Raw genomic sequence first — 56,015 nt, 5'->3', positions numbered from 1 at the left:
CTATCAGCCACCTGCCAAGCAACCGATCCCGGGCTGGCTGTGGCTGGCGATCGGCCTGTCGGTGGGCGCCTTTGTCGTTTTCCTGATGAAGCTCGAGCCCGGCAACGACGAGGTCAAGCGCAGCAAGCCCGAGCAGCAGAAGGCCGAGAAGGTCGCCGAGGCCAACAAGACCACGCCAAGCCCGCAGCAGCCGGTAAAACCGAAGTACGACTTCTATACCCTGCTGCCGGAATCGGAAGTGATCGTGCCGCCTGAAGCGGTGCCGGAGAAAACCCCGCCGGTACCGGCGCAACCACCGGTAACCCCGGCGGAAGCGGCGAAGATCGACACCGCCCGGGCCCAGGCGGCGCTGAACGGCCTGACCCCGCCACCGGCGCCACCGGTGATCAAGCCAGCAGCGACCACCCAGTTCTTCCTGCAGGCCGGTTCGTTCCGCAAGCAGGCGGATGCCGACAAGGTTCGCGCGCAGATCATCCTGCTTGGCCAGGCGGTCAAGGTGGAATCCGGAACGGTCAAGGAAGAAACCTGGTACCGCGTACTGGTTGGCCCGTTCAGCAACCGTGAACAGCTGACCGTGGCGCAGAAGCAACTGGCCGGCAGCGGCTTCAGCAACTTGCTGTTGCAGCAACGCCAGACCCGCCAGTAACCCCGCCCCAAGGCCTTGTCGCAGCGCACTGCGACAAGGCCTCAGGCTTTAACGCCGCTGGGCGTTGGCCAGTGACACCTGGGTATTGAGCGTCCAGAAGTCATACAGCACACCCACCAGAAACAGCCCGCCGGTGCACAGGTAGATCAGGCCAGTGATCCACTTGCCCTGGTACATGCGGTGCACGCCAAACACCCCCAGGAAGGTCAGCAGGATCCACGCCAGGCTGTAGTCCAGTGGACCTGGCTGAAAGCGCAGGTCGGCTTCGCGGTCCATCGCCGGGATCAGGAACAGGTCGATCAGCCAGCCAATGCCCAATAGGCCCAAGGTGAAGAACCAGAGGGTGCCGGTGACCGGTTTGCCGTAGTAGAAGCGGTGCGCGCCGGTGAAGCCAAAAATCCACAGCAGATAACCGATCACTTTGCTGTGGGTGTCGTGCAACTGACTGCCCTGTTGATAACTGTTCATTCATAGCCCCTGTGGGTTATCGATAAATTTTCTAAAGAAAAATGTGACTTTTCTCTGGCGACCCGACGTGTGGTCATTTGCCACCCCGCCCGCCGCAAACCCCTATCCTGTCTGGCCCACGCCTTTCAAATGCAGGCCAATCGCCGCTTCTGGCGGTTTTTGCCGGCACCTGGAATCGACCAACGGATCAGAATTTGATCAAAAAGCTGTTATAAAGTTGCGCGCTAACCTACCTAGAGCCCTGCCTATGCGTCCTTTTTTCAAGACATGGCTGACCATCTGCCTATTATTGCCACTGGCCGCCCACGCCACCAATCGTGAGCAACGGCTACCCAACGGTTTCTCCGGGTATACCTCCAATTCCACTGCTGCACGTCCATACAAGAACGTCAGCAGCAACATCCAGCACAGCCCCAAGCGCAGCGCCCGTTCGAGCAAGCCGCTACCGGTCGCCGCGGCCATGTCGCCGCAGCAGAGCAGCGATGTGCTCAGCCGTGCGGTCAACGTGCTCGGCACCCCGTACCGCTGGGGCGGCAGCAGCCCGAGCAAGGGCTTTGACTGCAGCGGCCTGGTCAAGTACGCCTTCAATGACATCGATGAAGTCGACCTGCCACGCACCTCCAACGCCATGGCCAGCGGCCACGGCATCAAGGTCGACCGCAACGACCTCAAGCCGGGCGACCTGATCTTCTTCAACATCAAGAGCCGCCGGGTCAACCACGTCGCCATCTACCTGGGTAACGACCGCTTCATCCACGCGCCGCGCACCGGCAAGCGGGTCAGCATCGACACCCTGAACAAACCTTACTGGCAAAGCCGCTACGTGGTTGCCAAACGCGTCCTGCCAAAAAGCCAGCAACTGGCCCTGGCCAAGCGCTAGAAACGTCCCGACGCCCGCTCACGAGCGCTGTCGGGGCTGACCAGCCCTTGCCGCACCAGGCCCTGCAGACATCCGTCCAGGGTCTGCATGCCCTGCGCCCCACCTGTCTGAATCGCCGAATTGAGCTGCGCCACCTTGCCCTCACGGACCAGGTTACGCACTGCCGGCGTTGCCAGCAGGATCTCATGGGCCGCCACCCGCCCACCGCCTACACGCTCGACCAATACCTGCGAGACCACCGCCTGCAGCGACTCGGCCAGCATCGCGCGCACCAGTTGCTTCTCCTCGGCGGCAAACACATCCACCAGGCGATCGATGGTTTTCGCCGCCGACCCGGTGTGTACCGTGGCCAGCACCAGGTGCCCGGTTTCCGCCGCAGTCAGCGCCAGGCGTATCGTCTGCGGGTCGCGCAGCTCACCGAGCATGATCACATCCGGGTCCTGACGCAGCGCCGCACGCAATGCCTGGGCAAAACCATGGCTGTGCCGGCCGATCTCGCGCTGACTGATCCGGCTACGCTGCGAGCTGTGGATAAACTCGATGGGGTCCTCGAGGGTGACGATATGCAATGGCCGCTCGCGGTTCAGGTGATCGACCAGGGCCGCGAGGGTGGTTGACTTACCCGAACCGGTGGGCCCGGTGACCAGCACCAGCCCGCCCGCCAGCTCGGCAATCTGTCGAAACACATCCCCAAGACCCAGCTCGGCCAGGCTGCTGACCTGCGCCGGAATCACCCGCAGCACCGCCGCAGCGCCCTGCAACTGCTGGAACACATTGACCCGAAAGCGCGCCAATGCTGGCACGGCGAAGGCAAAGTCGACGTCCAAATGTGTTTCAAAATCCTTTTGCTGCGCCTCAGACATGATTTGCGCGAGCAGTTCACCCATGTGTTGCGGCGTCAGCAGCGGCAGCGACAGCGGGCTCAAGCGCCCCTCAAGACGCAGCGCCGGTACTTCGCCCGCCGCCAGGTGCAGGTCGGAGGCACCGGCCCGTACCGCCAGCGCCAGCAGTTCAGTCACATCCATGAGACTCCCCAAAGACCGCCAAGCAGGTAGAATGCCGCAGACCCAAAGAGCCGCTGGCATCGATCAATGTCCACCATAGCAGACAACCTTTCCACGCTCGCCGCACGCATCCGTGCCGCCGCGCTGGCCGCCGGGCGCGAGCCTTCGGCCGTCCAGCTGCTGGCCGTGAGCAAGACCAAACCCGCCGCCGCCGTGCGCGAAGCCTTCGCCGCCGGGGTGCGCGATGTCGGTGAGAACTACCTGCAGGAAGCCTTGAACAAACAGGGCGAATTGACCGACCTGCCCTTGACCTGGCACTTCATCGGCCCCATTCAGTCGAACAAGACTCGTGCGATTGCCGAGCACTTTGACTGGGTACATTCCGTGGACCGCCTGAAAATCGCCCAACGCCTGTCCGAGCAACGCCCCGACCACCTTGCAGCGTTGAATATCTGCCTGCAGGTCAACGTCAGTGGCGAAGCGAGCAAGTCCGGCTGCACCCCCGAGGAGCTACCGGCGCTGGCCCGCACCATCGCCGCGCTGCCACGCCTGCGCCTGCGCGGGCTGATGGCGATTCCCGAGCCGACCGACAACGAGGCCGCCCAACAAGCCGCCTTCGCCCGGGTGCGCCAACTGCAGGCGAGCCTTGGCCTGGACCTCGACACCCTGTCCATGGGCATGAGCCATGACCTGGAAGCCGCGATTGCCCAGGGCGCGACCTGGGTGCGTATCGGCACCGCGCTGTTCGGTGCCCGTGACTACGGCCAGCCCTGACCCATGCTTTTTCCCTCTTTCCCTATCAAGGACCTGACATGAGCAAGACTCGTATTGCCTTTATCGGCGCCGGCAACATGGCTGCCAGCCTGATCGGCGGCCTGCGCGCCCAGGGCCTGGAAGCTTCGCAGATCCGCGCCAGCGATCCGGGCGCCGAGCAGCGGGCGAAAATCCATGCCGAGCACGGCATCGAGATGTTCGCCGACAACGCCCAGGCCATCGAAGGTGCCGATGTGGTGGTCCTGGCGGTCAAGCCACAGGCGATGAAAGCCGTGTGCGAAGCCCTCAAACCCAGCCTCAAGCCCGAGCAACTGGTGGTCTCGATTGCCGCCGGGATCACCTGCGCGAGCATGAACAACTGGCTCGGCGCCCAGCCGATCGTGCGCTGCATGCCCAACACCCCGGCGCTGCTGCGCCAGGGCGTCAGCGGCCTGTTCGCCACCGCCCAGGTTTCGCCGGCCCAGCGCCAGCAGGCCGAGCAGCTGCTGTCGGCCGTGGGTATCGCCCTGTGGCTGGACGCCGAGCAACAGCTCGATGCGGTGACCGCCGTGTCCGGCAGTGGCCCTGCGTACTTCTTCTTGCTGATCGAGGCCATGACCGCCGCCGGCGAAAAACTCGGCCTGCCACGGGAAACCGCCGCCAAGCTGACCCTGCAAACCGCCCTGGGCGCCGCGCACATGGCGGTCAGCAGCGATGTCGACGCCGCCGAGCTGCGCCGCCGGGTAACCTCGCCGGCCGGCACCACGGAAGCGGCGATCAAGTCGTTCCAGGCCAATGGATTCGAAGCGCTGGTGGAACAGGCGCTGGGTGCCGCTGCGCACCGCTCGGCCGAAATGGCCGAACAACTGGGCAACTAAGGAGCCGAAGATGATCGGATTGAACACCGCTGCAATCTATGTGCTGCAGACCCTCGGCAGCCTGTACCTGCTGATCGTGGTCCTGCGCTTTGTCCTGCAACTGGTGCGCGCGGACTTCTACAACCCGCTCAGCCAGTTCGCCGTACGTGCTACCCAACCGCTGCTCAAGCCGATGCGTCGGGTGATCCCGAGCCTGTTCGGCCTGGACATGTCGTCGCTGCTGCTGGCGCTCATCATCCAGATGCTGGTGATGGGCCTGACCCTGCTGCTGGCCTACGGCACCACCGGCAACCCGCTGCAACTGCTGGTCTGGTCAATCATTGGCGTGACCTCGCTGTTTCTGAAGATTTTCTTCTTCGCCCTGATCATCAGCGTGATCCTCTCGTGGGTCGCACCGGGCAGCCATAACCCGGGCGCCGAGCTGATCAACCAGATCTGCGACCCGTTCCTCGCCCCGTTCCGGCGCATCCTGCCAAACCTGGGCGGCCTGGACATCTCGCCGATCCTGGCGTTCATGGCCCTGAAGCTGATCGACATGCTGGTGATCAACAACCTGGCGGCGATGACCGGAATGCCGGAGGTTCTGCGCCTGCTGGTCTGATCTGCACCTGCAGCGCCCTATCGCTGGCAAGCCAGCTCCCACAAGGCTCGCGACAACCTGTGGGAGCTGGTTTGCCAGCGATGTTTTTCAAGCCTTGGCACATTGCTTGCCGCCCACCCCGGTGGTCTTTAGACTTACGCCTCATTCAAGCGTGAGCAGGGTCGATGTCCACTGTCTTTCCCGAAGATTCGGTCGGTCTGGTAACACCGCAACTGGCACAGTTCAGCGAGCCGCTGGCGCTGGCCTGCGGTCGCTCGCTGGCCACCTATGAACTGATCTACGAAACCTACGGCACGCTCAACAGCAAGGCCAGCAACGCCGTGCTGATCTGTCATGCGCTGTCCGGCCATCACCATGCCGCCGGCTACCACAGCCCCGACGACCGCAAGCCGGGCTGGTGGGACAGCTGCATTGGCCCTGGCAAGCCGATCGATACCAATCGCTTCTTCGTGGTCAGCCTCAACAACCTCGGCGGTTGCAATGGCAGCACCGGCCCCAGCAGCATCAATCCGCTCACCGGCAAACCCTACGGCGCCGATTTCCCGGTGCTGACCGTGGAAGACTGGGTGCACAGCCAGGCGCGCCTGGCCGATCGCCTGGGCATCCAGCAATGGGCCGCAGTGGTAGGCGGCAGCCTGGGCGGCATGCAGGCACTGCAGTGGACCATCACCTACCCCGACCGTGTGCGACACTGCCTGGACATCGCCTCGGCGCCCAAACTCTCGGCACAGAACATCGCCTTCAACGAGGTGGCGCGCCAAGCCATCCTTACCGACCCCGAGTTCCACGGTGGCTCGTTCCAAAACCTGGGCGTGATCCCCAAGCGCGGCCTGATGCTGGCGCGCATGGTCGGGCACATCACCTACCTGTCCGACGACTCCATGGGCGAGAAATTCGGCCGCGAGCTGAAAAGCGACAAGCTCAACTACGACTTCCACAGCGTCGAGTTCCAGGTCGAAAGCTACCTGCGTTACCAGGGCGAGGAATTCTCCGGTCGTTTCGACGCCAACACCTACCTGCTGATGACCAAGGCGCTGGACTACTTCGACCCGGCCGCCAGCCACCGCGGCGACCTGGCGGCGACCCTGGCGCATGTCACGGCGGACTACTGCGTGATGTCGTTCACCACCGACTGGCGCTTCTCGCCGGCGCGCTCGCGCGAGATCGTCGACGCCCTGATCGCCGCACGCAAGAACGTCTGCTACCTGGATATCGACTCGCCCTATGGCCACGATGCCTTCCTGATCCCGACCCCGCGCTACATCACGGGTTTCACGAACTACATGAACCGCATCGTCTGCTGAGGACCCTATGAGAGCCGACCTGGAAATCATCCAAGACTGGATCCCCGCTGGCAGCCGGGTACTCGACCTCGGTTGCGGTACCGGTGAGCTGCTGGCGTCGTTGCGCGACCACAAGCAAGTCACCGGCTATGGCCTGGAAATCGACCCCGACAACATCGCCCAGTGCGTGGCCAAGGGCGTCAACGTCATCGAGCAGGACCTCGACAAGGGCCTGGGCAATTTCGCCAGCAACAGTTTCGACGTGGTGGTCATGACCCAGGCCCTGCAGGCCGTGGAGTACCCTGACCGGATTCTCGACGAAATGCTCCGCGTTGGCCGCCAGTGCATCATCACCTTCCCCAACTTCGGCCACTGGCGTTGCCGCTGGTACCTGGCGACCAAAGGTCGCATGCCGGTTTCCGACTTCATGCCGTATACCTGGTACAACACGCCGAACATCCACTTCTGCACCTTTGAAGACTTCGAGGCCCTGTGCGGCGAACGCCGCGCCCAGGTCCTCGACCGCCTGGCGGTCGACCATTTGCACCGCCACGGGTGGGCGAGCAAGCTATGGCCTAATCTTCTAGGTGAGATCGGCATTTACCGTGTCAGCAGCCCCGGCCTTACCGAACATAAGGTCGCGGTTTAACCCGCACACCGGAGGAGAACGATCATGGGTCGCTTGTTGAGCTGTTTACTGGTTGCCTGCCTGAGCCTGTCGGCGGTTGCCGCCGATGCCATCAAGGGCGAGCGCAAGGAAGTCTTTGGCGATACCACCGTGCACTACAGCACCTTTATTTCCACCTTCCTGCAGCCGGACATTGCCAAGTCTGCGGAGCTGGTGCGCAGCAAGAACCAGGGCGTGATCAACGTCTCGGTGATCAAGGCCGGCAAGCCGGTGGTCACCCAGGTCAGCGGCACCGTCAAGGACCTGACCAGCGCCTCGGTACCGCTGAAGTTCAAGCAGATCACCGAGCAAGGCGCGATCTACTACATCGCCCAGTTCCCTGTTGAGCAACAGGAAACCCGTACCTTCACCATCAATGTTGGCGTTGACGGCAAGACCGAAACCATCAGCTTCAACCAAGAGCTTTTTCCAGGCGAATGATGACTTTTCAACAAATCGTATTGGCCAGCCACAACGCCGGCAAACTCAAGGAACTGCAGGCCATGCTCGGTGATACCGTGCGGCTGCGCTCCATTGGCGAATTCAGCAGCGTCGAGCCGGAAGAAACCGGCTTGTCGTTCGTCGAGAACGCCATCCTCAAGGCACGCAATGCCGCACGCATTTCCGGCATGCCGGCGCTGGCCGACGATTCGGGCCTGGCCGTGGACTTCCTGGGCGGCGCGCCAGGCATCTATTCGGCACGTTACGCCGATGGCAAAGGCGATGCCGCAAACAACGCCAAATTGCTCGATGTGCTCAAGGACGTTCCGCAAGAACAGCGCGGCGCCCAGTTCGTCTGCGTCCTGGCCCTGGTCCGCCATGCCGACGACCCGCTGCCGATCCTCTGCGAAGGGCTGTGGCACGGTCGCATCCTGACCCAGGCCAGCGGCGCCCACGGTTTTGGCTATGACCCGCTGTTCTGGGTGCCGGAGCGCGATTGCTCGAGCGCCGAGCTGAGCCCTGCCGACAAGAACCAGATAAGCCACCGTGCCCGCGCCATGAGCCTGCTGCGTCAACGTCTGGGCCTGGCATGACCGAGCGTTCGCCGGCACAGCCACTGCACCTGGGCGAGGCTGGCTTTACTTCCCAAGCACCGCGGGCGGCCCTGCCACAGCTGCCGCCCCTGGCGCTGTACATCCATATCCCCTGGTGCGTGCGCAAATGCCCGTACTGCGACTTCAACTCCCACGCCGCCACCCCCGAACTACCGGAAGAAGCCTACGTCGACGCCCTGCTCGCCGACCTCGACCAGGAGCTGGGCAACGTCTATGGCCGCCCGATCAGCTCAATCTTCTTTGGCGGCGGCACCCCGAGCCTGTTCAGCGCCCGCGCCCTGGGGCGCTTGCTGGTAGGTGTGGAACAACGCATACCGTTTGCCAGGGACATCGAAATCACCCTGGAGGCCAACCCCGGGACCTTCGAACAAGAGAAGTTCAAGGCCTACCGGCAGCTGGGCATCAATCGCCTGTCGATCGGCATCCAGAGCTTCCAGCAGGCCAAGCTCGAAGCCCTGGGCCGCATCCACAACGGTGACGAGGCCATTCGCGCCGCCGACATGGCGCGCAATGCCGGGTTCGACAACTTCAACCTCGACCTGATGCACGGCCTGCCCGACCAGTCGCTGGACGACGCCCTGGGCGACCTGCGCCAGGCGATTGCGCTGAACCCCACGCACCTGTCCTGGTACCAGTTGACCCTGGAGCCGAACACGGTGTTCTGGAACCAGCCGCCGCTGTTGCCCGAAGACGACATCCTCTGGGACATACAGGAGGCCGGCCAGGCCCTGCTGGCCAGCCACGGCTATGCCCAGTACGAAGTCTCGGCCTACGCCCAGCCTGGCCGCGCCGCCCGCCACAACCTCAACTACTGGAGCTTTGGCGATTTCATCGGCATTGGCGCTGGTGCCCACGGCAAGCTCAGCCACCCCGACGGACGTATCCTGCGCACCTGGAAGACCCGCCTGCCCAAGGACTACCTGAACCCGGCCAAGCCCTTCAAGGCCGGCGAGAAGCTGCTGCCGGTGGATGAATTGCCCTTCGAGTTCCTGATGAACGCCCTGCGCCTGACCCAAGGGGTGGACATCGAGCTGTTCAGCCAACGCACCGGCTTGCCGCTGGAACAGCTCGCAGCAGCGCGCCGTGAAGCCGAACAAAAAGGGCTTTTGCAGGTCGAACCGACGCGACTGGTCGCTACCGCGCGTGGCCAGTTGTTCCTCAACGACCTGCTGCAGTATTTCTTGACCTAAGGATTGCGAATGGACCTGGTACTCGACTTGCTATCGACCGTTTCCCGCTGGAGTCGCAGCAACTTGTCGGAGATTTCCCTGGCCTTGGTGGGCTGTTTGCTGGTGCTGTTCGGCACCGACATCAAAGGCTGGGTCGAACAACGCCTGGGCGGCCTTGCAGGCGCCTTGCGCGTACCGTTCATGGCCTTGCTGGTGATGATCGGCAGCGGTGCCGCGCTGATCTATGCCACCCCGTGGGTGGTGAAGGGGCTGGCGCAGTTCAACAACTATGCGTTGGCGCCGGTGTTGCTGATTGTGCTGGTGTTGATTGGCGTGGTTGCTGATCGGCGCTGAAAAACAGGGCGCTTTCAGGGCTGCTTCGCAGCCCATCGCCGGCAAAGCCGGCTCCCACAAAGATTTCCTGACACTTCAAAACTGCAGGCAATCACAGCACCTGTGGGAGCCGGCCTTGCCGGCGATCGAGCGCAAAGCGCTCGCCGTTTTACGCCAGCTTTTCGAACTTCAAGTCCCACACCCCATGCCCAAGCCGCTCGCCACGGCGTTCGAACTTGGTGATCGGGCGCTCGGCCGGGCGCTCTACGCACTTGCCGTCTTCGGCCAGGTTGCGATAACCCGGGGCGACGTTCATCACTTCCAGCATGTATTCGGCATAGGGCTCCCAGTCGGTGGCCATATGGAACACGCCGCCCACCTTGAGCTTGCTGCGCACAAGCTCCGCGAATTCCGGCTGGACGATGCGGCGCTTGTGGTGACGGCTCTTGTGCCAAGGGTCGGGGAAGAACAGCATCAGCCGGTCGAGGCTGTTGTCAGCCACGCACTTGTTCAGCACTTCGATGGCATCGCAGTCATACACCCGCAGGTTCTTCAGGCCCTGGGTCAGCACACCGTTGAGCAGTGCACCAACACCCGGACGGTGCACTTCGACACCGATGAAGTCCTGCTCCGGTGCGGCAGCGGCCATTTCCAGCAGGGAATGGCCCATGCCGAAACCGATCTCCAGGGTACGCGGCGCCGAGCGGCCGAAAACCTGGTCGTAGTCCACCGGGCTATCAGCCAGGGGCAGGATGAACAGCGGCCCACCCTGGTCCAGGCCACGCTGCTGGCCTTCGGTCATGCGCCCGGCGCGCATCACGAAACTCTTGATGCGGCGGTGTTGGCGCTCTTCGCCTTCGGTGGTGATCGGCGTTTCTTGCGATTCAGTCATCAGGGGCTCTTACTTGATCAGACCATCCAGCGGCGACGAGGCGCTGGCATAGAGTTTTTTCGGCATACGCCCGGCCAGATAGGCCAGACGGCCAGCGACAATGGCGTGTTTCATGGCTTCGGCCATCATGATCGGCTGCTGTGCGTGAGCAATTGCCGAGTTCATCAGCACCGCCTCACAGCCCATTTCCATGGCGATGGTGGCGTCGGAAGCAGTACCGACACCGGCATCGACCAGCACCGGGACTTTCGATTCCTCGAGGATGATCTGCAGGTTGTACGGGTTGCAGATCCCCAGGCCCGTACCGATCAGGCCGGCCAGCGGCATCACCGCGATACAGCCGGCTTCGGCCAGCTGACGGGCGATGATCGGGTCGTCGCTGGTGTAGACCATCACGTCGAAACCGTCCTTGACCAGCACTTCGGCGGCCTTGAGGGTCTCGATCACGTTGGGGAACAGGGTCTTCTGGTCGGCCAGCACTTCCAGCTTGACCAGATTGTGGCCATCGAGCAGTTCACGGGCCAGGCGACAGGTGCGCACGGCTTCGACCGCATCAAAGCAGCCGGCGGTGTTCGGCAGGATGGTGTAGCGATCAGGCGGCAGTACGTCGAGCAGGTTCGGTTCGCCCGGGTTCTGGCCGATGTTGGTGCGGCGCACGGCAACCGTGACGATCTCGGCACCGGAAGCCTCGATGGCCAGGCGGGTTTCTTCCAGGTCACGGTACTTGCCGGTGCCGACCAGCAGGCGCGACTGGAAGGTACGACCGGCCAGGGTGAAGGGCTTGTCGCTACGAACGTTGCTCATCGGTAATCCTCTTGAAGGTTGAGGGACTTGCAGGTAAATCGCGAAGGCCTAGCCACCGCCAATGGCGTGCACCACTTCAACCTGGTCGCCTTCGTTCAGCGCGGTGCTGTCGTGCTGGCTGCGTGGCACGATATCCAGGTTGAGTTCGACCGCCACCCGGCGACCTGCCAGGTCAAGCCGGTTGAGCAGGGCCGCGACGCTTTCGCCATCGGGCAATTCGAAAGGTTCACCGTTCAGTTGAATGCGCATGCGCACGGCCGCCATTATTTTTAGGGGCCCGCATTCTAGCCCTGATCAGGGCGCAAACCCAAGGCCGGGCCGCGCCATTCGTCTCGATCCGGACTCGCGGGTCAGCTCAGGCGCCAGGCTGCAAGGCCCAGGCACAGCCATCCGCCGAGAAACGCCAGGCCGCCAAAGGGGGTGATGATACCGAGCTTGCCGATACCGCTCAGGGTCAGCACATACAGGCTACCGGAAAACAGCAGGATCCCCAGGGCGAACAGACCACCGGCCCAACCGACCAGGCGCCCGGGCAGGTGCACCGACAGCACCGCCACCGCGAGCAGCGCCAGGGCATGCACCAGCTGGTAGGTCACGCCGGTATGGAAGATCGCCAGGTATTCGCTGCTCAGCCGGCCCTTGAGGCCATGAGCCGCAAAGGCGCCCAGGGCCACGCCGGTAAAGCCGAAAAACGCCGAAAGCAGCAGAAAACTACGCAGCATTGGGAAGACTCCTAGTCAGCACAGGGTCTGTATAATGGCCCGCTCCATCGGTTCGGCCAAGCCATCACCTATGCTGCCTTCCATTTTCCGTCGCCTCACCCGTGCCCTGCTGTGGTTTGCCGCAGGCAGTGCCCTGCTGGTGCTGGTGTTTCGCTGGCTGCCGCCGCCAGGCACCGCGCTGATGGTCGAGCGCAAGGTCGAGTCCTGGTTCAACGGCCAGCCCATCGACCTGCAACGGGACTGGGAGCCATGGGAACAAATCTCCGATGAGCTGAAAGTGGCGGTGATCGCCGGCGAAGACCAGAAGTTCGCCAACCACTGGGGCTTTGACTTCAACGCCATCCAGGCGGCGCTGGCCCATAACGAACGCGGCGGCAGCATCCGTGGTGCCAGCACCCTCAGCCAGCAAGTGGCCAAGAACCAGTTCCTCTGGGCTGGCCGAAGCTGGTTGCGCAAGGGCCTGGAAGCCTGGTTCACCGCGCTGATCGAGCTGCTGTGGTCGAAAGAGCGGATTCTTGAGGTCTATCTCAACAGCGCTGAATGGGGCGAAGGGGTGTTTGGCGCGCAGGCGGCAGCGCGGCACCACTTCGGCGTCGATGCCAGCCAGCTGTCGCGCCAGCAAGCCAGCCTGCTGGCAGCGGTACTGCCCAGCCCGTTGAACTGGAGCGCCAGCCGGCCAAGCACTTACGTGGCGCGACGCGCCGGCTGGATTCGCCAGCAGATGCGCCAACTGGGCGGTAACGGCTACCTGGCGCCGCTGGACAGCCCACGCCGGGCGCCCTGGAGCCAATAAAAAACCCGGCAGAGCACGCACCTTGCCGGGTTTTCATTGTTCGCTGATTACTGGGTAAACGACTTAGAACGCGCCCATGTAGTCACGCTTGCCCACTTCTACACCGTTGTGACGCAGGATTGCGTAAGTGGTGGTGACGTGGAAGAAGAACTGCGGCAGGCCGTAGGTCAGCAAATAAGCCTGGCCACTGAAGCGCTTCTCTTTCGGCGTGCCCGGACGGGTCACGATTTCGATGCCTTCCTTGCCGTCGATCTGCGCCGGCGCAACGCCGTCCAGGAAAGCCAGAACCTTGCTGATCAGCGCTTGCAGTTCAGCAAAGGTGGTTTCGCTGTCATCGTATTTCGGCAACTCGACCTCAGCCAGGCGCGCCGATACACCCTTGGCGAAATCAACAGCGATCTGCACCTGGCGAACCAGTGGAAACATATCCGGATACAGGCGAGCCTGGAGAAACACGCTCGGCTCAATGTTTTTCGCCGTAGCGTGAGCTTCGGCCTTGCTCAGAACATCGCTCAAGGCGTTGAGCATTTGCTTGAAAACAGGAACAGAAGCGGCATACAAGGAAATGGTCATAACAGCCTCGACAGGGGTGGCGGAGAATCATGAAAAAGCCCCGACACGTCGGGGCTTTTTGGTTATTGCCGTTTTGCGAATCAGACCGCGATCAAGGCTTTGACCTTATTCATCGCGTTCTTTTCCAGCTGGCGGATCCGCTCGGCGGACACGCTGTACTTCTCGGCCAGGTCATGCAGGGTGGCCTTTTCCTCGGCCAGCCAGCGCTGGTAGAGGATATCGCGGCTGCGGTCATCCAGGCCTTGCAGGGCTTCGTGCAGGTTGCTGGTGGAGTTGTCACTCCAGTCGGCATCCTCCAGCTGACGCGCAGGGTCGTAACGGTGGTCTTCCAGGTAGTTGGCCGGCGACTGGAACGCACTGTCGTCGTCGGCTTCACTGGCCGGGTCGAAGGCCATGTCCTGACCGGTCAGGCGGCTCTCCATCTCCCGCACTTCACGCGGCTCGACGCCCAGGCTTTCGGCGACACGATGGACTTCATCGTTGTTCAGCCAGGCCAGGCGTTTTTTCTGGCTGCGCAGGTTGAAGAACAGCTTGCGCTGGGCCTTGGTGGTGGCCACCTTGACGATGCGCCAGTTGCGCAGGATGAACTCGTGAATCTCGGCCTTGATCCAGTGCACCGCAAAGGACACCAGGCGCACGCCCATTTCCGGGTTGAAGCGCTTGACCGCTTTCATCAGGCCAACGTTGCCTTCCTGAATCAGGTCGGCCTGGGCCAGCCCGTAGCCGGAATAGCTGCGAGCGATGTGTACGACAAAGCGCAGGTGGGCGAGCACCATCTGCCGAGCCGCCCCAAGATCCTGCTCATAGTAGAGACTCTCGGCCAGTTCACGCTCCTGCTCCGGCGTCAGCAGTGGAATGCTGTTGACCGTGTGCACGTAGGCTTCCAGGTTTGCGCCGGGAACCAGGGCATAGGCAGGTTGCAACGAAGTGGTCATACGAAAAAACCTCCGACTCACTAAACTCGTGCCAAAGGCACTGCCAACATTGACCGGGAACCGCGAAACAAGTTCCCTAAAAATGAAAAGAGTCAATACCGGCAAAAAGACACTATCGCGGTGCAAGCTCGCTCAAGTGGCGGGCGACCGCAATCCAAGCACCGATATACCCTAACAATACCGCTCCAAGCAAGAGGGAAAGACCATCGGCTGACGGAACCCCGGCCAGGGCAAAATCACTGCCATATAGCCCGGAAAGCCCGATAACCGCGTCATTCAGCCAGTTCAGGCCAAATGCCAGCACGCCCCAGGCCAGTACCCCGGCACCCAGGCCGTACAAGGCGCCCATGTACAGGAAAGGCCGGCGCACATAGCTGTCGGTGCCACCGACCAGCTTGATCACTTCAATCTCGGTACGACGGTTCTCGATGTGCAGGCGAATTGTGTTACCAATTACCAAAAGCAGGGCCGAGACCAGCAAAACGGTCAAGCCGAAGACGAACCGATCCCCCAACTTGAGGATCGCTGCCAGGCGCTCGACCCACACCAGGTCAAGCTGCGCGGCTTCGACCTTGGGCAGCTCGGCCAGGCGCTGACGCAGGGCTTCCAGTGCCGGCTTGTCGACTTGCGCCGGGGTCACCACCACCACGCCAGGCAGCGGGTTTTCCGGCAGTTCGCGCAGGGCTTCGCCCAGGCCGGACTGCTGCTGGAACTCGTTGAGGGCCTGTTCGCGGCTGACATACTCGGCTTCGGCAACACCTGGCAAGCCTTTGATCTGCTCGCGCAGGGCTTCGCCGTCATGGCTGCTGGCATCCAGCTTCAGGTACAGTGAAATCTGCGCCGCGCGCTGCCACGAACCGCCCAGACGCTCGACGTTGCTCAGCAGCAACGACAGGCCCATCGGCAGGCTCAGGGCCACCGCCATCACCAGGCAGGTAAAGAAGCTGCCGATCGGCTGTTTGCCCAGGCGCCGCAGGCTGTCGAGCAGGCTCGAGCGGTGGCTTTCCAGCCAGGCGTGCAGCAGGGTACGGAAATCCGGGCCGTCATCATCGTGAGCGCCGCGTTTTTTTTGTTCCGGTGCAGGTTCAGCGGCTTTTGGCGCTACCCGCTCGGACACCTTGGGACTACGTGTCGCACTCATTGCCCGGCCTCCCCATCGCCGATCAAGCGGCCGCGCTGCAGGGTCAGCATGCGATGGCGCATGCGCGCGATCAGCGCCAGGTCGTGACTGGCGATCAGCACGCTGGTACCCAGGCGGTTGATATCTTCGAAAACGCCCATGATCTCCGCGGCCAGGCGCGGGTCGAGGTTACCGGTGGGTTCGTCCGCCAGCAGCAAGGCCGGGCGGTGGACGATAGCGCGAGCAATGCCGACGCGCTGTTGCTGGCCGGTAGACAGGTCGCCGGGGTACAGCTCGGCTTTGTCCGACAGGGCCACGCGCTCGAGCGCCGAGTCGACCCGCTTGGCCACTTCGGCCTTGGACAGGCCGAGGATCTGCAGCGGCAGGGCTACGTTGTTGAACACGGTGCGGTCGAACAGCAGCTGGTGGTTCTGGAATACCACGCCGATCTGCCGGCGCAGGAACGGGATCTGCGCATTGCTGATCTGCCCCAGGTCCTGCCCGGCCAGCAGCAACTTGCCGCTGGTGGGGCGTTCCATGGCCAGCAGCAGGCGCAGCAGGGTACTTTTGCCGGCACCGGAATGGCCGGTAACGAACAGGAATTCGCCCCGACGCACCCGAAAACTCAACTCATGCAGGCCAACGTGACCATTGGGGTAGCGCTTGGCGACCTGTTCGAATCGAATCATGGATGCTCCCGCTCGGCAAACAGTGCTTTCACGAAGGGTTCGGCTTCGAACGTGCGCAGATCGTCAATTCCTTCGCCCACGCCAATATAGCGGATCGGCAGGCCGAACTGCTTGGCCAGGGCAAAGATCACCCCGCCTTTGGCGGTGCCGTCAAGCTTGGTCAGGGCCAGGCCGGTCAGTTCGACGCTCTGGTTGAAATGCTTGGCCTGGTTGATGGCGTTCTGGCCGGTACCGGCGTCGAGCACCAGCAGCACCTCGTGCGGCGCGTCGGCATCGAGCTTGCCGATAACCCGGCGAACCTTCTTCAGCTCTTCCATCAGGTTGTCTTTGGTGTGCAGGCGACCGGCGGTGTCGGCGATCAACACATCTATGTTACGGGCCTTGGCGGCCTGCACGGCATCGAAGATCACCGAGGCCGAATCGGCGCCGGTGTGCTGGGCGATGACCGGGATCTGGTTGCGCTCGCCCCAGACCTGCAGTTGCTCGACCGCTGCGGCGCGGAAGGTGTCGCCAGCGGCGAGCATGACTTTCTTGCCTTCAAGCTGCAGCTTTTTCGCCAGCTTGCCGATGGTGGTGGTCTTGCCAGCGCCGTTGACGCCGACCACCAGGATCACGAACGGCTTGGCCTGGTGGTGGATACGCAGCGGTTGCTCGACCGGCTTGAGCAGGTCGGCCAGCTCGCCTTGCAGCGACTTGTACAACGCATCGCTGTCGGCCAACTGCTTGCGCGCAACCTTCTGGGTCAGGCTCTGGACGATCACCGAGGTGGCTTCGACGCCAACGTCGGCGGTCAGCAGGCGGGTTTCGATCTCATCGAGCAGGTCGTCGTCGATAGCCTTCTTGCCCAGGAACAGGCTGGCCATGCCTTCGCCGATACTGGCGCTGGTCTTCGACAGGCCCTGTTTGAGGCGGGCGAAGAAGCCACCCTTGCTCTCTTCGCTGCGGGCTGGAGCGGCAGGCTCGGCTGGAGCAGGCTCGGCAACCGCAGCAGGCACCGCAACGGCAGCGGCTACAGGGGCAGGCTCGGGTTGCGGTACGACGACCGGCGCAGGCGCAACAACCGGTTCAGGCGCAACGACTACTGGCTCAGGCTCAGGCCCAACCACCACCGGCTCAGGCTCAGGCTCGATGACCGGGGCCGGGACAGGCTCCTGACGCGGTGGAATGGGCGGCGGCGTATGCGGCTCAAGGTCGGCAACCAGGGCTACCGGCTCTTCAGGCACGGGCAGCACCAGGCCGACGGACGGTACCGGTTGCACCTCGACTGGCGCAGCAGGTGGCGCAGTGGTCACAGGCTCCGGCGCGGCAACCGGCGCAGGCGCAACCTCGACCGGGGCAACGGCGGCCACAACCTCGGCAGGCAACGCAGCAGGTTGCTCCGCTTCAATCGGTGCAGGAGCTTGCGGCTGTTCGGCTACAGGTTGCTGGGGCTTTTTGCGCAGCCAGCCGAACAGGCCTTTCTTTTCACCAGCCGCGGCCGGCGTCTTTTTGTCGTCGTTGGAACCAAACATGGAAGACGGCTATCTCAGGGTAGCGATGCGCCACTGCGGCGCTTCTTAAATTCTCTTAACGCAGAACAGTCTACTTTTAATCCGGCTCGTTCTTGCGCAGCATTTTGTCATCAAGCCTTCGGGCTGGTTCCATGACAGGCATGGTCCTCAGGCAACCGGATCAGTATCCTAGCACCTCCAAGCCCGCCGACGCTAAGACCACGCGGGCAGTCCTACAGGTTAAACAACGTATGAATGCTCTAGCCCGCCGCGCCGCTGGCCTGTTGCTCAGCACAGTTTGTCTGCCGTTCGCGGCCTTTGCCGCCGATACGCAACCCACCCACGAGTTCATTCTCGACAACGGCCTGAAAGTGGTCGTGCGCGAGGACCACCGGGCGCCGGTGGTGGTCTCGCAGATCTGGTACAAGGTCGGCTCGACCTACGAATCCCCCGGCCAGACCGGCCTTTCCCATGCACTGGAACACATGATGTTCAAGGGCAGCGAGAAGCTCGGCCCCGGCGAAGCCTCGCGCATTCTGCGTGACCTGGGCGCCGAAGAGAACGCCTTCACCAGCGACGATTACACCGCCTACTACCAGGTGCTGGCCCGCGACCGCCTGCCGGTGGCACTTGAGCTCGAAGCCGACCGCATGGCCAGCCTGCGCCTGCCGGCCGACGAGTTCAGCCGCGAAATCGAGGTCATCAAGGAAGAGCGCCGCCTGCGCACCGATGACCAGCCCAACGCCAAGGCCTTCGAGCTGTTCAGCGCCATGGCCTTCCCGGCCAGCAGCTATCGCACCCCGACCATCGGCTGGATGGCTGACCTTGACCGCATGAAGGTCGAGGAGCTGCGCCACTGGTACGAGTCCTGGTACGTGCCGAACAACGCCACCCTGGTGGTGGTCGGCGATGTCACCGTCGATGAGGTCAAGGGCCTGGCCCAGCGCTTCTTCGGCGCCATCCCGAAACGTGCGGTGCCACCGGCCAAGCTGCCGCTGGAACTGGCCAAGCCTGGCCTGCGTGAAACCACCCTGCATGTGCAAACCCAGCTGCCGAGCCTGATCTACGGCTTCAACGCCCCGGGCCTGGCCACTGCCAAGGACCCGCGCACCGTGCACGCCCTGCGGCTGATCTCGGCGCTGCTCGACGGCGGCTACAGCGCTCGCCTGCCGAGCCGCCTGGAGCGCGGCCAGGAGCTGGTTTCCGGCGCCTCGTCCAGCTACAACCCGTTCACCCGCGGCGATAGCCTGTTCCTGATCTCGGCCACGCCGAACCTGCAGAAGCACAAGACCCTGGCCGACGTCGAAGCCGGTATCTGGAAGCTGCTCGACGAGCTCAAGACCACCCCGCCCTCGCCTGAAGAGCTTGAGCGCGTACGTGCCCAGGTCATCGCCGGGCTGGTCTACGACCGCGACTCCATCAGCAGCCAGGCCACCGCCATCGGCCAGCTGGAAACCGTCGGCCTGTCGTGGAAACTGATCGACAGTGAACTGGACGAGCTGAAAAGCGTGACGCCGGCCGATATCCAGAACGCCGCCCGCACCTATTTCACCCGTGAACGCCTGAGCGTTGCCCATGTACTGCCCGAGGAGAACGCTCATGAGTGAACGCAGCGCACCCCGCTACACCCTGATCGGCCTGGGCCTGCTGTTGCTGATCGGCCTGCTGGCATTCTTCCTGGCCAAGCCTGCGCAGTCGGATAACGCCGCGCAACCGGCCACCAGCACCGCAGCCAAGCCGGCCAATACCCTGCAATCGCTGGCCGAGCTGGACGGCAAGGCGCCAAGCCGCCGGCAACTGAACATCCAGACCTGGAACACCGCCGAAGGCGCCCGCGTGCTGTTCGTCGAAGCCCGCGAGTTGCCGATGTTCGACCTGCGCCTGACCTTCGCCGCCGGCAGTAGCCAGGACGGCGATGCCCCGGGCCTGGCGACCCTGACCAACGCCATGCTCAACGAAGGCGTGGCCGGCAAGGACGTCACCGCCATCGCCGAAGGCTTCGAAGGCCTGGGCGCCGACTTTGGCAACGGCGCCTACCGCGACATGGCTGTAGCCTCGCTGCGCAGCCTGAGCGCCGCCGACAAACGCGAGCCGGCGCTGAAGCTGTTCGCCGACGTGGTCGGCAAGCCAACCTTCCCGCAGGACGCCCTGACCCGCATCAAGAACCAGATGCAGGCCGGCTTCGAGTACCAGAAGCAAAACCCGGGCAAACTCGCCAGCATCGAGTTGTTCGAGCGCCTGTACGGCAACCACCCCTATGCTCACCCAAGTGACGGCACCGCCAAGAGCATCCCGCCGATTACCCTGGAACAACTGCGTGCCTTCCACGCCAAGGCCTACGCCGCTGGCAACACGGTGATCGCCCTGGTCGGTGATCTGAGCCGCAGCGAAGCTGAAGCCATCGCCGCGCAGGTCTCCTCGGCCCTGCCCAAAGGCCCGGCCCTGGCCAAGCTGGCCCAGCCAAGCGAGCCCAAGGCCGGCGCCAACCACATCGATTTCCCGTCCAAGCAGACCCACCTGATGCTCGCCCAACTGGGTATCGACCGTAACGATCCGGACTACGCCGCGCTGTCGCTGGGTAACCAGATCCTCGGCGGCGGCACCTTCGGCACCCGCTTGATGAGCGAAGTGCGCGAAAAGCGCGGCCTGACCTATGGCGTGTACTCGGTGTTCAGCCCGATGCAGGTGCGTGGCCCGTTCATGATCAACCTGCAGACCCGTGCCGAGCTCAGCGAGGGCACCCTCAAGCTGGTCCAGGACATCCTCGCCGACTACCTCAAGAGCGGCCCGACCCAGCAAGAACTGGACGACGCCAAGCGTGAACTGGCCGGCAGCTTCCCGCTGTCCAATGCCAGCAACGCCAGCATCGTCGGCCAACTGGGCGCCATCGGCTTCTACAACCTGCCACTGACCTGGCTGGAAGACTACATGCAACAGTCCCAGGCGCTGACCACCGAACAGGTCAAGGCTGCGCTGAACAAACACCTGGCCGCTGACAAGATGGTCATCGTCACCGCCGGGCCAAGCGTGCCGCAAAAACCCTTGCCGCCGCCCACTGACAAACCCGCCGAGCAACCGCTTGGCGTACCGGAGCACTAATGGCCAGTCCATCCGCAAAACCGGCCAAGCCGCACCACGGCCAGGGCCAACTGCGCATCATTGCCGGCGAATGGCGTAGCCGGCGCCTGAGCTTCCCTGATGCGCCGGGCCTGCGCCCGACCCCGGACCGGGTCCGCGAGACCCTGTTCAACTGGCTCGCCCCGTACATCGAAGGGGCCAAGGTGCTCGACGCCTACACCGGCAGCGGTGCGCTGTACCTCGAAGCGCTGTCCCGTGGCGCGGCCGAGTCCGTGGCCCTGGACAGCAACCCGGCGGCCATCGCCAGCCTGCGGCAGAATCTGGAAACCCTGCGTTGCCCACGCGGCCAGGTGATCCAGACCGACGCCCAGCGCTACCTGCAGGGTGAACCGAAGCTGGCCTTCGACCTGGTGTTCCTCGATCCGCCGTTCAACCAGGGCCTGCTGCCCACCACCTGCGCCTTGCTTGAAGAGCGTCAGTGGCTGGCCGAGAGCGCCTGGATCTACACCGAGAGCGAAACCCCGCCATCGACCCTGCAACTGCCCGGCAACTGGCGCTTGCACCGGGAGAAGAAGGCCGGCCAGGTGTACTACGCACTCTGGCAGCGCGGCTGAGCAGTCACCACGACCCGGCCGCTGCCGGGTCGTGCGCGCTAAATATCTAACGCCTTTCATCTCCACGCTTGCCTGATCGTGTGCCTTGTTTTCAACCACAAGGATCACTGTCATGGATCGACGCACCTCCCTCAGGAGCAGCCTGCTCGGCCTGTTTCTGCTATCAGGCCAGGCCCTGGCCGAACCCTCCATTCGCCATGAGTTCACCCTCGACAACGGCCTGCACGTAGTCATCAGCGAAGACCGCCGGGCTCCCGTGGTCACCACACATATGCTGGTCAAGGTGGGTTCGAGTCACGAATACCCCGGGCAGTCCGGTTTGTCCCACGCCCTCGAACACCTGCTCTACCGAGGCAGTGCCAAGACCGCCCCAGGTCAGCTCTCACAGATCATCGAGCGCCTGGGCGGCGAGGACAACGCCTACACCATCCGTGACTTCACCGTGCATCATCAGACGCTGCCCAGTGATCGGCTGGCTGTAGCGCTGGAGCTCAATGCCGATCTGCTCAAAGGCGCAGTGCTGAGCGAACACGAGTTCGTGCGCGAAATCGAAGCGGTCAAGGCTGAGCGGCGAGAGAATGTCGATGACGATCCATTGCAAAGGCTCTTCGAGCAACTGCAGGCCATTGCCTACCCGCAAAGCAGCTATCACACCCCGGTAATCGGCTGGATGAGTGATCTGCAGCGCATGCACAACGATGAACTGCGCGCCTGGTATCGCACCTGGTATGCACCCAATAATGCGACGTTGATCATCGTCGGCGATGTGCAGCGCGATGATGTAAAACGACAGGTTGAAAAGTACTTTGCAGGCTTCCCTCGCCAGGACCTGCCAATCAGCAAAAAACCCCTTCAAGTCACTGCGCCAGGACAACGGCAGGTTACGGTGCATGATGATTTCAGCACGCCAACGCTGATCATGGCCTTCAACGTGCCGACCTACGCCACCGCTGAATCGGCAGATGACGTGCATGCCTTGCGCCTGCTCTCGGCATTGCTGGGCTCAGGCCTGAGCGCCCGCCTCAGTACCAGGCTGGAACGCCAACAAACACTGCTATCGCATCCCGAAGTCAACTATGGGCCGGTGGCCAGGGGCGATAACCTGTTCGAAATCCAGGCTTCTATCAACACCGCCCACCCCAGACCGCTGGCCGAACTGCAAGCGGCTATCTGGGCAGAACTGCAGGCACTGAAAAAGCGTCCTCCCGAACCTGTCGAACTTGCTCGGGCGCGGGCACTGCTGCTGGCCGAAAATACCTTTGCCCGCGATTCCCTCGAAGGCCAGGCCAGCGATATAGCCGCCATGCTCGGCAGCGGCTTGCCAGCCTCTCAGTTGGACAATGACGCAACCGACCTACAGCGAATAACCTGCGAACAGATTCAACAGGTCGCCAAAACCTACTTCACCCGCGAACGACTCGCGGTCGCCTACCTGCAGGCCAAGGAGGCCGATGATGAATAAGCTCAAACGTTACCTTTTGCCTGCCCTACTGGTGATGGCATCCGCCACTTCCCACGCCCAGAGCCAAAGCGCTCCACTTGAACTGGAATCCCTGAAAACCACCGGGACACTGGCAATCAACCCGCAATTGCCGATCGAATCGTGGCAGACACCTCAGGGCAGCAAAGTCCTGTTTGTGCGCAACAACCAATTGCCGATGTTTGATCTTCAGGTTGTATTTGCCGCTGGCAGCGCCCGCGATGATGGTGCCGCCGGCCTGGCGCAACTCACCCTGAGCATGCTCGATGAAGGCACCGTCGAGCGCGATGCCTTGCAGATCGCCGAAGACTTCGACGAAGTGGGTGCGATATTCAACAAGCAGGCACTGCGAGACAGTGCAGCCGTAACCCTGCGCAGCCTCAGTAGCCAAGAGCAGAGAAGCAAAGCCGTCGGGTTGCTGGCAGAAGTGCTCGGCAAACCCCAATTGGCCGAAGACAAGCTGCCGCAGATCAAGGATCAGCTCACCAGCCTGCTCACACAACGCCAGCAGCACGCGACTTACAAGGCCCATGACCTGCTCTACCAACATGCATTCGCTAATCATCCCTACGCGTCGAACAGCATCGGCACCGTGCAGGCTATCGAATCGCTGACCATTGCCGATGTACGGGCCTTTCACCAAAGCGCCTTCAGCGCGGGCAATGCCCTGATAACCCTGGTGGGCGACCTTTCGCTCGAGCAGGCCGAGGCTATCGCGAGTCACATATCGGCAGCGTTGCCCCAGGGGCCGGCACTCTGGCCATTACCCGTGCCAGCGTCCTTCGAGCCCGAGATTTACCACCTTGAACATCCAGGCACCCAGGCGCTCTTGTTGTTCGCCATTCCCGGCATCAATGCCCGAGATCCAGATGCGCCCGCGCTGACGCTGGCCAACCTGATATTAGGTGGGCCCGGCGCAACTTCGCGGCTGTTCAATGAACTGCGCAGCCAACGCGGATTGACCTACGCTGCCAGCTCAAGGCTGATCCAGCACCCTGCCAGCGGTATCTGGACCTTTACTACTCAGGTTCAGGCCAGGTATCGCGATGCCACAATGGCGTTGCTGGAGCAATTGCTTACAGACTATGCCGTTCAGGGCCCAACTGCGCAGGAGTTCGAAGATGCGAAGCAGAAACTACGCGGCAACTACCTGCTGGGCTCGGTGAGCAACCAGCAGATCAGCGATATCCTGCGCTTCACCGGCTTCAACCAGTTACCACTGGATAGCCGCCAGGCTTTTCTCAAGAAGGTCCAGGCCTTGACCCTGGACCAGCTGAAAGTCGCATTGAAAAATCACCTCAAGCTCGACAAGCTGGTGCAAATCAGTGTCGGCCCAACGGTCGAACAGGACGCCTTGCCTGAATCCAAACCTGCAACCGGCTGATGGTTTCAAGCAAGTGTCAGTAACCGGACATACACTTATCTGAAATAGATTTGCGAGTAATACACGATGTCGCCCTCAGCCCCCAGCCCCTTCAAACCTGCCCTGGGGCTGGGCAATCCGCATTTGCAGACACTCTGGGGGCCGCTGTGGCGCAAGTCGGCGGCCCTGAGCCGTCAGCGCGAACGTCTATGGCTCGCCGATGGCGACTTTCTCGACCTCGACTGGCATGGCCCACATGAAGCAACAACGCCAGTGGTGCTGGTACTGCACGGGCTGACCGGCTCTTCCAACTCACCGTACGTCATCGGTATCCAACAGGCCCTGGCCGACTGCGGCTGGGCCAGCGTGGCGCTGAACTGGCGCGGCTGCTCGGGAGAGCCCAACCTGCTGCCACGCAGCTACCACTCCGGCGCCAGCGAAGACCTGGCCGAAACCATCGACCACCTGCGTGCGCAGCGCCCGCAAGCTCCGTTGTACGCCGTCGGTTATTCGCTGGGCGGCAATGTACTACTCAAGCATTTGGGTGAAGCCGGCTCGGCCAGCCAATTGCAGGCGGCGGTGGCGGTATCGGTACCGTTTCGCCTTGACCAGTGCGCCGACCGCATCGGCCTGGGTTTTTCCCGGGTGTACCAGGCGCATTTCATGCGCGCCATGCTCGCTTATGTGAAGGACAAGCAGCGCCACTTCCAGCATCACGGCCACCACGAAGGGCTCGCCGCGCTGGAGCGCCTGGGGCCGCTGGAAAATCTGCGCACCTTCTGGGATTTCGACGGCCGGGTGACCGCACCGCTCAATGGCTTTCGCGATGCCAAGGATTACTACCAGCGTGCTTCCAGCCGGTATTTTCTGGGCGAGAACCGCACGCCGACGCTGATCATCCATTCCAGCGATGATCCGTTCGTGTTCGCCCATAGCTTGCCAGCGGCCAATGAACTGGCGGCGCAGACCACCTTAGAGCTGCATGCACGGGGCGGGCATGTGGGCTTTGTCGATGGCAGCGTGCGCAACCCGGGGTATTACCTGGAGCGGCGGATTCCGCAGTGGCTGGCGATAAATAGAGCTGGCTGAAAAAGCATCGCCGGCAAGGCCGGCGAAAGGCTGCATTGCAGCCCAACAAGGGCTTACTCAGTCGCCGGTGGCCACCGCCCGTTTGGAGTCGGTAATCCACTCACTCCACGAGCCTGCATACAGCTTGCCCAGCGGATACCCCGCCAGCGCCAGGGCAAACAGGTTGTGGCAAGCCGTCACCCCCGACCCGCAGTAAGCAACCAGTTGCTCTGGCGAACGCTTGTCCAGCTTCTCGGCAAAGCGCTGCTTGAGCTGCTCGGCCGGCAGAAACCGCCCGTCGGCGCCCAGATTGTCGGTAAAGGCCGCGCATTGTGCACCGGGAATATGCCCGGCCACCGGATCGATTGGCTCGACCTCGCCGCGAAAACGCGGCAGCCCACGGGCATCAATCAACGTAAGCTCCGGCTGGCCCAGGCGCTCGCCCAACTGCGTGGCATCCAGTACCAGGCTATCGTCCGGCTCGCCGCTGAAGTTACCTTCGCGCTTGACCGGCGGGTCGAGGCTCAGCGGCAGCCCGGCCGCATGCCAGGCTTTAAGACCGCCATCGAGGATGAATACACCACTGCGCTTGCCCAACCAGGCCAGCAACCACCAGGCCCGGGCCGCGAAGGCGCCCGGACCATCGTCGTACAGGACAATCTCACTGTCGTTATCGATACCCCAGGCCCGCAGCCGTCCGATCAGGTGCTGCGGCTCCGGCAGCGGATGGCGCCCGGTCACGCCCTTGGTGACCGGCCCACTGAGGTCGCGCTCAAGGTCGGCAAAGTGCGCCCCGGCAATATGCCCCTCGGCATAGCTGCGCTGACCATAATCGATGTCTTCCAGGGCAAAACGGCAATCGAGAATCACCAGCGCCGGCGCCTCCAGGCGTTCGGCCAATTGCTGGGCGGTGATCAGTTGCGCGAGGGGCATGACAGTCTCCTGAACGATTGAACGGGTAAGGCCTGGGCGTTATTGCTCCAGTGCCTGGTCAAGCGAAACGTAGAACTCCTGGCACAAGGCATCCACGGCGGGGCGCGCCTTGGCGGTGACAAAGCCGAGCTCCAGCACCAATACCTGATAGACACCACGCTTGAAGGCTTCTTCACTCAAATGCGTTGAAATTTCGCGAGTCGTGCAGAGAAAACGCACCCAGGATGTGAGAACAATCCAGGCATTGAGGGTCAGCGACTCGATCTGCACGCTGTCCATCTCAACGATGCCGGCCTCGACAAAGCCGCGATAGATCGCCTGGCCCTGCAGCAGGCAACGCTGGGAAAAGCGCCTATATCGCGCAGCCAACTCTTTGTCGCTGTCGAGCAGATGCTCAAGGTCGCGGTGCAGAAAGCGGTAGTTCCACATCGCCGCCAGCAACGCCTTGAGGTAGAAGCGCTTGTCCTCGACCGTCGCCTGACGCCCTTGCGGCGGGCGCAGGAAGCTTTCCACCAACTCTTCATACTGGGTGAAGAGCACGGCGATGATTTCCTGCTTGTTGGCAAAGTGGTAGTACAGGTTGCCGGGCGAGATTTCCATGTGCGCGGCAATGTGGTTGGTGCTGACACTGCGCTCGCCCTGCTGGTTGAACAGCTCCAGGCTGTTCTGCACGATGCGCTCGCGGGTCTTGATACGCGGGGCCATGATCAATTCCAGGCGTTGAGCTTGAATGTATAGGTCCATCTTACGGTGTATCCACACCGGTATGTACCTGCAGACGCTGTGAAAAACAGTCGCACAGGGCACATATTAGAGTATATGCTCTAGAAAACCTGCCTTGCCGTGGAGTTTCGCATGCTCGCCGACGCTACCCGCTCTTTGCCGCTCACCGAATTCGATGCCCTCGACGCGCTGTTCGCCGCCCAGCGCCAGGCCTTTGCCGGTAACCCCATGCCCTCGGCGCCGCAGCGCTGGCAATGGCTGAAAAGCTTGCGCGAAGCCCTGCTGGAGCAACAGGACGCGTTGGTTGCAGCGATCAGCGAGGACTTTTCCGGGCGCAGTGCCGACGAAACCTTGCTGGCCGAACTGATGCCGAGTATTCAGGGCCTGCGCCATGGCGAAAAACACCTCAAGCAGTGGATGAAAGCCTCGAAACGCAAGGTCGGCCTGGCCTTCCAGCCGGCCAGCGCCAAGGTGCAGTACCAGCCGCTGGGCGTGGTCGGCATCATCGTGCCGTGGAACTACCCGCTGCTTCTTGCCATCGGCCCGCTGACCTGCGCCCTGGCCGCCGGCAACCGGGTAATGCTCAAGCTCAGCGAAGCCACGCCAGCCACCGGCCTGCTGCTCAAGCAGTTGCTCGACAAGGTATTCCCCGACGACCTGGTCAGCGTCGTGCTGGGTGAAGCCGAGGTTGGCCAGGCCTTCTCGCGGCTGCCGTTCGACCACCTGTTGTTCACTGGCGCCACCAGCGTCGGCCGCCAGGTAATGCTTGCCGCCGCGCAGAACCTGACCCCGGTGACCCTGGAGCTGGGCGGCAAATCGCCAGCCATCGTCTCTGCCAGCGTGCCCCTGGCCGATGCCGCCGAACGCATCGCCTTCGGCAAGACCCTCAATGCCGGGCAGACCTGCGTGGCCCCCGACTACGTGCTGGTGCCGCGCGATCGCCTCGACGACTTCGCCCATGCCTATCGCAATGTGGTCCGGCGCTTCTACCCGACCCTGGCCGACAACCCGGACTACAGCGCGATCATCAACCCACGCCACCTGGCCCGCCTGCAGAGCTACCTGGAAGACGCCCGTAGCAAGGGTGCCGAAATCATCGACCTGTACCCCGAAGAACCTCGCCAGGGCCGCCGCCTGCCGCCACACCTGCTGCTCAAGGTCAGCGACGAGATGCGTGTGATGCAGGACGAAATCTTCGGCCCGTTACTGCCACTGGTGCCCTACGACAGCCTCGACCAGGCGCTGGCCTACATCAATCAGCGCCCGCGCCCGCTGGCGCTGTATTACTTCGGCTACGAACGCCGCGAACAACAACGGGTGCTGGAGCAGACCCACTCCGGCGGCGTGTGCCTCAATGACACGTTGCTGCACGTCGCCCAGGACGACCTGCCATTCGGCGGCATCGGCCCGTCGGGCATGGGCCATTACCACGGTCATGAAGGCTTCCTGACCTTCAGCAAGGCCAAAGCGGTACTCGCTAAGCAGCGCTTCAACGCCGCGCGGCTGATCTACCCGCCCTACGGCAAGACACTGCTCAAGCTGGTGTACAAACTGTTCATTCGCTGAAAACCACCCTCGGGCCTGATAACAATGACTACAAGCCTGCCTGTACCCCCCGCGCTCAGCCGGCGCGGGCTGCTCAAGTTCAGCCTCGGCGCCAGCGCTTTCCTCGCCACCGCCGGGCTGGGTGCCAGCCTTGCCGGCTGCTCGGCGCAATCACCGGCGCATGGTTTCATCGCCCTGCGCCAGAACGACCTGGCCATTGTTCAGGCGCTGATTCCGGTCGTGCTTGCCGGCACCGAGGCGGCTGATAGCGGCGCAGCCTTGCTGCACAGGCTGGACAACAAACTTGCCGCCCTGTCGCCGGCCATGCTCAAGCTGACCCGGCAACTGTTCGACGTGCTCGCCATGGCGCTGACCCGTGGGCCGTTGACCGGCATCTGGGGTAGCTGGGACAACGCCAGCAGCGCGCAGATCCAAGCCTTTCTGCAACGCTGGCAGGACAGCTCGCTGAATCTGCTGCGCATGGGCCACGCCTCGTTGCTGCAGCTGCTGCACATGGCCTGGTACGAGTTGCCGGAATCCTGGGCCCATTGCGGCTACCCCGGCCCGCCCAAGGTTTGATCCACCCATAACAACAAGAGGCTGAAGATGCCCGTACCCGACCTGTTTCGCGACGGCCTTGGCCGTGGCTGGAAAACCCGTGACGCCTCGCGCCTGGACCAGGACCTGAGCCTTGAAACCGACATCGCCATCATCGGCAGCGGCGCCGGCGGTGCCACCAGTGCCGAACTGCTCAGCGCCGCCGGCTTCAGGGTGCTGCTGATCGAGGAAGGCCCGCTGAAAACCAGCAGCGACTTCCACATGCTCGAAGACCAGGCCTACGCCAGCCTCTACCAGGAAGGTATCGGGCGCATGAGCAAGGATGGCGCCATTACCATCCTGCAAGGCCGCGCGGTCGGCGGCACGACCTTGATCAACTGGACCTCGAGCTTTCGCACCCCTGAACCGACCCTGGAGCACTGGGCCAGGGAACATGGCGTTAAGGGCCTGAGCAGCGCCGAACTGGCGCCGTGGTTCGCGCGCACGGAACAACGCCTGGGCATCGAGCCGTGGATCATGCCGCCCAACGCCAACAACGAGGCGCTGCGCCGCGGCTGCGAAGCGCTGGGCTACACCTGGAAGGTGATCCCGCGCAACGTGCGCGGCTGCTGGAACCTGGGCTATTGCGGCATGGGCTGCCCGGTCAACGCCAAGCAGTCGATGCTGGTCACCAGCATCCCGGCGGCCCTCGAGCACGGCGGCGAGCTGCTCTACCTGGCCCGGGCCGAGCGCCTGGAACACAACGGTGAACAGATCAGCGGCCTGCAGTGCGTGGCCATGGACTCACGCTGCGTCGAACCCACCGGCCGGCAAATCCGGGTCAAGGCCCGGCATTACATCCTCGCCGGCGGCGGCATCAATAGCCCCGGCCTGCTGCTGCGCTCGGACGCCCCGGACCCGCATGAACGCCTGGGCAAGCGCACCTTCCTGCACCTGGTCAACTTCAGCGCCGGGCTGTTCAAGGACCCGGTCAACCCGTTCTACGGCGCACCGCAGTCGATCTACTCCGACCATTTCCAGTGGCGCGACGGCGTCAGCGGGCCGATGGGCTACAAGCTTGAAGTACCGCCCCTGCACCCGGCGCTGGCCAGCACCCTGCTGGGCAGCTTCGGCAAGGAAAACGCCCTGCGCATGGCGCAATTGCCGCACACCCAAGTGATGCTCGCCTTGCTGCGCGACGGTTTTCACCCCGACAGCGTCGGTGGCGAGGTGCAGTTGCGCGGCGATGGCTCGCCAGTGCTCGACTACCCGGTTTCGCCCTATGCCTGGGACGGCGTGCGCCGGGCCTTCCAGAGCATGGCCGAAATCCAGTTCGCCGCCGGCGCCGACAGCGTGATGCCGGTGCACAGTGATGCCCGCCAGGTAAAAACCCTGGCCGAAGCCCGGCAGATGATCGACGGCCTGAACCTTGAGCTGTTTCGCACGCGCCTGGGCAGCGCCCACGTCATGGGTGGCTGCGCCATGGGCGAGGACCCGCGCCAGGCGGTATGCGACAGTCTGGGACGCCATCATCAGCTGGCCAACCTGTCGATCCATGACGGCTCGCTGTTCCCCACCAGCATCGGTGCCAACCCGCAATTGTCGGTGTATGGCCTCAGTGCACGGCTCAGCGATGCCCTGGCCGAGCGTCTGGCGCCTGGCAGATGACAACAAATGGCCGCACTGTCTATAGTGCCTTCAGCGTGGACGGGTGACTTGGCCGACCGCCACTGCTGCGATACCATCCGACTCCCCAACGCACTCCTGCCAGGACGACGCGATGAACCGAGTGTTGTACCCAGGTACTTTCGACCCTATTACCAAGGGCCATGGCGATCTGGTCGAGCGTGCCTCGCGGCTGTTCGACCAAGTGATCATTGCGGTCGCCGCCAGCCCGAAGAAAAACCCCCTGTTCCCAATGGAGCAACGGGTGGAACTGGCTCGCGAGGTCACCAAGCACCTGCCCAATGTCGAAGTCATCGGCTTCTCCACCTTGCTGGCGCATTTCGCCAAGGAACAGCAGGCCAATGTGTTCCTGCGCGGCCTGCGGGCTGTTTCGGACTTTGAGTACGAATTTCAGCTGGCGAACATGAACCGCCAGCTGGCCCCCGACGTCGAGAGCCTGTTCCTCACCCCCTCGGAGCGCTATTCGTTCATTTCCTCGACCCTGGTCCGGGAAATCGCGGCGCTGGGCGGCGACATCAGCAAATTCGTCCACCCGGTGGTGGCCGAGGCCCTGACCGAACGCTTCAAGAAGTGACATCGGCGATTTGACCATGGCGCCCGCGTGCACTGCGGGCGCTAATGCGGCACAATTATGCCCATTGGTTTTCAAATGCCCGGGTGCTGAGCCCTGGCCGGAGTCCCCATGTCCCTGATCATCACCGACGACTGCATCAACTGCGACGTCTGCGAACCCGAGTGCCCGAACGCCGCGATCTCTCAAGGCGAAGAGATCTACGTGATCGACCCTAACCTGTGCACCCAGTGCGTCGGCCACTACGACGAGCCGCAATGCCAGCAAGTCTGCCCGGTAGACTGCATTCCTCTGGATGAAGCGCATCCGGAAACCGAAGAGCAGCTGATGGAAAAATACCGCCGAATCACCGGCAAGGCCTGATGCCGTTCGTCGCCCGGCTCGTACCGCTGGTCCTTGGCGTCGCCCTGGCGCTGGGCGCGGTTTGTGCCCAGGCCCAAGGCCCGGGCCGCGCCGCGATTGCCACGCCGCATGCCCAGGCGACCGCGGCTGCGCGGGAAGTGCTTGAGCAAGGCGGCAACGCCTTTGATGCAGCCATTGCAATCAGCGCCGCGCTGGCGGTGGTCGAGCCCTATGGCTCGGGCCTTGGTGGCGGCGGCTTCTTCCTGTTGCGCGAAGGCAAGACACCGGCCCGCTATGCCTTTATCGATGCCCGCGAGCGGGCACCGGGCAAGGCCAGCGAAGCCATGTACCTCAAGGACGGCAAGGTCCAGCCCGGGTTGTCGATCAATGGCCCGTTGGCAGCGGCGATTCCCGGCTTGCCGGCAGCGCTCGCCGATCTTGCCGCCCAGTACGGCAAGCTGCCGCTGAAAAGCACCCTGGCACCGGCCATTCGCCTGGCCAACCAGGGTTTTGCCGTCGACCGCATTTACCGCGACCGCGCCCAGATGCGCCTGAGCGCCCTGCGCGATGATCCGGAAAGCGCCCGACTGTTCCTCATCAACGGTGAAGTCCCGGCCCTTGGCGCGCACATCCGCCAACCGGAACTGGCCATCACCCTTGAGCGCATCGCCTATCAGGGCCGCGACGGTTTTTATGCCGGCCCCACCGCTCAGGCCATGGTTCAAGGCGTACAAGCGGCGGGTGGCATCTGGAGCCTGGATGACCTGGCCAATTACCGCACGGCCAAACGCGAGCCGCTGCGTTATCAGCTGGCCGATCAACGCGAACTGATCAGCGCCCCACCGCCCTCAGCCGGTGGCGTGGCCCTGGCCCAGAGCCTGGCAATGCTCCAGCGCCTGCCCTGGCAAAGCGCCGAACCGGTGCAGCGCAGCCATTACGTGCTGGAAGTATTGCGCCGGGCCTACCGCGACCGCGGCCTGCTCGGCGATCCGGACTACGTCGCCAACCCGCTGCCACAACTGCTCGCACGCCATTACCTGACGGGCCTGGCCGACAGCATCGACGTGCACCAGGCCACGCCCAGCAGCAGCCTGCCGCCCGCCCCGGCCTGGCGCGAAGGCGATCACACCACCCACTTCGCGGTGATCGACGCCGACGGCAATGCCGTGGCCGCGACCTTGTCGGTCAACCTGCCATTTGGCGCAGCGTTTAGCGCCCCCGGTACCGGCGTGGTGCTGAACAACGAAATGGATGACTTTGCCGCCGACCCTCGTGGCAGCAACAGTTACGGCCTGGCTGGCAGCCAGGCCAACGCCGTGGCCGCCGGCAAACGGCCGCTGTCGAGCATGAGCCCGAGTTTTATCGAGAGCCCGACCCAGTTCGCCGCGTTCGGCACGCCGGGCGGCAGCCGTATCCCGAGCATGGTGCTGTTGTCGATGCTGGGGTTTCTTGAGGGCAAGCCGGTTGCCAGCTGGCCGGCGGTGCCGCGCTATCACCACCAGTACCTGCCCGATGTGGTCGAGCACGAGCCGGGGGCGTTCAGCACCGGGCAGCAGCGTGAACTGCAGGCACGCGGCTACCAGCTCAAGGACCTGGGGCGGACCTACGGCAATCAGCAAGTACTGTACTGGGACAAGGCCGGGCAAACCCTCGAAGCCGCCAGCGACCCCCGCGGCGTGGGCGCCGCGCAGGTGCTCAGCCCGCGCTAAACACCTTCACTTCTGGCAGCGTAGGCAGAAGACGCTGGCGCGCTGGCCGAGCTTGACCTCACGCAGGATGCTGCCACACACCTTGCACGGCTCTTCCCCACGCCCGTAGACGAACAGTTCCTGCTGGAAGTAGCCCGGCTGGCCGTCGCCACCGATAAAGTCGCGCAAGGTGGTGCCGCCGCGCTCGATGGCGCAGGCCAGGATGCGTTTGATCTCGATCGCCAGCTTCAGGTAGCGCGCCCGGGAAATGCTCCCGGCTTCGCGGCGCGGGTCGATGCCGGCTGCGAACAGCGCTTCGGTCGCATAGATATTGCCAACCCCGACCACCACCGCGTTGTCCATGATGAACGGCTTGACCGCCATGGACTTGCCCCGCGACAGCTGGAACAGTCGCTCGCCATCGAACAGATCGGTCAAAGGCTCCGGGCCGAGCTTGATCAGCAGCTCGTGATTGAGCGGATCAAGGCTCCACAGCATCGCCCCAAAGCGCCGCGGATCGGTGTAGCGCAGCGCCAGGCCCGACTCCAGTTCGATATCCACATGCTCGTGCTTGGCCGCCGGCAAGCCGATCTCGACCAGGCGCAAATTGCCGGACATGCCCAGGTGGCTGATCAAGGTGCCGACCTCGGCATTGAGCAGCAGGTACTTGGCGCGCCGCTCGACCTTGACGAAGCGTTGCCCGGACAGGCGAATGTCGAGGTCCTCGGGGATCGGCCAACGCAAGCGCCGCTCACGGACGATCACCCGGCTGACCCGCTGGCCTTCCAGGTAAGGCGCGATGCCGCGCCGGGTGGTTTCGACTTCTGGCAATTCCGGCATGGATCAGTGACCGCCCAGTTCGCGAATAGTCTGCTTCAGACTCTCAAAGTCATACTCGGACAAGCCGACATAATCGAGCACCAGGTGCCCGACGGTATTCCATTCGTGGTCCACGCTCTGGTTGCCCAGGACTCGGTACGATGAACAGATATGCTCGGCCATCTTCAGGATCGCCAGCAGATTCTTCAGTTGGCTATTGCGCGCCGAGTCATCGCTGAACACCGCCAGGGCGTTGTGATGGTTGGCGATGGCATTGCTCAGGTGTTCCGGCAGGCGCCACGACTTGGCAGTGTAGTAACCGACCACCGCGTGGTTGGTGTTGAACACCTGGTTCTCGGTGTCGACCACCCGGTGTTCGGCACCGGCGCTGGCATAGGCATCCTCGAGCACGCTCATGTACTCGGGAAAGCGCTTGAGCATCAGCGGCACGCCGCAATCATGGAACAGGCCCAGGGCATAAGCTTCGTCCACCGCCTGCGAGCCGATGCGCTTGGCCAGGGTCAGGCAGGTCATGGCCACGTCCTGGGCGGTATCCCAGAACCGATTGAGGGTGACGATGGTGTCGTCGCTCATCTCGCCCTTGATCGACTGGGCGTTGATCAGGTTGATGATCGAGCGGCTGCCAAGCAGGTTCACCGCGCGCTGGATCGAGGCGATCTTGTTGCTCAGGCCGTAATACGGCGAGTTGACCAGCTTGAGCAACGCACCGGACAGGCCCGGGTCCTGGGAGATCAGCTTGGCGATCACCTCCAGGTCAGGGTCGGGCATGTATTGCTCGAACTGCAGGTCAACCATGATCTGCGGCTGCGGCGGGACGCTGATGCCTTGCAGGGCGTTCTGGATCTGTTCGGCGGAGAGTTCCTGGGACATAAGTACACACTCGGGGCTGAGCGGCGATTCTAACCCGATCGTACTGGCCAGGGGTGAAGCGAAAGGCCATCGCTCTGTTGCAATTTGTCGCTATTCCCCATCGACGCGCCAGGCATCGGGTTATAATCCCGCTCTTTTTTCCCGGAGCGACGTCATGTCCCTGCCCAGCCTTCGTCTTAAAGCCAATGCCGACCGCCGCCTGCGCGCCGGCCACCTGTGGGTCTACAGCAACGAAATCGACGTCGCCGCGACCCCGCTGCATGGCTTCAAGGCCGGTGACCAGGCGATCCTCGAAACCGCCGGCGGCAAGGCCCTTGGCGTCGTCGCCATGAGCCCGAACAACCTGATCTGCGCCCGCCTGCTGTCGCGTGACGCCAAGCTGGCCCTGGACAAATCGCTGCTGGTGCACCGCATCAACGTTGCCCTGTCGCTGCGCGAGCGCCTGTTCGACAAGCCGTTCTACCGCCTGGTGTACGGTGATTCCGACTTGCTGCCGGGCCTGGTGGTCGATCGTTTCGGCGACATCCTGGTGGTCCAGCTCGCCTCGGCGACCATGGAACAGCACAAGGACGACGTGGTTGCCGCGCTGGTTCAGGTGCTCAAGCCGACCGGCATCCTGTTCAAGAACGACTCCGCCGCGCGCGATGCCGAAGGCCTGGGCCGTTACGTTGAAACCGTGTTCGGCCTGGTGCCGGAGTGGGTGGCTCTGGAAGAGAACGGCGTGAAGTTCGAAGCGCCGGTCATGGAAGGCCAGAAGACCGGCTGGTTCTACGACCACCGCATGAACCGCGCGCGCCTGGCACCGTACGTCAAAGGCAAGCGCGTGCTCGACCTGTTCAGCTACATCGGTGGCTGGGGCGTACAGGCCGGTGCCTTTGGCGCCAGCGAAGTGTTCTGCGTCGATGCCTCGGGCTTTGCCCTGGACGGCGTCGAGCGTAACGCCGGGCTCAACGGCATTGCCGAGAAGCTGACCTGCATCGAAGGCGACGTGTTCGAAGCGCTGAAAGAGCTCAAGGCCTCCGAAGAGCGTTTCGACGTGATCGTGGCCGACCCGCCCGCCTTCATCAAGCGCAAGAAAGACCTGAAAAACGGCGAAGGCGCCTACCGTCGCCTGAACGAACAGGCCATGCGCCTGCTGACCAAGGACGGCATCCTGGTCAGTGCATCCTGCTCGATGCACCTGCCGGAAGACGACCTGCAGAACATCCTGCTGACCAGCGCCCGCCACCTGGACCGCAACATCCAGTTGCTCGAGCGCGGCGGCCAGGGCCCGGATCACCCGGTGCACCCGGCGATCCCGGAAACCCGCTACATCAAGAGCATCACCTGCCGCCTGCTGCCTAACAGCTAAGGCGTGGTGCAATAAAAAAATCCCGGCCAGGTGCCGGGATTTTTTTCGCCTGTAATACGCTAGCGGTTGGGCTGCCAGGTCAGATCGACGCCATCGAGGGTCAGCGTCTTGTAACGCGGCATCACCGGTTTCATCTGCCCATGGCGGATCAGCTGAACCAGTCGCTCGGTGTTATCGCGAATACTGTGCAGGCTACCGACTTCGCGCCATTCCCCCTTGCCCTCGCGGGCAAACAGGAAAACGCTGGATGCGTAGGTGTGCCGCGGGATCATCAACACTTCGTTGCGCCCGTCGCCATCCATGTCCACGCCCCACAGAAAACAGCCCCTGCCAGAGCATTGAGTCTCGGCCATGCCCATCTTGGCGAACACCTCGCTGCCAGGCTGCTCGGGGCCCAACCATTCCAGTTTCGGCCCGCGATTGTCTTCGCCATACCGCGAGTGGGATTCATCCATGATCCACTGCAGTCTCTTGCGGCCTTCAGCGTCGAACAGCTCGTCAGTCTTGAGCCGCTCTTCCAGCGCCGTGAACGCCTCACGCCCCGGCTTGCCCAGGCTGTGATACAAGGTTCTGGCATCGAATTCCTGGATGGCGGTACGCCCGCTAAGCAGGCGCTCGACCTGGTTGTTGGCACTGAGCTGCAAAGGGTTCAGCAGTGGCGTATAGAACAGCACCACCAGCACCGCGCTGAGCAGGGCAATCCACGGGTTACTGACTCGCAGGCTATTGAGCCAGCCCTTGCGCGAGGCGAACACCGCCCACAGAGCAGCAAGGCTGTGCACCTGCATCACGCCGATCAACAACAGGGCGAGGATACGCTCAGGCGTCAGGCCGTACTGATTCACCCGCAACCAGCTTGAATAGCCCGCCAGCGCCACCAGCACCGGCAAGCACAGCAAGCAGGCCTCGACCAGGCGCTTGAGCACGCCCGGATAGGGATTGGCCTGATGGCCATCCTGGAACACGCCGTTGACCAAAAACAGGTTGATGGCCACCAGCAACAACAGGATGGTGGTCGAGTAGCCGGTATTCCAGATCGGCTGCAACCCGGTAAACGGCAGCATCAGGCTGAACAGTACGGCGATCAGTGCGCTCAGTGGCAGCAACACACGACACAGGGTCAATAGCACGCCGCGCAGCAGGCCGATGACTTTTTCGTTCTCCAGGCCCATGCGCATCCCCAGGGAGAACACTACCGCCAGACCGATGCGCACTACTGGCGCCGAGGTCAGCACGTCTTCGACCTGGGGGATGCCGAGCATCAGGAACAGGCGTCCGCACAACCACAGCAGCAGCCAGAACAACAGGGTGAACAGCAGTGCCAGGAGGACGATGAAGATGTTGTTCCAGGCATGCCGGAACAGGTCTTCATAGCGCAGCCGCAGGCCTTCGCGGGTCGGCCAGCTGAGGATGAAGGCGGTGCCGATGTAGGTCACGGCAACCGCAGCCACCCATGAGCTCTGCCAGACCCAGCCCAGGGTGTCCTGACTGAAGGTCCAGCTGCTGATAAAGCCGATCAGCAGCGTCAGGCCCAGGACCAGCCAACCGGTACCGCGTTGCAACACCGCACTGCCGAGCAGTTGCAGGTTGACCCCGGCCACCAGCACGGCGGCGCACAGGCCAAATGGCAGCCCGGCGATATCGATCTGGATGTGCCTGGCGTAGAGGAACACCAGGCCTTGCAGCAGGCCAATGGCCAGGTAGAACAGTAAAGATCGACTTATCGCAGGCATTGCAAATCCTTTTGGCCAGTGGGGTGCGAAGCGCGCAAGTCTACCCAAAGCCTGGCAGCCGACGCCAAGGCCTTTACCTTGCGGGCTGTACTAACGGCCAATTATCACAACGCCATTCCCTCAAGGCCGCAGCGGTGTAGAATCGGGCTATTCATCGCCAGTCATCCCCGGCGGGTTTATGAGCTCTGGCCGAGCGCACGGCGATCCCGCGGCGATCTCGGCTTCATCCGTACCAGCGGCCACCTGCCTTCGGTGCAAAGGACAAGAGAAGCTCACTCCCCTTTTTGTTACCTGATTAGCCGCCAGGAGTGCTTCATGCCTGATTACCGCTCGAAAACGTCCACCCACGGCCGCAATATGGCCGGCGCCCGCGCCCTCTGGCGTGCCACCGGGATGAAGGACGAGGACTTCAAAAAACCGATCATCGCCATCGCCAACTCCTTCACCCAGTTCGTCCCGGGCCACGTGCACCTGAAGGACCTGGGCCAGCTGGTGGCCCGCGAGATCGAACGCGCCGGTGGCGTGGCCAAGGAGTTCAACACCATCGCGGTCGACGACGGCATCGCCATGGGCCACGACGGCATGCTCTATTCGCTGCCCAGCCGCGAGATCATTGCCGACTCGGTCGAGTACATGGTCAACGCCCACTGCGCCGACGCCATCGTCTGCATCTCCAACTGTGACAAGATCACCCCTGGCATGCTGATGGCCGCCCTGCGCCTGAACATTCCGGTGATCTTCGTTTCCGGCGGGCCGATGGAAGCTGGTAAGACCAAGCTGGCCAGCCACGGCCTGGACCTGGTCGATGCCATGGTCATTGCCGCCGACTCCACCGCCAGCGATGAAAAAGTCGCCGAGTACGAGCGCAGCGCCTGCCCGACCTGCGGTTCGTGCTCCGGCATGTTCACCGCCAACTCGATGAACTGCCTGACCGAAGCCCTGGGCCTGGCCCTGCCGGGCAACGGTTCTACCCTGGCCACCCACAGCGACCGCGAGCAGCTGTTCCTGCAGGCCGGGCGCACCATCGTCGAGCTGTGCAAACGCTACTACGGCGACAACGACCAGAGCGTGCTGCCGCGCAACATCGCCAACTTCAAGGCGTTCGAGAACGCCATGATGCTCGACATCGCCATGGGCGGTTCGACCAACACCATCCTGCACCTGCTGGCCGCCGCCCAGGAAGCCGAGATCGCTTTCGACCTGCGCGACATCGATCGCCTGTCGCGCAAAGTGCCGCAGCTGTGCAAAGTGGCGCCGAACATCCAGAAGTACCACATGGAAGACGTCCACCGCGCCGGCGGCATCTTCAGCATCCTCGGCTCGCTGGCCCGCGGCGGCCTGCTGCACACCGACCTGCCGACCGTGCACAGCCCGAGCATGGAAGAAGCCATCGCCAAGTGGGACATCACCCAGACCAACGACGAAGCGGTTCACCACTTCTTCAAGGCGGGCCCGGCGGGTATCCCGACCCAGACCGCATTCAGCCAGTCGACCCGTTGGCCGACCCTGGATGATGACCGTGAAAACGGCTGCATCCGCAGCGTCGAGCACGCCTACTCGCAAGAAGGCGGCCTGGCCGTGCTGTACGGCAATATCGCCCTGGACGGCTGCGTGGTGAAAACCGCCGGCGTCGACGAGTCGATCCACGTCTTCGAAGGCAACGCCAAGATCTTCGAAAGCCAGGACAGCGCCGTGCGCGGCATCCTTGCTGACGAAGTGAAGGCAGGTGACATCGTCATCATCCGCTACGAAGGTCCGAAAGGCGGCCCGGGCATGCAAGAGATGCTCTACCCGACCTCGTACCTCAAGTCCAAGGGCCTGGGCAAAGCTTGCGCCCTGCTCACCGACGGCCGCTTCTCGGGCGGCACCTCGGGCCTGTCGATCGGCCACGCTTCGCCAGAAGCCGCAGCCGGCGGCGCCATTGGCCTGGTGCAGGACGGCGACAAGGTGCTGATCGACATCCCCAACCGCTCGATCAACCTGCTGGTCAGCGATGAAGAGCTGGCCGCACGCCGGGTGGAACAGGACAAGAAAGGCTGGAAACCGGTCGAAGCACGGCCACGCAAAGTGACCACTGCGCTCAAGGCCTACGCCCTGCTGGCGACCAGCGCCGACAAGGGTGCGGTACGCAACAAGGCGCTGCTGGACGGGCTGTAAGTCGTTCTGGCGGTGCAAAAACCGGCGCCTTGTGCGCCGGTTTTTTTATGCCTGTGGTTTACGCGGTGCGACCTATCGCCGGCAAGCCGGCTCCCACAGTGGCTGTGTACACCGGGCCACTGTGGGAGCTGGCTTGCCAGCGATGGGCTGCAAGGCAGCCCCACTCAATACTTGGCCCGCACGCTAAAGGTCAGGTTGCGCGGCTCGCCATAGAAGTTCGACCCCCACGAACTGTCCACCCGCTCATAGTACGTACGATCGAACAGGTTATTGGCCGTCAGCGTCGCCGACAGGTTCTGGTTGAATTTGTAGCCCATCTGGGCCGTGGCGATGCTGTAGCCGCCCTGGACGAAGTCCACGTCACGCTTGTAGTAGGTGGCACTCACTGCCCGCACCCCGCCACCGACGCTGAAGTCCTTCAGCGGGCCATCGGCAAATTCGTAGCGCGTCCACAGGTTGAAGTTGTGCTTGGGGGTGATGGTGGTGCCCTGGTTGGTGTCTTCGCCGCTCAGCGACTTGAGCAGGGTGAAGGCGTAGCCGGTGCTGATGCTCCAGTTGTCGGTGAGGTTGCCGCTCAGCTCGGTTTCCCAACCCTGGCTGCGAATCTTGCCTTGCGGCTCGTAGTACTGGTTGTTGGCCACCAGCTCGGCGCGGTTCTCGTCGTAGATGCGAAACAGCGCCACGCTGCCATTCAAGCGGCCATCGTAAAACTCACGCTTGAGGCCGATTTCGTACTGTTTACCTTTGCGCGGGGCGATGGTCTGGCCACCGGCATTCACATCGGTCTGCGGCTTGAACACGCTGGTGTAGCTGGCATAGGCCGACAGCTCCGGCGTCAGCTTGGCCACCAGCGCCCCGTAGGGAATGACCTTGCGGTTGATGCTGGTCTCGGTGCTGTTGAAGTTGTTGAAGAAGGCGTTGGCGTTATGCGCATCGCTTTCGAACCAGGTCACCCGGCTGCCGAGGATTACGTCCAGCCAGTCGGTGGCGCTGATCTTGGTGCGGGCGTAGAGGCCGTACTGGTGCGATTTCGACCAGTTGCCGTTGTCCATTTCGTACTTCTGCTTGGGGATATTGATGCTGCCCGGGTCGAACACGTTGGTGTCGAAGTATTCACCACCGCCATAGGTGAAGTCCTTGTCCAGGTGCTGGTATTCAGCCCCCATGGTCAGCTCGTGGGTACGGCCAAAGGCTTCCACCGGCAAGGTCACGAAGCTGTCCAGGCCCAGGGTCTTGATGTGGGTGTAGTAGGAGTAGGCCACCGCCGAGCTGGCGCCGGTGGCCGGGTCGACCGCACCGTCGCTCCAGGTGAAGTTGCGGGTCGGGGTTTCAGCATCGCGGTAGGTCAACGAGGTCTTGAACTGGCCACCGTTCTCCAGGGCGTGATCGACTTCGAAGAAGCTTTCCCAGACGTGCTCGTCCAGTTCGTTCCACTTGGCATCGACGAAGGTCGAGCGCTTGACGTCCAGCAGCTTGCCGCTGGCGTAAGCCGGCAGGCCGAACGCCGGAGTAGAACGGTTCTTCTGATAGGCGCCGCCCAGCGACAGGGTAGTGTCCGGGGTCACGTCGTATTCCAGCCGGCCATACACCATTGGCCGCTCGTTCTGGGCGTAATCGACGAAGGACTTGTTGTCCTCATAAGCGGTAACGAAGCGCCCGCGCAGGCTGCCGTCGCTGTTGAGCGGGCCGGTGATGTCCACGGTCGAGTGGTAGTGATCGTAGGAGCCTGCCGACAGCTCGCCACTGAGGGCGAACTGACCGAGGGCGCGCTTGCGCACCAGGTTGATGGTGCCGCCGGGCTCACCGGCGCCCTGGTACAGGCCGGAGGGCCCGCGCAACACTTCGACGCGGTCGAACATCGCCAGGTCGAAGCTGGTCATCAGGTCGCCCTGGCCAGTCATTTGCGAGACGCCGTCGACCTGCACCTGATCGACCAGGAAGCCGCGCATGTACACATCATTCAGACTGGAGCCGGAGTTGTAGCTCTTGATCGTCGCCCCGGTGACCTGGCGCATGGCGTCCTGCAGGCTGTTCATGTTCTGGTCGTCCATACGCTGACGGGTGACGACCGACACCGACTGCGGAATGTCCTTGAGCTTTTGTTCGCCCTTGCCGATGGTCAGCGCACCGGTTGTGTAGGACTGGCTACCTTCGGTGGTAGCGCCCAGCACCTTGCCGCCGACCATGGTCGCGCCCAACTGCAACGCGGTGTCTTCGCCCTGGCGTTTTTCCAGGGTTACGCTATCGCGATCGATGTAGGTTGCACTCAGGCCAGTGCCGGCCAGTAGCTGGGCCAGGGCCTGGTCCTGTGGATAACTGCCGCTCAAGCCCGGGGAGCGCAGGCCTTGAGTGACCTCGGCGCCCACCAGCACCTGCACCCGGGTTACCGCACTGAAGGCCGCCAGCGCCGCATCCAGCGATTGCGCCGGGATCTCGAAGCGATAGGCCTGCGCTTGCGCGGTAGACGCGGCCAGGGTCGGCATTGCCAGCGTGCCGCAGCCCAGGGCAATGGCCAGGCTCAGCAGGGTCGGCACGCCGGGCAGGCGCCGGGTGGCGGTGGTGTGTTCCATCAGTGGTGCTCCCCAGAATCGTCGAAGTCGTTAAGTGGCGCCACACTGTCTGAGAGTGCTTATTATTTGCGCCTACGAGATCAAGGACGTCAGCTGCTGGGGAAACCCTGAAACTTTCGTAAGAAATTTTTCAGCCCTCGCGCAACACCCGCAGATACGGGGTGTAGTGCTCGGCGCGCAGGCCCAGGGTGTGGGTCAAGGCCTTGAGCACGGCCTCGGGCTTGTCGATCTCGAACACTCCCGAGACTTTGCGCTGGCGCAGGCTCTCGCCCAACACCAGGGTCTGCCCCGGCCAGTAGCGGTTCAGGGCATCGACCACTTCGACCAGCGGCTGCTCGCGGAACACCAGTTGGCGCTGGCGCCAGGCGAACTCGGCCGGCACATCAAAACCATGCTCGGCGCTCAGGCGAGCGCCGCGATACTCGACACCGCGACCGGGTTCCAGCAGCACTGACTGAGTGTTGTCGGCACTGACCTGGACCTTGCCCTGGGCTACCCGCACCCGGGTCTGGTCGCCTTCCCGGGCCATGCTGAAGCGCGTGCCCACGACCCTGACCCAGCCATCACCGGAGCGAATCACAAACGGCCGCGCCGGGTCATGGCTGACGTCGAACCAGGCCTCGCCACGCAATAACCGCACCCGCCGCTCGCCATCGACCAGCTCGACCTGCACGGCCGTATCGGTGTTGAGTTGTAGTTGCGAACCGTCCGCCAGGGCAATGCTGCGCGACTCGCCGGTGCGGGTGACATAGTCGGCGCGCCAGCGGTCCGGCCAGGGGCTGTACGCCAGCCAACCGACCATCAGCAGCACCGCGGCAGCACTGGCCCAGACCTGCAGCCGCGGCCGGCGCCAACGCGCGCGCTGCGCCTGGCGGATCTGCCGCGCCGGTTCACACAAGGCACCCAGCAGGCCAAGCACTTCCTCCCAGGCCTGGGCCTGTGCCGGGCCCTGGGCCAGCCAGGCGCTGAAGGCCTCGCGCTCATCGGCCGTGACGTCTTCGGCCTGCAGGCGGTAGTACCAGCCGCTGGCTTCGGCGAACAGGTCGTCGGCCTCTATGGCGTGTGGGTCGGTCATCGGGGTATCCGTCGCTGCAATTGGCCGGCTCATGGGCACGACCTCGGCGTACCGCTGAGCAAGCGCGCCTTGATAAAGGCCCGGCAGTCGATCAGCGCACGACGCAATTGGTATTCGACACTACGCGGGGAGACCTGCAGGCGCTCGCCAATTTCCCGGTAGGAACATTCGTCGACATGATAGAGCAGGAAGATGTGCCGGGTCGCCTCGGGCAGGGCCTGGATAGCCTCGTGCATCAGCGCCTGCTCTTGCAGCGCAGACAATTGCTCGTCGGCACCTGGCGTTTCGCAGGCCAGCTCCTCGCTGGGTTCGCCGCCGTCCAGGCGCTCGCGACGAATGGACTGACGCTGATGGTCACGTACCAGGTTGCTGGCAATGGTGAAGAGGAAGGCCGGTAGATTGTCGATCTTCTTGTCGGCAGGCAGCCGCGCCAGACGCAGGAAAGACTCCTGGGTCAGGTCGGCTGCCACCTGCGCATTACCGGTACGGCGCGCAACAAAGGCTTCCAGCGCTTTCTTGTGCTCGGCGAACAAGCGGGCAATCTGCGTATTCCACGAAGACACGGTACTTCCTGGCGTTGGGCCTCAAGGTGAGCGCACGCTAGCAGAAGATGAGATGAATTCGCAATTGATATCTATTTTGCTTACTGAATCTGCTCCGGCGTGACGATCACCCAGTTCTTGTCCGCCGTCACCGGCAACCCCTCTTTGGCCTGGGCCGCTGCATGCTTGGCAATCATGCCGTTGATCTGGTCCATGTACTTGGCCTTGCGATTTATCCACAGGTGGATGCCGCCCTTGGCCACGTCGACGCTATGGAACTGCATGTAGCCATCACTGGTTGGGGTATCGCCACCGACCAGCACCGGCTTCTTCCACTCATCAATATAGGTGAGGATCGCCGCCTGCTTGCCCGCCATCCAGGTGGCCGGAGTCCACAGGTAGGGGGTCAGTTCCAGGCCCAGGTTGGCCTGCGCGTCGTAGCGGCCGGCACTGATCTGCTTGCGCGCGGTGGTCAGGGCGCCGCTGGTGCGGTCCTTGAGCAGCAAGCTGACGCCGATCACGTTCTGCGGTTTGACGTTGTAGCCATACTTGGGATCGGCGGCGACCATGCGCACCAGTTCTTCGGAGGCGGCGCTGATCACGTAGACCTCGATGCCGTTTTCCATCAGCTTGTTGAACAGCTCGGCTTGGCCTGCGAACACTTTCGGCGGTTGCACCTCGATGGGCTTGACCTGATCACCCTCGTAGTAGGTGCTCGGCACCGGCTTGCCCGAAGCCATCAGCTCATCGACATAACCTTTGAGCTCCTTGAGGGTGAAGCCGGAAAACACTTGGGCGACCCAGGGGTAGCAGACCATGTCGTCGATTTCGCAGAGCCGGTAGTAGTAACTGAACAGGCTCTCCTTGTGCTCGGCGGTGTCCTTGAAGGGGATGAGCTTGAGTGACGGATCGAGCTTGTCACGGCTGAGCAGGCCCTTGTTCTCCATGAACGGCAGCAGCGATTCTTCGAGGTCGAAGCGGTAGCTGGTGTTGTCCATGTCGAAGACCGCGTAGTTGCCCTTGTTGGCGTTGGCGGCAATCATTGTGTCCAGTTGTTTGGCAGCCTCGACCGGCCAGTGCTTGAGTTCCGTGGCCCAGCTATGCCCGGTCAGCAACAAGGCAAGGCCGGCGGCGAGGATTTTCGGAGCAGACGTCATGTGCATTTCTCCAGAAAAGTGGCCCGCTCACGCTAGCAAAGCCTGAAATGCACACCGACCCGACAGCGACACCGACACGCCCCTGAGCGGCCACAAGCATTCTGTTTGCGACCCGCCGTTATTCCAAAAACGACTATCGAAATTCCATTTCGATATAAATTCGTTCGTTTTCATGCTGTTAGCATTTCTGTTCGCAATCGCACACAGAGGCGATGCCCCGCCTTTTTTCCTGGAGCTTCAATGAATCTGCCGTTGTCTCTCAATCTGCTGGCGTTCCTGGCGTTGTTGCTGGGCCTGGCGCAAACCCGTCATGGCAACTGGAGCCTGGCCAAGAAGGTCCTGGTCGGCCTGGTCCTCGGCGTGCTGTTCGGCGCCGCCCTGCATGCCATCTATGGCGCCGGCAACCCGATCCTCAAGGCCACCATCAGCTGGCTCGACCTGGTGGGCAACGGTTACGTGCAGTTGCTGCAGATGATCGTCATGCCGCTGATCTTCGCCTCGATCCTCAGCGCCGTGGCGCGCCTGCACAACGCTTCGTCGCTGGGCAAGATCAGCTTCCTGACCATCGGCACCCTGCTGTTCACCACGGCCATCGCCGCATTGATCGGCATCGTGCTGACCAACCTGTTCGGCCTGACCGCCGAAGGCCTGGTGGCCGGCACCGCCGAAACTGCGCGCATGGCGGCGATCCAGAGCGACTACGTGGGCAAGGTCACCGACCTGAACATCCCACAGCTGCTGCTGTCGTTCATCCCCAGCAACCCGGTGGGCGACCTGGCCCGGGCCAAGCCGACCTCGATCATCAGCGTGGTGATCTTTGCCGTGTTCCTCGGCATGGCCGCCCTGCAGTTGCTCAAGGATGATGCCGAGAAGGGCAACCGCGCCCTGGCTGCCATCGACACCCTGCAAGCCTGGGTGATGCGCCTGGTGCGCCTGGTGATGAAGCTCACCCCGTACGGCGTGCTGGCGTTGATGACCAAGGTGGTGGCCAGCTCGAACCTGGACGACATCCTCAAGCTCGGCAGCTTCGTGGTGGTGTCGTACATCGGCCTGGGCCTGATGTTCGTGGTGCACGGCCTGCTGCTGGCTATGAGCGGTGTGAACCCGCTGCGCTTCTTCCGCAAGGTCTGGCCGGTGCTGACCTTCGCCTTCACCAGCCGCTCCAGCGCCGCCAGCATCCCGCTGAGCATCGAGGCGCAAACCCTGCGCCTGGGCATTCCGCAGTCGATCGCAAGCTTTGCCGCATCGTTCGGGGCGACCATTGGCCAGAACGGCTGCGCCGGCCTGTACCCGGCGATGTTGGCGGTGATGGTGGCGCCAGCGGTGGGCATCGATCCATTTGACCCGCTGTGGATTGCCACCCTGGTGGCGATCGTCACCCTGAGTTCGGCGGGTGTCGCGGGCGTGGGTGGTGGTGCGACCTTCGCGGCACTGATCGTACTACCAGCCATGGGCTTGCCGGTCGAGCTGGTGGCCTTGCTGATCTCGGTCGAGCCGTTGATCGACATGGGCCGCACGGCGCTGAACGTGAACGGTTCGATGACTGCAGGGGCGATCACCAGCCAGATGCTCAAGCAGACTGACAAGTCAGTGCTGGAGGCGCAGGAGCATGCGCAGCTGACGCACTCCTGAGTCCTGCGTCGCCCTGAAGGGCCTCATCGCCGGCGTTGCCGGCGATGCTTTTCAGGCCTTTTCCCAGACCTCGAAGTGATAAGCAGGCTTGTCACCTTCAGCCGCATTCGCCTGACTCGACGCCAGCTTCCACTGCGCCTGATCAAACGGCGGAAACCACGCATCCCCTTCCGGGTTCAATTCCACCCGCGTCAGGTACAGCCGATCCGCCAGGCCGCGCTCGATCGCCTGGGTATACAGCTGCGCGCCGCCGATCAGCATCAGCTCATCGACGCCCTGCGCCAGTGCCCATTGCTCGGCACGCACCATCGCTTCATCGAGCGAGGCGAACACCTCGGCACCTTCGAGCTGCAAGCCCGGCTGGCGGCTGACCACCAGGTTCAAGCGCCCCGGCAGCGGTCGGCCCAGCGAATCCCAGGTTTTGCGACCCATGATGATCGGCTTGCCCAGGGTGGTGGCCTTGAAATACTTGAAATCCCCCGGCAGGTGCCAGGGCATGCTGTTGTCGATGCCGATCACGCGGTTCTCGGCGAGGGCCGCGATCAGGCTGAGGGGGAGTGATGTTTTCATGCCGGCGAGGATAGCAAAGCCCGATCTTCGATGCCTGGGTTATGCTTTGGGCTGACTTGATCAATGGAAGACCGCGTGACTGCACTGACTGACCTGGACAAACGCTGGCTCACCGAAGCCGTGCGCCTGCGCGAAGAACATGCAGGCCCCTTGGAAGACCAGGAAGCCAACCGCCGCGCCCGCCAATCGGGCGGCGACCTGCCGGCGCGCATCGAAAACCGCGCCCTGTGGCTGGCCGAACGCGACGGCATGCGCAGCGCCCTGCAACACTGGAAACAAGGCGCACGCCTGGCGCTGGCGGCCCTGATGGTGCTTGCCGTGCTCAGCGGCGCCGGCCTGGCCTTGGCCGCCCTCGGCGACAGCCTGCGCCCGGTGAACGTGTTCTGGGCCCTGGGCAGCCTGCTCGGGCTTAACCTGTTGCTGTTGCTCGGCTGGTTGCTGGGCTTTTTCTTCGCCGCTGAACAGGGCGCCAGCCTTGGCCGCCTGTGGCTGTGGCTCAGCGAAAAATTCGCCCGTGATGCCCAGGCCGCGCACCTGGCACCCGCCCTGCTAGTGATGCTGCAACGGCAAAGGCTCAACCGCTGGCTGCTCGGCCTGCTGGTGCACAGCCTGTGGCTGGTAGCCCTGGGCACGGCGCTGCTGATGTTGCTGATTCTGCTGGCGACCCGGCGTTATGGCTTCGTCTGGGAAACCACCATTCTTGGCGCCGACACCTTCGTTGCCCTGACCCAGGCCCTGGGTGCCCTGCCGGCGTTGCTTGGCTTCAGCGTACCGGACGTGGCCATGATCCGCGCCAGCGGCGACAGCCAACCGGCACTGGAACTGGCCCGCCAGGCCTGGGCCGGCTGGTTGCTGGGGGTGCTGCTGGTGTATGGCATCGTCCCGCGCCTGCTGCTTGCCGCCTGGTGCCTATGGCACTGGCGCAGTGGCCGGGCGCGCTTGCACCTGGACCTCAATCTGCCCGGCTACAGCCAGTTGCGCGATGCGCTGATGCCCAGCAGCGAACGCCTGGGCGTCAACGATGCCGCGCCTGATGCCCTGCCGCAGATTGTCCGGGGCGTCGGCGAAGAACACAGCAATGGCGCCCTGCTGGTCGGTCTCGAACTGGACGACAAACGCCCATGGCCACCCGCCCTGCCAGCAGCGGTAAGCAACGCCGGCATCCTCGACAGCCGCGAGTCCCGCAACAAGCTGCTCGAACAGCTCAGCCGCTTTCCTCCGGCGCGCCTGGCGATTGCCTGCGACCCGCGCCGCTCGCCCGACCGCGGTAGCCTGGCACTGCTTGCCGAGCTTGCGCGTAATGCCGGCGCCACGCGCATCTGGCTGCTGCAGGCGATGCCCGGCCAGGCGCTGGATGCTGACCGTCTCGGCGACTGGCATCAGGCCCTGGAACAACTCGGCTTGAATTACGCCGACACTGCCCCGCTGAACTGGCTGGAGCATGGCCATGACTAAGCCACTGAAACTGGCCGTGGTCGGCCACACCAATGTCGGCAAGACCTCGCTGTTGCGCACCCTGACCCGCGATGTCGGCTTCGGCGAAGTGTCCCACCGGCCGAGCACCACCCGCCATGTCGAGGGCGCACGCCTGTCGGTTGACGGCGAGCCACTGCTGGAGCTCTACGACACGCCGGGGCTGGAAGATGCCATCGCCCTGCTCGATTACCTCGAACGCCTGGAACGCCCGGGCGAACGCCTTGATGGTCCGGCGCGGCTGGAGCGCTTTCTGCAGGGCAGCGAAGCACGCCAGCGTTTTGAACAAGAGGCCAAGGTGCTGCGCCAGTTGCTGGCCAGCGATGCCGGTCTGTATGTGATTGATGCCCGCGAGCCGGTGCTGGCCAAGTACCGCGACGAGCTGGAAGTGCTCGCCGGATGCGGCAAGCCGCTGTTGCCGGTGCTCAATTTCGTCGCCAGCAGCGACCATCGTGAAGCCGACTGGCGCGAAGCCCTGGCGCGTCTGGGTCTGCATGCGCTGGTGCGCTTCGACAGCGTCGCCCCGCCGGAAGACGGCGAGCGCCGCCTGTACGAAAGCCTGGCCTTGATGCTGGAGCACTCCCGCAGCGCACTGCAACGCCTGATCGACGATCAACAGGCCCAGCGCCAGGCCCGGCGTGAAAGCGCCAAGCGCCTGGTCGCCGATCTGCTGCTCGACTGCGCTGCCTGCCGGCGCAGCGTAGTTGCCGAACCCGGCGCCGAGGCCGTGGCCATCGAAGCCCTGCGCCGCGATGTGCGCCAGCGCGAGCAACGCTGCGTCGAAGCACTGCTCAAGCTCTATGCCTTTCGCAAGGAAGATGCCGCCAGCAGCGACCTGCCCTTGCTCGACGGGCGCTGGGGCGATGACCTGTTCAACCCGGAAACCCTCAAGCTGCTCGGAGTACGCCTGGGCAGCGGCGTGGCGGCCGGTGCGGCGGCCGGGGCGGGAGTCGATTTGCTGGTCGGCGGCCTGACCCTCGGGGTTGCAGCGCTGGCCGGGGCGATTGCCGGCGGCGCCCTGCAGACCGCCCGCAGCTATGGCTCGCGCCTGCTCGGCAAGCTCAAGGGCCAGCGTGAACTGACGGTGGATGACAGCGTGTTGCGCCTGTTGGCACTGCGTCAGCATCAGCTGATGCATGCGTTGGATGCCCGTGGTCATGCGGCGATGGAGCGAATCAAGCTGGCAACACCGCAGGAGCAGACCTGGCGTGAAGGCAAATTGCCGGAAGCGCTGAACAAGGCACGGGCGCATCCGCAGTGGTCGTCGCTCAATCCGGGGGCGAGGGTCAATCAGGCGGAGCGTCAGGAGCAGATTGATGCTTTGGTGCTAGAGCTTTAGGACGCTATCGCGGGGCAAGCCGGGGACATGGTTTACAGGCTCATACGCATGGTCAGTCGCTCTCCTCTAGCAAACGGGCGATATGTTGCTCGGCCAGGGCTGGGCCGACGCTCATGCCGACGCCGCTGTGCATCAGCGCGGCGCTGATACCCGGCGCGACCTGCAGCAAGGAAAACGGCCCCGGCCCGCCAGAACCATAGACGCCCTGCCAGCGTTCGACCACTTCGATGCGCCCGCCCAGGGTGTGCTCGGCCAGCTCGAGCATCCAGTTGTCGACCTGCTCGGCGTTGAACGGTGAAGCATCGCTGCCATAGGCATGGGAGTCGCCAATGATCAGCTCGCCATGGGGTGTAGGGCTGATCAGCAGGTGGATGCCGTGCTCCAGCAGGTGCGGGCTGTTGGCCTGCAGTTGCGCTTTAAGCGCCTGGGCTTGCGCCAGGTCGGCGAAGGCGCCGTAGTGTACGCAGCTCAGGCCGGTCAGCAATGCGTGCTGCAGGTCGAGCTTGAAGCGCGGCCGGGCACGCAGCATCTGTAGACGACAAATCTGCGGCTGCAGGGCAGCGATGGGTTCGGCGAGCAGGGTCTGGTAGTCGTGACCGGAGCAGACCACCACCTGTTTGGCGTTGAAATCCCCCGCCGTGGTCGACACCCGCTCCGGTTCGATACCGCGCACCAGGGTAGAGAAATGAAACTGTACATCCAGCACCTGCTGCAGGAAGCGGATCAGGCTCGGCAAGGCTTCGCGTGAATACAACTGCTGGTCTTGCAGCCCGCGCAAGGCGGCGCGGTGGTGGCGGAACTGGCCGCCATACAGGTCGTTCAGGTCGGCGCCGCTGAGCAGTTGCACCTGGTAGTCATGTTGTGGCGCACGCTCGGCGCAGAAGGCTTCGAGCAGTTCCAGTTCCAGCGCGGTACGGGCAAACAGCAGCGAGCCATTGGCCTTGAGCTCGAAGCCGGCCTGCTGCGCCCAGTGCTTCCAGATGCCGCTGCTGGCCTTGGCCAGCTCGAGCATCTGGCCGGGCGGCTGGCCGGTGACCAGGGCCTGGCCGAAGTTACGCACCGAAGCGCCCAGGGGCGTGGCGCTGCGCTCGAAGACCCGCACCTTGAGCCCGCGCCGGGCGGCGGCGTAGGCATGGGACAGGCCGAGGATGCCGGCGCCGACGATGAGTAGATCGGTCATTTGAGGTTCCTTGAAGAATTCGTCGCCCCCATCGCTGGCAAGCCAGCTCCCACAGGTACTGCATACACCGATCCTGTGGGAGCTGGCTTGCCAGCGATGAAGTCAACGCAGTGTTACTGCTGCGCCACCTTCTCCGACTTGCCGTCATAGCGCTTGCGCCACTCGGCGAGGATGCTGTCTCGGTTCTTCGAAGCCCAGGCGAAGTCGTTCTTGATCAGGCGCTGCTCGTAGTCGGCCGGCAGTTCGGTCTGCGGCTTGGCGATACCGGGCTGGGCCAGGACGGCGAAGTTTTCCTTGTACAGCTCCATGGCCGCCGGGCTTGCCGAGAAGTCGGCCAGGCGCTTGGCCGCGTCTTCATGCTGGCTGCCCTTGATCACCGCAGTGGCTTCGATCTCCCAGCCCAGGCCTTCCTTGGGCAGGACGATGTCCAGCGGCGCGCCCTGGCGCTTGAGCTGCACAGCCGGGTATTCGAAGGAGATACCAATCGGGAACTCACCCGCCGCCGCCAGCTTGCAAGGCTTGGAGCCGGAGTGAACGTACTGGCCGATGTTCTGGTGCAGGCCGTCCATGTACGCCCAGCCCTGTTTCTCGCCGAAGGTCTGCAGCCAGGCGCTGACATCGAGGAAGCCGGTGCCGGAAGACGCCGGGTTGGGCATGACGATCTTGCCCTTGTACTCGGGCTTGGTCAGATCCTGCCAGCTCACCGGCTTGCTCAGGCCCTGTTTCTCGGCCTCGACGGTGTTGAAGCAGATGGTCGCGGCCCAGACGTCCATGCCCACCCAGGCTGGCGGGTTGGCGGCATCGCGGTAGTTGGCGCCGATCTTGCCGAGGTCTTTCGGTGCATAGCTTTGCAGCATCCCCTGCTGGTCGAGGATGGCCAGGCTCGACGCTGCCAGGCCCCACACGGCATCGGCTTGCGGGCGGTCTTTTTCGGCCAGCAGTTTGGCGGTGATGATGCCGGTGGAATCCCGCACCCATTTGATTTCGATGTCCGGGTTGGCCTTCTCGAAGGCTTGCTTGTAGCTCTTGAGCTGTTCGGCTTCGAGTGCGGTGTAGACCGTCAGCTGGGTGTCGGCGGCGTAGGCCTGCACACTGAACGCAGTGAGGACGGCAGCGGCAAGAGCAAGTGGCTTGAACATGATGCGGTTCCTTTGAACGGTACAGGTTGGGAGAGGCAATCAGTGACCCGGCGCGCGCTGGCGCCAGGCTTGGGAGCGTTGCAACAGGCCGCGCGAGGCCCAGGCCAGGAGCAGCGAAACGGTGGCGCTGGTAAGCAGGATCAGGGTCGACATCGCCGCGGCACCGCCGACGTTGCCGGCGTCATCCATGTTCAGTACGGCGACCGCGGCGAGGATGGTGTCGGGGCTGTAGAGGAAGATCGCCGCCGACACCGTGGTCATTGCCGAGACGAACAGGTAGCGGATGATGTCGAGCAATGCCGGCAGGCAGATCGGCACGGTGACCCGCAGAAAATGCCGGTACAGCGGCGCCTTGAGCGACAGCGCAGCGGCCTCGAACTCGCCATCGAGCTGGCGCAGGGCGGTGGTCGCGGTCATCTGCGCGGTGGTCAGGTAGTGGGCGATGGTGCACACCACCAGCAGCGCCATGCTGCCGTAGAACACATGCAGCGGGTTGCTGGCGAGGTTGAAGAAGAACACGTAGCCAAGCCCCAGAACCAGCCCCGGCACCGCCATCGGCACGAAGCTGAGCAGGCGCAGCAACAGGTTCAGGCCGCGCTGGCCCTTGGTTTTTTCCATCAGGTAGGCACCGGTGAAAATCACCGCGCTGCCGATCAGCGCCGTGCCCAGGGCCATGGTCAGACTGTTGCGGTAGGCCAGCCAGCCGCCACCGGCGGTTTCGTCGAACTGGTAGTGCTTGAGCGACAGCGACAGGTTGTAAGGCCAGAACTTGACCAGCGATGAGTACACCGCCATGCCCACCACCAGCAACAGCACCGCGCAAATCAGTATGACCACGGCCAGGAAGCAGGCATCGCGGCGCCGCGAAGGCTGTGGCTGGAACACCTGGGCACAGCCGCTCATCGAGTCGCCCTGGCGGCGGCGCAACCAGGCATCGACGGCAAAGCTGAGCAGCGCCGGCACCAACAGGACCATGCCGATCAAGGCACCGCGGCCGAACTGTTGCTGGCCGACCACGGCCTTGTAGGCCTCCAGCGCCAGCACCTGATAATCGCCACCGACCACCACTGGCACACCGAAATCGGTGATGGTCAGGGTGAACACCAGGCAGAAGGCGGCGAACACCGCCTGCCGGGTCGCCGGCCAGGTGATGCTGTGAAAGGCGCGCCAAGGCCCGGCCCCCATGCTCGAGGCGGCGTCGAACAAACGCGCATCGGCCAGCGACAGGGCTGAAAGCAGGATCATCAGCGCATGCGGGAAGGTGTAGATGGCCTCACCGAGGACAATGCCCCAGAAGCCGTAGATATTGTCGCTGAGCAGCCCGCGCAGCAGGCCCTGATTGCCGAACAGGTAGACCAGGGCAATGGCCGGCAGCATCGATGGCGCCAGCAACGGTAGCAATGAGATGCCGCGCCACAGGCCTTTGGCCGGGATCAGCGTGCGCTGCAGGGCGTAGGCGAACAGGTAGGCCAGCGGCACCACAATGGCTGCAACACTGAGCGAGACTTTCAGGCTGTTGCCCAGCAACCAGTGGAAGTTGGCACTGGCAAACAATTCGCGGGCGGCAACCAGGCCACCGCCCTGGCCGATATCACTGCTGAAACCGCGCCAGAAGATCGCCAGCAGTGGCATCAGGACCGCGACGGTGAGCAGAAGCAGCAGCAACCACTTGCCGCCGACCACGAACAGTCGATCCCCCAGCGATACACCGGCGCGCTGTGCTGCCTTCGCGTGTGCGATCGGCATGGCGATTGGCGCAGCCATCTCAGGCAAACACCTGCAGGCTGCGCGGCGGCAAGGCGACCCAGATGTCCTGGGAGCCCAGGCGCGGCATCGACTCGGGGGCGACTTCAGCAAGCAGGGCATGGCCTGGCAGCTCGTTGAATTCGAAACTCATGCGACAGCGATTACCCAGGAAAGTGATCTCGCGCACCCGTGCCGGAAACAGGTTCTCCTCGTGCACCGGCGGGTTGACGCTGATCGCTTCCGGGCGGCAGAACAGGCGACCGCTACGGGCCTGGCCGGCACCGTCGGCCAGGCGCATGTTCAGCGCACCGACCTGGGCATGGCTGTCGCTGTGACGCTGGAACGGCAGCCAGTTACCCTGGCCAACGAACTCGGCAACGAACGGCGTGGCCGGCTTGTCGTAGATTTCCTGCGGGGTGGCGTACTGTTCGACCTGGCCGTTGTTCATCACCGCAATGCGGTCGGCCATCAACATGGCTTCGTCCTGATTGTGGGTGACCATCAGGGTGGTAATGCCGAGCTGGCGCTGCAGCTGGCGCAGTTCGCTGCACAGGTGCTCGCGAACCCGCGCGTCGAGGGCCGACATCGGCTCATCGAGCAGCAGCAACGAAGGTGCCGGGGCCAGGGCGCGGGCCAGGGCCACCCGCTGTTGCTGGCCGCCGGAAAGCTGGCCGGGGTACTTCTTCTCGCTGCCGCTCAGGCCCACCAGCTCGAGCATCTGCGCCACCCGCTGGCGCACTTCGTCACGGCCACTGCCAGCCAGGCCGTAGGCGATGTTGGCTTCGACGGTAAGGTTGGGGAACAGCGCGTAGGACTGGAACAGGATGCCATAGTCACGAGCCTGGGGCGGCAGCTCGGAGATGTCGCGCTCACCGATGTACAGGGTGCCGCGGTCCTGGCGCTCCAGGCCTGCAATGCAGCGCAGCAGGGTGGTCTTGCCACAGCCGGACGGGCCCAGCAAGCACACCAGCTCCCCGGCAGCGACGTCGAGGGAAACATCATGCAGGGCGGTAAAGGCGCCGAAGCGCTTGTGGATACCGCGCACCTTCATCTGTGCGCCTGGGTTTGCGACCGCAGTGTTCATGGCAGGACCTCATCGAACGAATGAGGGTCATGCTAGGCAGGCAATGCGAAGGTTCTGTGGCGCAGAGGCAAAAGTTGCCGATAGTGGTATAGGCAGATTTTGGTGTGATCTCGGTTGGCAAGGCTGCGCCTTGCATCGCTGGCAAGCCAGCTCCCACAGGTCCAGTGCATGCAG

54 protein-coding genes (1 of these 54 cut by a window edge) are annotated in these 56,015 nt (G+C 63.4%); 29 read left to right on the top strand and 25 right to left on the bottom strand.

Annotated elements, in window-relative coordinates; genetic code table 11:
- Nucleotides 1–646 carry the 3' portion of an SPOR domain-containing protein gene (locus UW3_RS0109800; RefSeq protein ID WP_010222218.1) on the top strand. It extends 44 nt beyond the left edge of the window, so 646 of the gene's 690 nt are visible here — the last part of the coding sequence; its start codon lies off the left edge, out of view; its stop codon occupies nt 644–646.
- A 48-nt stretch (nt 647–694) separates the two neighbouring features.
- Here the strand turns inward: UW3_RS0109800 and UW3_RS0109795 are convergent, their stop codons facing one another.
- Nucleotides 695–1,114 (bottom strand): NINE protein, encoded by a 420-nt coding sequence (locus UW3_RS0109795; protein WP_010222217.1) that lies wholly within the window; start codon nt 1,112–1,114, stop codon nt 695–697.
- Nucleotides 1,115–1,283: 169 nt separating this feature from the next.
- Here UW3_RS0109795 and UW3_RS0109790 point away from each other — a divergent pair, with 169 nt between their 5' ends.
- The gene (locus UW3_RS0109790; protein ID WP_374045260.1) at nt 1,284–1,994 is read left to right on the top strand and encodes a C40 family peptidase; all 711 of its coding nucleotides are present in this window, start codon (nt 1,284–1,286) and stop codon (nt 1,992–1,994) included.
- On the opposite strand, the gene UW3_RS0109785 is transcribed toward UW3_RS0109790, so the two are convergent.
- Entirely contained in the window at nt 1,991–3,019 is a 1,029-nt protein-coding gene (locus UW3_RS0109785) for a type IV pilus twitching motility protein PilT (protein ID WP_010222213.1), read from the bottom strand. The two genes, UW3_RS0109790 and UW3_RS0109785, sit on opposite strands and share 4 nt — an antisense overlap.
- A 66-nt stretch (nt 3,020–3,085) precedes the next feature.
- On the opposite strand from UW3_RS0109785, the gene UW3_RS0109780 reads away from it, so the two are divergent.
- The 9 genes from UW3_RS0109780 to UW3_RS0109740 all read left to right on the top strand — a co-directional run bounded on the left by UW3_RS0109780 (nt 3,086) and on the right by UW3_RS0109740 (nt 9,758).
- Entirely contained in the window at nt 3,086–3,772 is a 687-nt protein-coding gene (locus tag UW3_RS0109780) for a YggS family pyridoxal phosphate-dependent enzyme (protein ID WP_010222211.1), read from the top strand.
- A gap of 38 nt (nt 3,773–3,810) precedes the next feature.
- Nucleotides 3,811–4,629 (top strand): pyrroline-5-carboxylate reductase, encoded by an 819-nt coding sequence (gene proC / locus UW3_RS0109775; protein WP_010222210.1) that lies wholly within the window; start codon nt 3,811–3,813, stop codon nt 4,627–4,629.
- Between the two features lie 10 nt (nt 4,630–4,639).
- Nucleotides 4,640–5,230, top strand: coding sequence for a YggT family protein (locus UW3_RS0109770; protein WP_010222208.1), 591 nt, complete (start codon nt 4,640–4,642; stop codon nt 5,228–5,230).
- Between the two features lie 164 nt (nt 5,231–5,394).
- The gene (metX, locus tag UW3_RS0109765; RefSeq protein ID WP_010222207.1) at nt 5,395–6,534 is read left to right on the top strand and encodes a homoserine O-succinyltransferase MetX; all 1,140 of its coding nucleotides are present in this window, start codon (nt 5,395–5,397) and stop codon (nt 6,532–6,534) included.
- A gap of 7 nt (nt 6,535–6,541) precedes the next feature.
- Entirely contained in the window at nt 6,542–7,162 is a 621-nt protein-coding gene (gene metW / locus UW3_RS0109760; RefSeq protein WP_010222206.1) for a methionine biosynthesis protein MetW, read from the top strand.
- Nucleotides 7,163–7,186: 24 nt separating this feature from the next.
- Complete coding sequence (locus UW3_RS0109755; RefSeq protein WP_010222205.1) at nt 7,187–7,621, top strand: DUF4426 domain-containing protein; 435 nt, start codon at nt 7,187–7,189, stop codon at nt 7,619–7,621.
- Complete coding sequence (gene rdgB, locus UW3_RS0109750; RefSeq protein ID WP_010222204.1) at nt 7,618–8,214, top strand: RdgB/HAM1 family non-canonical purine NTP pyrophosphatase; 597 nt, start codon at nt 7,618–7,620, stop codon at nt 8,212–8,214. Before UW3_RS0109755 ends, rdgB begins: the two co-directional genes overlap by 4 nt.
- On the top strand, nt 8,211–9,425 hold the full coding sequence (gene hemW / locus UW3_RS0109745; protein WP_010222203.1) for a radical SAM family heme chaperone HemW: 1,215 nt from the start codon (nt 8,211–8,213) through the stop codon (nt 9,423–9,425). Before rdgB ends, hemW begins: the two co-directional genes overlap by 4 nt.
- A 9-nt stretch (nt 9,426–9,434) precedes the next feature.
- Nucleotides 9,435–9,758 (top strand): DUF3392 domain-containing protein, encoded by a 324-nt coding sequence (locus UW3_RS0109740; RefSeq protein WP_010222202.1) that lies wholly within the window; start codon nt 9,435–9,437, stop codon nt 9,756–9,758.
- Between the two features lie 148 nt (nt 9,759–9,906).
- Here UW3_RS0109740 and trmB read toward each other — a convergent pair whose 3' ends face one another.
- The 4 genes from trmB to UW3_RS0109720 form a co-directional block, all read right to left on the bottom strand.
- Nucleotides 9,907–10,629: a tRNA (guanosine(46)-N7)-methyltransferase TrmB gene (trmB, locus tag UW3_RS0109735; RefSeq protein WP_010222200.1), complete on the bottom strand. Its 723-nt coding sequence runs from the start codon at nt 10,627–10,629 to the stop codon at nt 9,907–9,909.
- A 9-nt stretch (nt 10,630–10,638) separates the two neighbouring features.
- The gene (locus tag UW3_RS0109730) at nt 10,639–11,433 is read right to left on the bottom strand and encodes a thiazole synthase (RefSeq protein ID WP_010222199.1); all 795 of its coding nucleotides are present in this window, start codon (nt 11,431–11,433) and stop codon (nt 10,639–10,641) included.
- A gap of 48 nt (nt 11,434–11,481) precedes the next feature.
- Nucleotides 11,482–11,682, bottom strand: a complete 201-nt coding sequence (thiS, locus tag UW3_RS0109725; RefSeq protein ID WP_010222198.1) for a sulfur carrier protein ThiS — start codon at nt 11,680–11,682, stop codon at nt 11,482–11,484.
- A gap of 101 nt (nt 11,683–11,783) precedes the next feature.
- Nucleotides 11,784–12,155, bottom strand: coding sequence for a DUF423 domain-containing protein (locus tag UW3_RS0109720; protein ID WP_010222197.1), 372 nt, complete (start codon nt 12,153–12,155; stop codon nt 11,784–11,786).
- A gap of 34 nt (nt 12,156–12,189) precedes the next feature.
- Between UW3_RS0109720 and mtgA the strand changes: the two genes are divergently transcribed.
- Complete coding sequence (mtgA, locus tag UW3_RS0109715) at nt 12,190–12,948, top strand: monofunctional biosynthetic peptidoglycan transglycosylase (RefSeq protein WP_010222196.1); 759 nt, start codon at nt 12,190–12,192, stop codon at nt 12,946–12,948.
- A gap of 63 nt (nt 12,949–13,011) precedes the next feature.
- On the opposite strand, the gene UW3_RS0109710 is transcribed toward mtgA, so the two are convergent.
- The 5 genes from UW3_RS0109710 to ftsY all read right to left on the bottom strand — a co-directional run bounded on the left by UW3_RS0109710 (nt 13,012) and on the right by ftsY (nt 17,776).
- Complete coding sequence (locus UW3_RS0109710) at nt 13,012–13,521, bottom strand: DUF1993 domain-containing protein (RefSeq protein ID WP_010222195.1); 510 nt, start codon at nt 13,519–13,521, stop codon at nt 13,012–13,014.
- Nucleotides 13,522–13,601: 80 nt separating this feature from the next.
- The gene (gene rpoH / locus UW3_RS0109705; protein WP_010222193.1) at nt 13,602–14,456 is read right to left on the bottom strand and encodes an RNA polymerase sigma factor RpoH; all 855 of its coding nucleotides are present in this window, start codon (nt 14,454–14,456) and stop codon (nt 13,602–13,604) included.
- A 112-nt stretch (nt 14,457–14,568) separates the two neighbouring features.
- On the bottom strand, nt 14,569–15,597 hold the full coding sequence (gene ftsX, locus UW3_RS0109700; RefSeq protein WP_010222192.1) for a permease-like cell division protein FtsX: 1,029 nt from the start codon (nt 15,595–15,597) through the stop codon (nt 14,569–14,571).
- Nucleotides 15,594–16,265, bottom strand: a complete 672-nt coding sequence (ftsE, locus tag UW3_RS0109695; protein WP_010222191.1) for a cell division ATP-binding protein FtsE — start codon at nt 16,263–16,265, stop codon at nt 15,594–15,596. The genes ftsX and ftsE overlap by 4 nt, the downstream gene beginning before the upstream one ends.
- Nucleotides 16,262–17,776, bottom strand: coding sequence for a signal recognition particle-docking protein FtsY (gene ftsY, locus UW3_RS0109690; protein WP_010222190.1), 1,515 nt, complete (start codon nt 17,774–17,776; stop codon nt 16,262–16,264). The genes ftsE and ftsY overlap by 4 nt, the downstream gene beginning before the upstream one ends.
- Before the next feature lie 230 nt (nt 17,777–18,006).
- Here ftsY and UW3_RS0109685 point away from each other — a divergent pair, with 230 nt between their 5' ends.
- From UW3_RS0109685 to UW3_RS0109660, 6 genes are all read left to right on the top strand, one after another.
- Nucleotides 18,007–19,362: a M16 family metallopeptidase gene (locus tag UW3_RS0109685; RefSeq protein ID WP_010222189.1), complete on the top strand. Its 1,356-nt coding sequence runs from the start codon at nt 18,007–18,009 to the stop codon at nt 19,360–19,362.
- Nucleotides 19,355–20,854, top strand: coding sequence for a M16 family metallopeptidase (locus tag UW3_RS0109680; protein ID WP_010222188.1), 1,500 nt, complete (start codon nt 19,355–19,357; stop codon nt 20,852–20,854). Before UW3_RS0109685 ends, UW3_RS0109680 begins: the two co-directional genes overlap by 8 nt.
- Nucleotides 20,854–21,447: a 16S rRNA (guanine(966)-N(2))-methyltransferase RsmD gene (gene rsmD, locus UW3_RS0109675; RefSeq protein WP_010222187.1), complete on the top strand. Its 594-nt coding sequence runs from the start codon at nt 20,854–20,856 to the stop codon at nt 21,445–21,447. Before UW3_RS0109680 ends, rsmD begins: the two co-directional genes overlap by 1 nt.
- 103 nt (nt 21,448–21,550) lie before the next feature.
- A complete protein-coding gene (locus tag UW3_RS0109670) occupies nt 21,551–22,909 on the top strand; it encodes a M16 family metallopeptidase (protein WP_374045995.1) in 1,359 nt (452 codons plus the stop codon).
- Nucleotides 22,902–24,311, top strand: coding sequence for a M16 family metallopeptidase (locus UW3_RS0109665; RefSeq protein WP_010222185.1), 1,410 nt, complete (start codon nt 22,902–22,904; stop codon nt 24,309–24,311). The genes UW3_RS0109670 and UW3_RS0109665 overlap by 8 nt, the downstream gene beginning before the upstream one ends.
- A gap of 66 nt (nt 24,312–24,377) precedes the next feature.
- Nucleotides 24,378–25,379, top strand: a complete 1,002-nt coding sequence (locus UW3_RS0109660) for a hydrolase (RefSeq protein WP_010222184.1) — start codon at nt 24,378–24,380, stop codon at nt 25,377–25,379.
- A 57-nt stretch (nt 25,380–25,436) separates the two neighbouring features.
- On the opposite strand, the gene UW3_RS0109655 is transcribed toward UW3_RS0109660, so the two are convergent.
- The gene (locus tag UW3_RS0109655) at nt 25,437–26,291 is read right to left on the bottom strand and encodes a sulfurtransferase (protein ID WP_010222183.1); all 855 of its coding nucleotides are present in this window, start codon (nt 26,289–26,291) and stop codon (nt 25,437–25,439) included.
- Between the two features lie 39 nt (nt 26,292–26,330).
- Nucleotides 26,331–26,996, bottom strand: coding sequence for a TetR/AcrR family transcriptional regulator (locus UW3_RS0109650; protein WP_010222181.1), 666 nt, complete (start codon nt 26,994–26,996; stop codon nt 26,331–26,333).
- A 150-nt stretch (nt 26,997–27,146) separates the two neighbouring features.
- On the opposite strand from UW3_RS0109650, the gene UW3_RS0109645 reads away from it, so the two are divergent.
- The 6 genes from UW3_RS0109645 (at nt 27,147) to ggt (ending at nt 33,404) form a co-directional block, all read left to right on the top strand.
- Nucleotides 27,147–28,580: a coniferyl aldehyde dehydrogenase gene (locus UW3_RS0109645; RefSeq protein WP_010222180.1), complete on the top strand. Its 1,434-nt coding sequence runs from the start codon at nt 27,147–27,149 to the stop codon at nt 28,578–28,580.
- Between the two features lie 24 nt (nt 28,581–28,604).
- On the top strand, nt 28,605–29,138 hold the full coding sequence (locus tag UW3_RS0109640) for a hypothetical protein (RefSeq protein WP_010222179.1): 534 nt from the start codon (nt 28,605–28,607) through the stop codon (nt 29,136–29,138).
- 27 nt (nt 29,139–29,165) lie between these two features.
- A complete protein-coding gene (locus UW3_RS0109635; protein ID WP_010222178.1) occupies nt 29,166–30,764 on the top strand; it encodes a GMC family oxidoreductase in 1,599 nt (532 codons plus the stop codon).
- A gap of 112 nt (nt 30,765–30,876) precedes the next feature.
- Entirely contained in the window at nt 30,877–31,356 is a 480-nt protein-coding gene (coaD, locus tag UW3_RS0109630) for a pantetheine-phosphate adenylyltransferase (protein WP_010222177.1), read from the top strand.
- A 108-nt stretch (nt 31,357–31,464) separates the two neighbouring features.
- Nucleotides 31,465–31,716, top strand: a complete 252-nt coding sequence (locus tag UW3_RS0109625) for a YfhL family 4Fe-4S dicluster ferredoxin (protein WP_010222176.1) — start codon at nt 31,465–31,467, stop codon at nt 31,714–31,716.
- Nucleotides 31,716–33,404: a gamma-glutamyltransferase gene (ggt, locus tag UW3_RS0109620; protein WP_010222175.1), complete on the top strand. Its 1,689-nt coding sequence runs from the start codon at nt 31,716–31,718 to the stop codon at nt 33,402–33,404. The genes UW3_RS0109625 and ggt overlap by 1 nt, the downstream gene beginning before the upstream one ends.
- A 6-nt stretch (nt 33,405–33,410) precedes the next feature.
- Here ggt and mutM read toward each other — a convergent pair whose 3' ends face one another.
- A complete protein-coding gene (mutM, locus tag UW3_RS0109615; protein ID WP_010222174.1) occupies nt 33,411–34,223 on the bottom strand; it encodes a bifunctional DNA-formamidopyrimidine glycosylase/DNA-(apurinic or apyrimidinic site) lyase in 813 nt (270 codons plus the stop codon).
- Between the two features lie 3 nt (nt 34,224–34,226).
- A complete protein-coding gene (locus UW3_RS0109610; RefSeq protein ID WP_010222173.1) occupies nt 34,227–35,093 on the bottom strand; it encodes an HDOD domain-containing protein in 867 nt (288 codons plus the stop codon).
- A gap of 154 nt (nt 35,094–35,247) precedes the next feature.
- On the opposite strand from UW3_RS0109610, the gene UW3_RS0109605 reads away from it, so the two are divergent.
- Complete coding sequence (locus UW3_RS0109605) at nt 35,248–36,444, top strand: class I SAM-dependent rRNA methyltransferase (RefSeq protein ID WP_010222172.1); 1,197 nt, start codon at nt 35,248–35,250, stop codon at nt 36,442–36,444.
- A gap of 59 nt (nt 36,445–36,503) precedes the next feature.
- On the opposite strand, the gene UW3_RS0109600 is transcribed toward UW3_RS0109605, so the two are convergent.
- A complete protein-coding gene (locus UW3_RS0109600; RefSeq protein ID WP_010222170.1) occupies nt 36,504–38,177 on the bottom strand; it encodes a DUF4153 domain-containing protein in 1,674 nt (557 codons plus the stop codon).
- Between the two features lie 315 nt (nt 38,178–38,492).
- Here UW3_RS0109600 and ilvD point away from each other — a divergent pair, with 315 nt between their 5' ends.
- Nucleotides 38,493–40,334 (top strand): dihydroxy-acid dehydratase, encoded by a 1,842-nt coding sequence (gene ilvD, locus UW3_RS0109595; RefSeq protein WP_010222169.1) that lies wholly within the window; start codon nt 38,493–38,495, stop codon nt 40,332–40,334.
- Between the two features lie 164 nt (nt 40,335–40,498).
- Here the strand turns inward: ilvD and UW3_RS0109590 are convergent, their stop codons facing one another.
- The 4 genes from UW3_RS0109590 to UW3_RS0109575 form a co-directional block, all read right to left on the bottom strand.
- On the bottom strand, nt 40,499–42,904 hold the full coding sequence (locus tag UW3_RS0109590) for a TonB-dependent siderophore receptor (protein ID WP_010222167.1): 2,406 nt from the start codon (nt 42,902–42,904) through the stop codon (nt 40,499–40,501).
- A 130-nt stretch (nt 42,905–43,034) separates the two neighbouring features.
- Nucleotides 43,035–43,979 carry a FecR family protein gene (locus UW3_RS0109585; protein ID WP_010222165.1) on the bottom strand — a complete coding sequence of 315 codons (945 nt, stop codon included), beginning with the start codon at nt 43,977–43,979 and terminating at the stop codon, nt 43,035–43,037.
- Between the two features lie 29 nt (nt 43,980–44,008).
- Nucleotides 44,009–44,542 carry an RNA polymerase sigma factor gene (locus UW3_RS0109580; protein ID WP_010222163.1) on the bottom strand — a complete coding sequence of 178 codons (534 nt, stop codon included), beginning with the start codon at nt 44,540–44,542 and terminating at the stop codon, nt 44,009–44,011.
- A gap of 80 nt (nt 44,543–44,622) precedes the next feature.
- Nucleotides 44,623–45,678, bottom strand: a complete 1,056-nt coding sequence (locus tag UW3_RS0109575) for an HAD family hydrolase (protein WP_010222160.1) — start codon at nt 45,676–45,678, stop codon at nt 44,623–44,625.
- Nucleotides 45,679–45,918: 240 nt separating this feature from the next.
- On the opposite strand from UW3_RS0109575, the gene UW3_RS0109570 reads away from it, so the two are divergent.
- Nucleotides 45,919–47,310, top strand: coding sequence for an L-cystine transporter (locus UW3_RS0109570; RefSeq protein ID WP_010222159.1), 1,392 nt, complete (start codon nt 45,919–45,921; stop codon nt 47,308–47,310).
- A 51-nt stretch (nt 47,311–47,361) separates the two neighbouring features.
- Here UW3_RS0109570 and UW3_RS0109565 read toward each other — a convergent pair whose 3' ends face one another.
- On the bottom strand, nt 47,362–47,880 hold the full coding sequence (locus UW3_RS0109565) for a dihydrofolate reductase (RefSeq protein ID WP_010222158.1): 519 nt from the start codon (nt 47,878–47,880) through the stop codon (nt 47,362–47,364).
- Nucleotides 47,881–47,943: 63 nt separating this feature from the next.
- On the opposite strand from UW3_RS0109565, the gene UW3_RS0109560 reads away from it, so the two are divergent.
- Together UW3_RS0109560 and UW3_RS0109555 are read left to right on the top strand one after the other, a co-directional pair.
- Complete coding sequence (locus UW3_RS0109560; RefSeq protein WP_026001253.1) at nt 47,944–49,335, top strand: DUF2868 domain-containing protein; 1,392 nt, start codon at nt 47,944–47,946, stop codon at nt 49,333–49,335.
- Nucleotides 49,328–50,692, top strand: a complete 1,365-nt coding sequence (locus UW3_RS0109555) for a GTPase/DUF3482 domain-containing protein (RefSeq protein WP_010222156.1) — start codon at nt 49,328–49,330, stop codon at nt 50,690–50,692. The genes UW3_RS0109560 and UW3_RS0109555 overlap by 8 nt, the downstream gene beginning before the upstream one ends.
- Nucleotides 50,693–50,744: 52 nt before the next feature.
- Here UW3_RS0109555 and UW3_RS0109550 read toward each other — a convergent pair whose 3' ends face one another.
- The 4 genes from UW3_RS0109550 to UW3_RS0109535 all read right to left on the bottom strand — a co-directional run bounded on the left by UW3_RS0109550 (nt 50,745) and on the right by UW3_RS0109535 (nt 55,841).
- On the bottom strand, nt 50,745–51,872 hold the full coding sequence (locus UW3_RS0109550; protein ID WP_010222154.1) for a TIGR03364 family FAD-dependent oxidoreductase: 1,128 nt from the start codon (nt 51,870–51,872) through the stop codon (nt 50,745–50,747).
- Between the two features lie 113 nt (nt 51,873–51,985).
- Complete coding sequence (locus UW3_RS0109545) at nt 51,986–53,011, bottom strand: putative 2-aminoethylphosphonate ABC transporter substrate-binding protein (protein WP_010222153.1); 1,026 nt, start codon at nt 53,009–53,011, stop codon at nt 51,986–51,988.
- A gap of 39 nt (nt 53,012–53,050) precedes the next feature.
- Entirely contained in the window at nt 53,051–54,775 is a 1,725-nt protein-coding gene (locus tag UW3_RS0109540; RefSeq protein ID WP_010222152.1) for a putative 2-aminoethylphosphonate ABC transporter permease subunit, read from the bottom strand.
- A 1-nt stretch (nt 54,776) separates the two neighbouring features.
- Nucleotides 54,777–55,841 carry a putative 2-aminoethylphosphonate ABC transporter ATP-binding protein gene (locus UW3_RS0109535; protein ID WP_010222151.1) on the bottom strand — a complete coding sequence of 355 codons (1,065 nt, stop codon included), beginning with the start codon at nt 55,839–55,841 and terminating at the stop codon, nt 54,777–54,779.
- Between the last annotated feature and the right edge of the window lie 174 nt (nt 55,842–56,015).

Source organism: Pseudomonas donghuensis, from assembly GCF_000259195.1.
GTDB classification, from domain to species: Bacteria; Pseudomonadota; Gammaproteobacteria; order Pseudomonadales; family Pseudomonadaceae; genus Aquipseudomonas; species Aquipseudomonas donghuensis.
The sequence above is the reverse complement of the archived record's forward strand: the minus strand, read 5'-3'. Positions and strand labels throughout refer to the sequence as shown.

Coding starts and splice junctions, on each gene's coding strand:
- UW3_RS0109550 (WP_010222154.1), bottom strand. CDS start 51,872: ATGACCGATCTACTCATCGTCGGCGCCGGCATCCTCGGCCTGTCCCAT.
- UW3_RS0109655 (WP_010222183.1), bottom strand. CDS start 26,291: ATGCCCCTCGCGCAACTGATCACCGCCCAGCAATTGGCCGAACGCCTG.
- UW3_RS0109665 (WP_010222185.1), top strand. CDS start 22,902: ATGAATAAGCTCAAACGTTACCTTTTGCCTGCCCTACTGGTGATGGCA.
- UW3_RS0109565 (WP_010222158.1), bottom strand. CDS start 47,880: ATGAAAACATCACTCCCCCTCAGCCTGATCGCGGCCCTCGCCGAGAAC.
- ggt (WP_010222175.1), top strand. CDS start 31,716: ATGCCGTTCGTCGCCCGGCTCGTACCGCTGGTCCTTGGCGTCGCCCTG.
- ftsE (WP_010222191.1), bottom strand. CDS start 16,265: ATGATTCGATTCGAACAGGTCGCCAAGCGCTACCCCAATGGTCACGTT.
- UW3_RS0109600 (WP_010222170.1), bottom strand. CDS start 38,177: ATGCCTGCGATAAGTCGATCTTTACTGTTCTACCTGGCCATTGGCCTG.
- trmB (WP_010222200.1), bottom strand. CDS start 10,629: ATGACTGAATCGCAAGAAACGCCGATCACCACCGAAGGCGAAGAGCGC.
- UW3_RS0109785 (WP_010222213.1), bottom strand. CDS start 3,019: ATGGATGTGACTGAACTGCTGGCGCTGGCGGTACGGGCCGGTGCCTCC.
- UW3_RS0109605 (WP_010222172.1), top strand. CDS start 35,248: ATGTCCCTGCCCAGCCTTCGTCTTAAAGCCAATGCCGACCGCCGCCTG.
- UW3_RS0109555 (WP_010222156.1), top strand. CDS start 49,328: ATGACTAAGCCACTGAAACTGGCCGTGGTCGGCCACACCAATGTCGGC.
- metW (WP_010222206.1), top strand. CDS start 6,542: ATGAGAGCCGACCTGGAAATCATCCAAGACTGGATCCCCGCTGGCAGC.
- UW3_RS0109575 (WP_010222160.1), bottom strand. CDS start 45,678: ATGACGTCTGCTCCGAAAATCCTCGCCGCCGGCCTTGCCTTGTTGCTG.
- thiS (WP_010222198.1), bottom strand. CDS start 11,682: ATGCGCATTCAACTGAACGGTGAACCTTTCGAATTGCCCGATGGCGAA.
- UW3_RS0109730 (WP_010222199.1), bottom strand. CDS start 11,433: ATGAGCAACGTTCGTAGCGACAAGCCCTTCACCCTGGCCGGTCGTACC.
- hemW (WP_010222203.1), top strand. CDS start 8,211: ATGACCGAGCGTTCGCCGGCACAGCCACTGCACCTGGGCGAGGCTGGC.
- UW3_RS0109780 (WP_010222211.1), top strand. CDS start 3,086: ATGTCCACCATAGCAGACAACCTTTCCACGCTCGCCGCACGCATCCGT.
- UW3_RS0109610 (WP_010222173.1), bottom strand. CDS start 35,093: ATGTCCCAGGAACTCTCCGCCGAACAGATCCAGAACGCCCTGCAAGGC.
- UW3_RS0109685 (WP_010222189.1), top strand. CDS start 18,007: ATGAATGCTCTAGCCCGCCGCGCCGCTGGCCTGTTGCTCAGCACAGTT.
- UW3_RS0109770 (WP_010222208.1), top strand. CDS start 4,640: ATGATCGGATTGAACACCGCTGCAATCTATGTGCTGCAGACCCTCGGC.
- UW3_RS0109660 (WP_010222184.1), top strand. CDS start 24,378: ATGTCGCCCTCAGCCCCCAGCCCCTTCAAACCTGCCCTGGGGCTGGGC.
- UW3_RS0109545 (WP_010222153.1), bottom strand. CDS start 53,011: ATGTTCAAGCCACTTGCTCTTGCCGCTGCCGTCCTCACTGCGTTCAGT.
- UW3_RS0109590 (WP_010222167.1), bottom strand. CDS start 42,904: ATGGAACACACCACCGCCACCCGGCGCCTGCCCGGCGTGCCGACCCTG.
- UW3_RS0109710 (WP_010222195.1), bottom strand. CDS start 13,521: ATGACCATTTCCTTGTATGCCGCTTCTGTTCCTGTTTTCAAGCAAATG.
- UW3_RS0109540 (WP_010222152.1), bottom strand. CDS start 54,775: ATGGCTGCGCCAATCGCCATGCCGATCGCACACGCGAAGGCAGCACAG.
- UW3_RS0109635 (WP_010222178.1), top strand. CDS start 29,166: ATGCCCGTACCCGACCTGTTTCGCGACGGCCTTGGCCGTGGCTGGAAA.
- rsmD (WP_010222187.1), top strand. CDS start 20,854: ATGGCCAGTCCATCCGCAAAACCGGCCAAGCCGCACCACGGCCAGGGC.
- UW3_RS0109795 (WP_010222217.1), bottom strand. CDS start 1,114: ATGAACAGTTATCAACAGGGCAGTCAGTTGCACGACACCCACAGCAAA.
- UW3_RS0109755 (WP_010222205.1), top strand. CDS start 7,187: ATGGGTCGCTTGTTGAGCTGTTTACTGGTTGCCTGCCTGAGCCTGTCG.
- proC (WP_010222210.1), top strand. CDS start 3,811: ATGAGCAAGACTCGTATTGCCTTTATCGGCGCCGGCAACATGGCTGCC.
- UW3_RS0109645 (WP_010222180.1), top strand. CDS start 27,147: ATGCTCGCCGACGCTACCCGCTCTTTGCCGCTCACCGAATTCGATGCC.
- metX (WP_010222207.1), top strand. CDS start 5,395: ATGTCCACTGTCTTTCCCGAAGATTCGGTCGGTCTGGTAACACCGCAA.
- UW3_RS0109720 (WP_010222197.1), bottom strand. CDS start 12,155: ATGCTGCGTAGTTTTCTGCTGCTTTCGGCGTTTTTCGGCTTTACCGGC.
- UW3_RS0109625 (WP_010222176.1), top strand. CDS start 31,465: ATGTCCCTGATCATCACCGACGACTGCATCAACTGCGACGTCTGCGAA.
- ftsY (WP_010222190.1), bottom strand. CDS start 17,776: ATGTTTGGTTCCAACGACGACAAAAAGACGCCGGCCGCGGCTGGTGAA.
- ftsX (WP_010222192.1), bottom strand. CDS start 15,597: ATGAGTGCGACACGTAGTCCCAAGGTGTCCGAGCGGGTAGCGCCAAAA.
- UW3_RS0109570 (WP_010222159.1), top strand. CDS start 45,919: ATGAATCTGCCGTTGTCTCTCAATCTGCTGGCGTTCCTGGCGTTGTTG.
- UW3_RS0109640 (WP_010222179.1), top strand. CDS start 28,605: ATGACTACAAGCCTGCCTGTACCCCCCGCGCTCAGCCGGCGCGGGCTG.
- mtgA (WP_010222196.1), top strand. CDS start 12,190: ATGGCCCGCTCCATCGGTTCGGCCAAGCCATCACCTATGCTGCCTTCC.
- UW3_RS0109680 (WP_010222188.1), top strand. CDS start 19,355: ATGAGTGAACGCAGCGCACCCCGCTACACCCTGATCGGCCTGGGCCTG.
- rpoH (WP_010222193.1), bottom strand. CDS start 14,456: ATGACCACTTCGTTGCAACCTGCCTATGCCCTGGTTCCCGGCGCAAAC.
- UW3_RS0109650 (WP_010222181.1), bottom strand. CDS start 26,996: ATGGCCCCGCGTATCAAGACCCGCGAGCGCATCGTGCAGAACAGCCTG.
- UW3_RS0109535 (WP_010222151.1), bottom strand. CDS start 55,841: ATGAACACTGCGGTCGCAAACCCAGGCGCACAGATGAAGGTGCGCGGT.
- coaD (WP_010222177.1), top strand. CDS start 30,877: ATGAACCGAGTGTTGTACCCAGGTACTTTCGACCCTATTACCAAGGGC.
- UW3_RS0109560 (WP_026001253.1), top strand. CDS start 47,944: ATGGAAGACCGCGTGACTGCACTGACTGACCTGGACAAACGCTGGCTC.
- UW3_RS0109585 (WP_010222165.1), bottom strand. CDS start 43,979: ATGACCGACCCACACGCCATAGAGGCCGACGACCTGTTCGCCGAAGCC.
- rdgB (WP_010222204.1), top strand. CDS start 7,618: ATGATGACTTTTCAACAAATCGTATTGGCCAGCCACAACGCCGGCAAA.
- UW3_RS0109740 (WP_010222202.1), top strand. CDS start 9,435: ATGGACCTGGTACTCGACTTGCTATCGACCGTTTCCCGCTGGAGTCGC.
- ilvD (WP_010222169.1), top strand. CDS start 38,493: ATGCCTGATTACCGCTCGAAAACGTCCACCCACGGCCGCAATATGGCC.
- mutM (WP_010222174.1), bottom strand. CDS start 34,223: ATGCCGGAATTGCCAGAAGTCGAAACCACCCGGCGCGGCATCGCGCCT.